This is a genomic window from Acanthopleuribacter pedis (assembly GCF_017377855.1).
Lineage (GTDB): Bacteria > Acidobacteriota > Holophagae > Acanthopleuribacterales > Acanthopleuribacteraceae > Acanthopleuribacter > Acanthopleuribacter pedis.
In genome coordinates, this window is the sequence record NZ_JAFREP010000027.1 from 1 (window position 1) to 57,671 (window position 57,671).

38 protein-coding genes and 1 pseudogene (1 of these 39 running past the window's edge) are annotated in these 57,671 nt (G+C 57.4%); 18 read left to right on the forward strand and 21 right to left on the reverse strand.

Features of this window, described 5'->3' with window-relative positions; all coding sequences use genetic code 11:
• The first annotated feature begins 1,158 nt into the window (after nt 1-1,158).
• The 4 genes from J3U88_RS24750 to J3U88_RS24760 are packed head-to-tail and all read left to right on the forward strand — an operon-like array spanning nt 1,159 to nt 2,897.
• The gene (locus tag J3U88_RS24750) at nt 1,159-1,536 is read left to right on the forward strand and encodes a PadR family transcriptional regulator (protein WP_207861683.1); all 378 of its coding nucleotides are present in this window, start codon (nt 1,159-1,161) and stop codon (nt 1,534-1,536) included.
• Complete coding sequence (locus tag J3U88_RS24755) at nt 1,529-2,263, forward strand: hypothetical protein (RefSeq protein ID WP_207861684.1); 735 nt, start codon at nt 1,529-1,531, stop codon at nt 2,261-2,263. Before J3U88_RS24750 ends, J3U88_RS24755 begins: the two co-directional genes overlap by 8 nt.
• On the forward strand, nt 2,260-2,394 hold the full coding sequence (locus tag J3U88_RS34770; protein ID WP_279382611.1) for a hypothetical protein: 135 nt from the start codon (nt 2,260-2,262) through the stop codon (nt 2,392-2,394). The genes J3U88_RS24755 and J3U88_RS34770 overlap by 4 nt, the downstream gene beginning before the upstream one ends.
• A gap of 8 nt (nt 2,395-2,402) precedes the next feature.
• On the forward strand, nt 2,403-2,897 hold the full coding sequence (locus tag J3U88_RS24760; RefSeq protein ID WP_207861685.1) for a hypothetical protein: 495 nt from the start codon (nt 2,403-2,405) through the stop codon (nt 2,895-2,897).
• A gap of 118 nt (nt 2,898-3,015) precedes the next feature.
• Here the strand turns inward: J3U88_RS24760 and lpdA are convergent, their stop codons facing one another.
• The 4 genes from lpdA to J3U88_RS24780 all read right to left on the reverse strand — a co-directional run bounded on the left by lpdA (nt 3,016) and on the right by J3U88_RS24780 (nt 11,732).
• Entirely contained in the window at nt 3,016-5,127 is a 2,112-nt protein-coding gene (lpdA, locus tag J3U88_RS24765; RefSeq protein WP_207861686.1) for a dihydrolipoyl dehydrogenase, read from the reverse strand.
• Between the two features lie 10 nt (nt 5,128-5,137).
• Entirely contained in the window at nt 5,138-6,478 is a 1,341-nt protein-coding gene (gene aceF / locus J3U88_RS24770) for a dihydrolipoyllysine-residue acetyltransferase (RefSeq protein WP_207861687.1), read from the reverse strand.
• Between the two features lie 94 nt (nt 6,479-6,572).
• Entirely contained in the window at nt 6,573-9,239 is a 2,667-nt protein-coding gene (aceE, locus tag J3U88_RS24775) for a pyruvate dehydrogenase (acetyl-transferring), homodimeric type (protein WP_207861688.1), read from the reverse strand.
• Nucleotides 9,240-9,599: 360 nt separating this feature from the next.
• Nucleotides 9,600-11,732, reverse strand: coding sequence for a response regulator (locus tag J3U88_RS24780; protein WP_207861689.1), 2,133 nt, complete (start codon nt 11,730-11,732; stop codon nt 9,600-9,602).
• 603 nt (nt 11,733-12,335) lie between these two features.
• Between J3U88_RS24780 and J3U88_RS24785 the strand changes: the two genes are divergently transcribed.
• Entirely contained in the window at nt 12,336-12,854 is a 519-nt protein-coding gene (locus tag J3U88_RS24785) for a hypothetical protein (RefSeq protein ID WP_207861690.1), read from the forward strand.
• Nucleotides 12,855-12,917: 63 nt separating this feature from the next.
• On the opposite strand, the gene J3U88_RS24790 is transcribed toward J3U88_RS24785, so the two are convergent.
• Nucleotides 12,918-14,213 carry an NAD(P)/FAD-dependent oxidoreductase gene (locus tag J3U88_RS24790; protein ID WP_207861691.1) on the reverse strand — a complete coding sequence of 432 codons (1,296 nt, stop codon included), beginning with the start codon at nt 14,211-14,213 and terminating at the stop codon, nt 12,918-12,920.
• A gap of 182 nt (nt 14,214-14,395) precedes the next feature.
• On the opposite strand from J3U88_RS24790, the gene J3U88_RS24795 reads away from it, so the two are divergent.
• Nucleotides 14,396-15,001 (forward strand): DUF924 family protein, encoded by a 606-nt coding sequence (locus tag J3U88_RS24795; protein WP_207861692.1) that lies wholly within the window; start codon nt 14,396-14,398, stop codon nt 14,999-15,001.
• A gap of 190 nt (nt 15,002-15,191) precedes the next feature.
• Nucleotides 15,192-15,815, forward strand: coding sequence for an NAD(P)-dependent oxidoreductase (locus J3U88_RS24800; RefSeq protein WP_207861693.1), 624 nt, complete (start codon nt 15,192-15,194; stop codon nt 15,813-15,815).
• A 45-nt stretch (nt 15,816-15,860) separates the two neighbouring features.
• Here J3U88_RS24800 and fliB read toward each other — a convergent pair whose 3' ends face one another.
• On the reverse strand, nt 15,861-17,159 hold the full coding sequence (gene fliB / locus J3U88_RS24805; RefSeq protein WP_207861694.1) for a flagellin lysine-N-methylase: 1,299 nt from the start codon (nt 17,157-17,159) through the stop codon (nt 15,861-15,863).
• A gap of 190 nt (nt 17,160-17,349) precedes the next feature.
• Nucleotides 17,350-20,304: a M6 family metalloprotease domain-containing protein gene (locus tag J3U88_RS24810; RefSeq protein WP_207861695.1), complete on the reverse strand. Its 2,955-nt coding sequence runs from the start codon at nt 20,302-20,304 to the stop codon at nt 17,350-17,352.
• 182 nt (nt 20,305-20,486) lie between these two features.
• Between J3U88_RS24810 and J3U88_RS24815 the strand changes: the two genes are divergently transcribed.
• The 4 genes from J3U88_RS24815 to J3U88_RS24830 all read left to right on the forward strand — a co-directional run bounded on the left by J3U88_RS24815 (nt 20,487) and on the right by J3U88_RS24830 (nt 25,546).
• On the forward strand, nt 20,487-20,849 hold the full coding sequence (locus J3U88_RS24815; RefSeq protein WP_207861696.1) for a hypothetical protein: 363 nt from the start codon (nt 20,487-20,489) through the stop codon (nt 20,847-20,849).
• Between the two features lie 178 nt (nt 20,850-21,027).
• On the forward strand, nt 21,028-21,372 hold the full coding sequence (locus J3U88_RS24820) for a TraR/DksA family transcriptional regulator (RefSeq protein WP_207861697.1): 345 nt from the start codon (nt 21,028-21,030) through the stop codon (nt 21,370-21,372).
• Between the two features lie 167 nt (nt 21,373-21,539).
• A complete protein-coding gene (locus tag J3U88_RS24825) occupies nt 21,540-23,189 on the forward strand; it encodes an amidohydrolase family protein (RefSeq protein WP_207861698.1) in 1,650 nt (549 codons plus the stop codon).
• Nucleotides 23,190-23,821: 632 nt separating this feature from the next.
• The gene (locus J3U88_RS24830; protein ID WP_207861699.1) at nt 23,822-25,546 is read left to right on the forward strand and encodes a serine hydrolase domain-containing protein; all 1,725 of its coding nucleotides are present in this window, start codon (nt 23,822-23,824) and stop codon (nt 25,544-25,546) included.
• A gap of 64 nt (nt 25,547-25,610) precedes the next feature.
• Here J3U88_RS24830 and J3U88_RS24835 read toward each other — a convergent pair whose 3' ends face one another.
• The gene (locus J3U88_RS24835) at nt 25,611-26,588 is read right to left on the reverse strand and encodes a 6-bladed beta-propeller (RefSeq protein WP_207861700.1); all 978 of its coding nucleotides are present in this window, start codon (nt 26,586-26,588) and stop codon (nt 25,611-25,613) included.
• Between the two features lie 168 nt (nt 26,589-26,756).
• On the opposite strand from J3U88_RS24835, the pseudogene J3U88_RS35415 reads away from it, so the two are divergent.
• Nucleotides 26,757-26,828, forward strand: a pseudogene (locus J3U88_RS35415) (pentapeptide repeat-containing protein); the annotation flags it as partial.
• Between the two features lie 113 nt (nt 26,829-26,941).
• On the opposite strand, the gene J3U88_RS24845 reads toward J3U88_RS35415, so the two are convergent.
• The 11 genes from J3U88_RS24845 to J3U88_RS24895 all read right to left on the reverse strand — a co-directional run bounded on the left by J3U88_RS24845 (nt 26,942) and on the right by J3U88_RS24895 (nt 41,701).
• Entirely contained in the window at nt 26,942-28,519 is a 1,578-nt protein-coding gene (locus J3U88_RS24845; protein WP_207861701.1) for a sigma 54-interacting transcriptional regulator, read from the reverse strand.
• Nucleotides 28,520-28,694: 175 nt separating this feature from the next.
• Nucleotides 28,695-28,961 carry a hypothetical protein gene (locus tag J3U88_RS24850; RefSeq protein ID WP_207861702.1) on the reverse strand — a complete coding sequence of 89 codons (267 nt, stop codon included), beginning with the start codon at nt 28,959-28,961 and terminating at the stop codon, nt 28,695-28,697.
• A 263-nt stretch (nt 28,962-29,224) separates the two neighbouring features.
• On the reverse strand, nt 29,225-29,770 hold the full coding sequence (locus J3U88_RS24855) for a carboxymuconolactone decarboxylase family protein (RefSeq protein WP_207861703.1): 546 nt from the start codon (nt 29,768-29,770) through the stop codon (nt 29,225-29,227).
• Entirely contained in the window at nt 29,770-30,309 is a 540-nt protein-coding gene (locus tag J3U88_RS24860; protein WP_207861704.1) for a peroxiredoxin, read from the reverse strand. Before J3U88_RS24860 ends, J3U88_RS24855 begins: the two co-directional genes overlap by 1 nt.
• 194 nt (nt 30,310-30,503) lie before the next feature.
• Nucleotides 30,504-32,012 (reverse strand): M1 family metallopeptidase, encoded by a 1,509-nt coding sequence (locus J3U88_RS24865; protein WP_207861705.1) that lies wholly within the window; start codon nt 32,010-32,012, stop codon nt 30,504-30,506.
• 64 nt (nt 32,013-32,076) lie between these two features.
• On the reverse strand, nt 32,077-32,415 hold the full coding sequence (locus tag J3U88_RS24870; RefSeq protein ID WP_207861706.1) for an STAS domain-containing protein: 339 nt from the start codon (nt 32,413-32,415) through the stop codon (nt 32,077-32,079).
• A gap of 57 nt (nt 32,416-32,472) precedes the next feature.
• Nucleotides 32,473-32,919: an ATP-binding protein gene (locus tag J3U88_RS24875; protein WP_207861707.1), complete on the reverse strand. Its 447-nt coding sequence runs from the start codon at nt 32,917-32,919 to the stop codon at nt 32,473-32,475.
• A gap of 204 nt (nt 32,920-33,123) precedes the next feature.
• Nucleotides 33,124-37,803, reverse strand: coding sequence for a two-component regulator propeller domain-containing protein (locus J3U88_RS24880; RefSeq protein ID WP_207861708.1), 4,680 nt, complete (start codon nt 37,801-37,803; stop codon nt 33,124-33,126).
• 339 nt (nt 37,804-38,142) lie between these two features.
• Nucleotides 38,143-38,457: a hypothetical protein gene (locus J3U88_RS24885; RefSeq protein ID WP_207861709.1), complete on the reverse strand. Its 315-nt coding sequence runs from the start codon at nt 38,455-38,457 to the stop codon at nt 38,143-38,145.
• Nucleotides 38,458-38,553: 96 nt separating this feature from the next.
• Nucleotides 38,554-39,651: a Na/Pi symporter gene (locus J3U88_RS24890; RefSeq protein ID WP_243436144.1), complete on the reverse strand. Its 1,098-nt coding sequence runs from the start codon at nt 39,649-39,651 to the stop codon at nt 38,554-38,556.
• A gap of 823 nt (nt 39,652-40,474) precedes the next feature.
• Nucleotides 40,475-41,701, reverse strand: a complete 1,227-nt coding sequence (locus J3U88_RS24895) for an EAL and HDOD domain-containing protein (protein ID WP_207861711.1) — start codon at nt 41,699-41,701, stop codon at nt 40,475-40,477.
• A 489-nt stretch (nt 41,702-42,190) separates the two neighbouring features.
• Between J3U88_RS24895 and J3U88_RS24900 the strand changes: the two genes are divergently transcribed.
• On the forward strand, nt 42,191-42,931 hold the full coding sequence (locus tag J3U88_RS24900; protein ID WP_207861712.1) for a helix-turn-helix domain-containing protein: 741 nt from the start codon (nt 42,191-42,193) through the stop codon (nt 42,929-42,931).
• Between the two features lie 118 nt (nt 42,932-43,049).
• On the opposite strand, the gene J3U88_RS24905 is transcribed toward J3U88_RS24900, so the two are convergent.
• Both J3U88_RS24905 and J3U88_RS24910 read right to left on the reverse strand, forming a co-directional pair.
• Nucleotides 43,050-43,910, reverse strand: a complete 861-nt coding sequence (locus J3U88_RS24905) for a tetratricopeptide repeat protein (RefSeq protein WP_207861713.1) — start codon at nt 43,908-43,910, stop codon at nt 43,050-43,052.
• A 111-nt stretch (nt 43,911-44,021) separates the two neighbouring features.
• Complete coding sequence (locus J3U88_RS24910; protein WP_207861714.1) at nt 44,022-47,438, reverse strand: response regulator; 3,417 nt, start codon at nt 47,436-47,438, stop codon at nt 44,022-44,024.
• Between the two features lie 395 nt (nt 47,439-47,833).
• On the opposite strand from J3U88_RS24910, the gene J3U88_RS24915 reads away from it, so the two are divergent.
• The 5 genes from J3U88_RS24915 to J3U88_RS24935 form a co-directional block, all read left to right on the forward strand.
• Nucleotides 47,834-49,933: a low temperature requirement protein A gene (locus J3U88_RS24915; protein WP_207861715.1), complete on the forward strand. Its 2,100-nt coding sequence runs from the start codon at nt 47,834-47,836 to the stop codon at nt 49,931-49,933.
• A 621-nt stretch (nt 49,934-50,554) separates the two neighbouring features.
• Complete coding sequence (locus tag J3U88_RS24920; protein ID WP_207861716.1) at nt 50,555-52,195, forward strand: bifunctional diguanylate cyclase/phosphodiesterase; 1,641 nt, start codon at nt 50,555-50,557, stop codon at nt 52,193-52,195.
• Between the two features lie 601 nt (nt 52,196-52,796).
• Nucleotides 52,797-54,383 (forward strand): hypothetical protein, encoded by a 1,587-nt coding sequence (locus J3U88_RS24925; RefSeq protein ID WP_207861717.1) that lies wholly within the window; start codon nt 52,797-52,799, stop codon nt 54,381-54,383.
• A 164-nt stretch (nt 54,384-54,547) separates the two neighbouring features.
• Nucleotides 54,548-55,921 (forward strand): hypothetical protein, encoded by a 1,374-nt coding sequence (locus J3U88_RS24930; RefSeq protein WP_207861718.1) that lies wholly within the window; start codon nt 54,548-54,550, stop codon nt 55,919-55,921.
• A gap of 518 nt (nt 55,922-56,439) precedes the next feature.
• Nucleotides 56,440-57,671: the 5' portion of a M4 family metallopeptidase gene (locus J3U88_RS24935; RefSeq protein WP_207861719.1), read on the forward strand. It continues 547 nt past the right edge of the window; the window shows 1,232 of its 1,779 coding nt (coding positions 1-1,232); the start codon lies at nt 56,440-56,442; its stop codon lies beyond the right edge, outside the window.

Below are 57,671 nucleotides of genomic sequence, written 5' to 3' on the forward strand. Positions count from 1 at the left end.
ACTATCGATGCTAACCCTGGGTGCGCACCCGTCTGCTTCGCGCCGGGTCCGCGCCCAGGGCTGAAATCCTGCACGGCGTTGCCGTGCCACCGGTTCCCACGCCGGCGTCCCACCCGGATTGTGCCCATTATTGCGGCGCGGTGGATTCGCCGATGCCCCCCCGGATTGTGCGCATTATTGCGGCGCGGTGGATTCGCCGATGCCCCCCCGGATTGTGCCCATTATTGCGGCGCGGTGGATTCGCCGCCGTTCCTACCGGTCTGCGCCGATTTTTGGAAAACGCCTTGCACCCTGCACGCCCCCGTCGATCTCAAAGCCGGTCGTGGGACGCTAGCCCGGTTACCGGTGGCAGGGTGAAGCCCTGCCGGATTTCAGCCCAGCGTTGGCCAAAGGCGCGCAGCAGACCTTTGGCCAACGCTGGGTTTAAACCCACCCCGGCCCGCGCGCTGAAGCCGCGCCGGAGCATCCCTCGCGGAATCAACATTTTACAGTTACCTGTCCCCCCGTTTCCCCACCGTTTCCCCTGTTTGCCTGGCTCCTGTACGCCTTCAGCGTACCTCGAACTATCGATGCTAACCCTGGGTGCGCACCCGTCTGCTTCGCGCCGGGTCCGCGCCCAGGGCTGAAATCCTGCACGGCGTTGCCGTGCCACCGGTTCCCACGCCGGCGTCCCACCCGGATTGTGCCCACTATTGCGGCGCGGTGGATTCGCCGCCGTTCCTACCGGTCTGCGCCGATTTTTGGAAAACGCCTTGCACCCTGCACGCCCTCGTCGATCTCAAAGCCGGTCGTGGGACGCTAGCCCGGTTACCGGTGGCAGGGTGAAGCCCTGCCGGATTTCAGCCCAGCGTAGGCCAAAGGCGCGCAGCGTGCCTTTGGCCTACGCTGGGTTTTAACCCGCCCCGACCTGCGCGCTGAAGGCGCGCCGGAGCATCCCTTTCGGAATCAACGTTTTACAGATACCTGTCCCCACATATGCCCCTTAAACCCATCGACAAACATCCCCAACTAGCCCGGTTACCCCTGTCGCAGCAAAGCGTGATGATGGCTCTTGCAGTTTATCCCGACAATTTCGTTTTTTTACTGTTCGGCGTTTGCTTTTTTCCGACAATGTCACCATATTGATTAAAACGACATTGTCATATTTAAAGAGGAGACATGATGGACTCGACTCTCGGCAGTTTTGAAGAAGCTGTCTTAATGGCGGTCTACGCCAACGGCGACAACGCTTACGGGGCCACCATCTATACCAAGCTGGAAGAGTGGAAGCAGTCCAGCCTGTCCATGGGGGCGATCTACAAAACCCTGGGCCGTCTGGAAGCCAAAGGCTACCTCGATCCCAAAGAAGGCCCACCCGAGCCCAAACGTCGCGGTCGCCGCAAAAAATTCTACCGCCTCACCGGCACCGGCATCACCGCGCTGAACGGCGTCCGCGCCATGCGCCGGCGCATGGACACCTCCCTCGGTCTGTCCGGCGGCGGGCTTGCACTGAATGCCTGGCAATGGGGTCGACTCGCGGGGGTGTGGTGTGAGTGAGTTTGAGGATAAAGTCACCGATCATGATTCAGAGGACCAGGCAGCACCTTCCGAACTGCTCAGGAAATTGGTGTTGGCGGAGAAATTGTGGAAACTTGCCTTTGATGGGAATGTGGCTCCTCCCGAAATGGTCAAAAGCAACCTGGCGCCAATGGACGAACTACCCGTAAAATCCTCCAGGGCTCCTATTGAAATGCCTTTATGTGGCCAGGCTGGTTGGGGGCTCCTGGACAACCGGATGAAAGACCTTCTCGATTCCTTGGATGTGGACTCGCCCGAGAATTGGATCAAAAGGAACGATCTCAGTAAAGCATTTTCGCCGGAGGATTCTGCCCCACAGGAGGAAGCCGACTCGATAGAAACCAGCCAACCAGAAAAAGCTCAAGCTAAGTGGGTCCAAACCGAAGTCACCCCAATCACATATGGTGCTTCGTGGTACATGCGCCTACTGGGGGATGACGCCTATTACGATTTACTTGACGTCCGTGATGTATGGGAAGTGTCGCTGGGCGCACGCCGTGCCCGCTGGAAATTTGCCGGAGCGGTCATCTGCAGCATTCCGCATATCGTGCAAACCCACATGCAGCGCTGGTGGCGTCGCCATTGGCAAGCCCTTCGCCTTATGGTGTTGCAAGGGGCCCAGCATAAGCTGCCAGGTCAAAAAATCGTAGTCTCGTTGCTAGACAGGCTTATGGAGGATGAAGACATGCGCAGGAGACAGTCATGAAAGACGAGCACGACGCCATCGAAATCTCCATCAAGGGTCGCACGACCATCCTGCTACTTGGGGCGCTGCTCGTGCTCTACCTCGGCGGGTCGCTCACCGATCTCGCAGCGTTGCTTGCAGGCGCACCCTAGGAGGCAAAATGGACCAGACTTTTATTGACCAGGAAGACTCGCCCGGTGACACGAAAGCCTTGTTGGTTCTCCATGATCTCGGGAAATTCCGGCCCGACTTTCAACGCTTCTTGAGGGGAGAGATAGGGGAAGAACCAATGGAGACCTTGCCAAATAAAATTTTCCTAGTTACGGATGCGAAAACCCTGAATGCCGATGCAAAAATCACGATTAACGACCTCTCTGATTCCACGAAACACTATTTGATACAGGCCGCCGGGCGTTCTTACCGCCCTCAGCGCGCCTCCTCGCACAGGTTCCTGACCCATCATTGGAACTCCTGCTGTCTCCTGGCTTTGGGAGAGTATGCCTACGACGATTTGTGTGAACTGCATGAACACTGGGTGATCGCACTCGGCGCACGCCGTGCCCTCTGGAAATTCATCTGCGCGGTGATACGCTCTTTACCGCACATGGCCATAGATCGACTCACCCAGCGATGGTTCCGCCACAAACGGCTCTAGGGAGGTTCCATAAAACGTGGTGAGATCATCCGTGAAGCTATGGGGTGGGTCTACCCCAAAGGACCGGGCCCGCCTTTTTTGGCGGACACCGGCCCTTGGTTGGTTTTGGCCCATTGGGCTACTTTTTCTTTTTCGGGATGTAGAGGTCGGTGATGGTGCCCTCGAAGACCTCGGCCGCGAATGCCATGGTTTCGCTGAGGGTTGGGTGCGCGTGAACGGTCAGGCCGATGTCCTCGGCGTCGCAGCCCATTTCGATGGCCAGGCCCGCTTCCGCGATGAGTTCACCCGCGTTGGTGCCGACCGCGGCGGCGCCGATGATGCGGCCCGACTTTTTGTCGAACAGCATTTTGGTCATGCCCTCGCTGCGACCCATGGCCAAGGATCGGCCGCTGGCGGCCCAAGGGAAGCTGCCTTTGCCGTAGTCGATGCCTTGTTCCTTGGCTTGCTCCTCGGTGACGCCGACCCAAGCAACCTCGGGGTCGGTGTAGGCCACGCTGGGGATGACGCGCGCATCGAAGAAACTTTTGTGACCCGCGCAGACCTCCGCGGCAACCTTGCCCTCGTGGGTGGCCTTGTGGGCCAGCATGGGTTGGCCGACGATGTCGCCGATAGCGAAGATGTGCGGAACGTTGGTGCGTTGTTGGTTGTCGACGGCGATAAAACCACGCTCGTCCACGGCCACGCCGGCCTGTTCGGCGCCGATCAGTTTGCCGTTGGGCGAACGGCCGACGGAGAGCAAGACGCGGTCGAAGACGGCCTCGTCCGGGGCTTCTTTGCCCTCGAAGGTGACGTGCAAGCCGTCGTCTTTGGCGGTCATGCCGGTGACCTTGCTGTTGAGGTAGATGTTTTCGAACTTTTTGCGCATGCGCTTTTCGAAAGGCCGCACCATGTCGCGGTCGGCCCCCACCATCAAGCGGTCCATCAGCTCAACCACGGTGACCTTGCTGCCCAAGGCCTCGTAGACGGTGCCCAGCTCCAAACCGATGATGCCGCCGCCGATAACCAGCAAACGCTCGGGAATATCGGCCATTTCCAAGGCGCCGGTGGAATCCATCAAGCGCGAATCTTCGTAGGGAAAGCCGGGAATGCGCACGGGGCGAGAGCCGGCGGCGATGACGGCGTAACGGAAGCTGTATTCCTTGGTACCTTCTTCGCCTTCAACGCGGATGCGGTGCGGGTCGATGAAGGTACCGGTCCCCTGGGCGACCTCGACCTTACGCGCTTTGGCAAGCTGGCGGATGCCGCCGGTTAGTTTGCCAACGACGGAATCTTTCCAGTCGCGCAGTTTGTCGATTTGGATTTCCGGGGTGCCAAAGACAATGCCGTGCTCGCTCATGTGGGCGGCTTCGTCGATGACACGTGCGCTGTGCAGCAAAGCTTTGGACGGGATACAGCCCACGTTGAGGCACACGCCGCCCAGGCTTTTGTCTTTTTCGACGAGCAGGGTTTTGAGACCGAGGTCGGCGGCGCGGAAGGCGGCGGTGTACCCACCGGGCCCGGAGCCGAGCACCATCACCTCGTAATCGAAGTCACCCTCGGGTGCAGCGACAGGCGCGGCATCGGGTTTGGCGCCACGCGCGGGTGCGCTCGGTGCCGCGGGTTTCGATTCAGCGCTCGGCGCCGCGGATTTCGATTCGGCGGCAGGCGCGGCATCGGCGGCACCTCCCGAGGTGGTGGCCAAAACGGCAACCACATCACCTTGGTTCACGGTGCCGCCGGCTTCGACCTTGAGCGAGGTGACGGTACCGCTCGCGGTGGCGGCGATTTCCATGGAAGCTTTGTCGGTTTCCAGCGAAATCAATGAATCGCCCTCGTTGACCTGATCGCCCTCGGCCACCAGGATCTCAACGACGTCCACATCCTTAAAATCACCCAAATCGGGCACAACCACCTCGACCTCGGCGGAAGCCGCGGCAGGGATTGCCTCGGGACTTGCCGCGGGGGCCGTTTGGGCGCTTGACGCGGGGGCCGGTTCGGTTTTTGCCGCGGCGCTCGCTTCAATGACGGCGATCACCTCGCCCTCGTTCACGACGCCGCCTGCTTCGACTTTGATTTCGGCGATCACCCCGTCGGCGGTGGCGGCCACTTCCATCGACGCTTTATCGGTTTCTAGACCCAACAGTGAATCACCCTCGGCAACGGTGTCACCCACGGCGACCAGCACCTCGACAACATCCACGTCTTTGAAATCGCCCAGATCGGGCACGGTTACTTCAACACGGTTACTCATGCGGCGCCCCCTACAACAAGAGGCGACGCAAGTCGCCGAGCACGTGGGCCAAGTACGCGGTGAAACGGGCCGCGGCGGCACCGTCAATGACGCGGTGGTCGTAGGACAACGACAGCGGCAACATCAAACGCGGCACAAACGCGTCGTCTTGCCAAACGGGTTTCAGGCTGGAACGCGACAGGCCGAGGATGGCGACCTCGGGCGCGTTGACAATCGGCGTAAACGCGGTGCCGCCGATGCCGCCCAGGCTGGAGATGGTGAAACAGGCGCCCTGCAAATCGGCGGGTTTGATTTTGCCCTCGCGCATGCGGCCACTCACCTCACCCAACTCTTTGGCCAGTTGGAACAGGCTTTTTTGGTCGCAATCGCGAATGACGGGCACGACCAGACCGTTGGGCGTGTCCACGGCAATACCGATGTGGAAGTACTTTTTGCGAATCAGCGCCTCGCCGTCGGGACTGAGCGAGCTGTTGAAATCGGGGTACTTTTGCAAGGCGGCGACGACGGCTTTCATGATGAACACAATCGGCGTCAGTTTGAAGCCCTGCTTTTTGGCCTCGTCACCGTGGGCCTTGCGGAAGGCCTCCATGTCGGTAATGTCGGCGTCCTCGTGTTGGGTCACGTGGGGCACGTTCAACCAACTGCGGTGCAGGTTGGCGGCACTGACCTTGCGGATGCGGCTGAGTTTCACCTCTTCGATTTCACCGAACTTGCTGAAGTCGACGGCGGGAACAGGGGGAATGCCGGAACCGGAAGGCGCCGCGGCGGGCGCGGGCGTGCCGGCCATGGCCTGCTTCACGAAACTTTTGACGTCGTCCTGCACGATGCGCCCTTTGCGGCCGCTGCCTTTGACGTGGGTCAGGTCGACACCCAACTCACGGGCGAACTTGCGCACGGACGGCGAGGCGTAGGGCATGGATCCGGGATCGGCTTGGAACGCGTCCCGTTCACTTACGGCGTCGGGTTTCGCCGCGGTGGCGGGTGCGGGGCTCGCCGCGGGCTTGGGCTCAGGTGCCGGTTCGGGTTTCGGGTTGGGCGCTTGCGCGGCTTCTTTTTTGGATGCTGCCGGGGCCTCGGCCTCGGCAGCTTCGGTGGTCTCCTCCGCCGGTTCAGCCGCTTCAATCACGGCCACAACGGCGCCCTCGGAAACGGTGCCGCCGGCTTCAACGTTAAAGGCGGTGATTTTGCCGGCAACGTCGGCTACCACTTCCATCGAGGCTTTGTCGGTTTCGAGCGTAATCAACGGATCATCGACGGCAACCAGGTCACCGACCGCGGCCAAGACCTCGACCACATCTACTTCACTAAAATCACCAATATCGGGAACACGAACCTCATGCTGGTTTGCCACGGAAACCTCCTCCCTCGGGCTATCCATTCAGAACCGGACGCAAAGACGCCGCCACAGGCCCATGCACAGGGCACGGACACGGGGCGGTCGCGGTTTAGGCGTATTGGGGGTCCGGCGTGTCGGGGTCGATGCCAAACTGTTGAATCGCGTCGCTGACGCGGCTCGGCTCGATTTTATCGTTGTCAGCCAATGCTTTCAGCGTGGCGACGACGATGTGGCGGTGGTCGACCTCGAAGTGATCGCGCAGGGCGCGGCGCGTGTCGGAACGACCGAAACCGTCGGTGCCCAGCGCCACGAAGGGTTGCTGAACAAAAGGCCGGATTTGGTCGGAGTAGGACTTCATGTAATCGGTCGCCGAAATAACGGGCCCCTCGAAGCCAGCCAAAACCTGAGCCAGGTAAGGAACCTTGGCCTCGGCCTCGGGGTGCAGACGGTTCCAGCGCTCACAAGCCAAGCCGTCACGACGCAGTTCGTTGTAGCTGGTCACGCTGTAGATGTCGGTGGCCACACTGTAGTGGGTGGCCAGGATCTCGGCGGCCTGCTCGGCCTCGCGCAGGATGGTGCCGGAACCGAGCAGCGCGGCCCGCAAGGACCCCTCGCCACCTTGCTTCAGGCGGTAAATCCCTTTGCGAATGCCTTCCTCGGCACCTTCCGGCATGGCGGGATGGTGGTAGTTTTCGTTCATGGTGGTGACGTAGTAAAACACGTTCTCCTGCTCGGCGTACATGCGGCGCAAGCCGTCTTGCAGAATCACCGCCAGTTCGAAGGAATAGGTGGGATCGTAGGACACGCAGTTGGGCACGGTGGCGGCCTGCAGATGGCTGTGGCCGTCCTGGTGTTGCAGGCCCTCGCCGTTGAGCGTGGTGCGCCCGGAGGTGCCGCCGATCAAGAAGCCGCGTGCCTGCATGTCGCCGGCGGCCCAGATCAGGTCGCCGACGCGCTGGAAGCCAAACATCGAGTAGAAGATGTAGAAGGGAATCATGGGTACGCCGTGGTTGGCGTAGGCGGTGCCGGCGGCGATCCAAGAACTGGTGGCGCCGGCCTCGTTGATCCCTTCCTCCAAAATCTGGCCGTCGGTTTTTTCGATGTAGGGCGCGATTTGCCCTTCATCCACCGGCGTGTAGAGCTGGCCGAACGGCGAGTAAATACCGAGTTGGCGGAACATGCCTTCCATACCGAAGGTGCGCGCCTCGTCGGGAATGATCGGCACCAGATGCTGCTTGAGGTTTTTATCGCGGGTCAACACGGTCAAAAAGCGCACAAAGGCCATGGTAGTCGAGATGTCGCGTTTGCCGCTGCCCTGCAGCAGGGTTTTAAAGGCGCCGAGTTCGGGAATGGGGAGCTTGGGCGCCTCGGTGTTGCGCTTGGGCAGGTACCCGCCCAAAGCCTCGCGGCGCGCCTTGAGGTACTTGATCTCCTCGCTGTCTTCCTCGGGTTTGTAAAAAGGCGTTTTCTCCAGATCCGCGTCGCTGACGGGGATGTGGTTGTTGTCGCGGTACTGACGCAACGCGTGTTCGCCCATTTTTTTCTGCTGGTGGCTGATGTTCTGGCCTTCGCCGGCTTCACCCATGCCGTAACCTTTGACGGTTTTGGCGAGGATCACGGTGGGTCGGCCGTCGCTCTGCATGGCGGCGGCATAGGCGGCGTAAACCTTGTGGGGGTCGTGCCCGCCGCGGGTCAGGTCCCAAATTTGTTCGTCACTCATTTTGGCGACCATCTCTTCCAGCTCGGGGTATTTGCCGAAAAAGTGTTTGCGCACGTAGGCGCCGCTGCCGGAGGCTTTGTACGCTTGGTATTCGCCGTCGACGGCTTCTTCCATACGCCGCGCCAGCAAGCCGGTCTGGTCCTTGGCGAGCAGCGGATCCCAGTTGGAACCCCAGATCACCTTAAGGACATTCCAGCCTGCGCCGCGGAACACGCCTTCCAGCTCTTGGATGATGGAACCGTTGCCGCGTACCGGGCCGTCCAACCGCTGAAGGTTGCAGTTCACGACAAAAATCAGGTTGTCGAGCTTCTCGCGACCGGCCAACGAAATGGCGCCGAGGCTTTCCGGTTCGTCCATTTCACCGTCGCCCATAAAGGCCCAGACCTTGCGGCCCTCGGATTGGATCAAACCGCGGTTGCGCATGTACTGCATGAAACGCGCTTGGTAGATGGCCATGATCGGACCGAGCCCCATGGAAACGGTGGGGAACTGCCAGAAGCCGGGCATCAGCCAAGGGTGTGGGTAGGAGGAAAGACCGCCGGGTTTCACTTCTTGGCGGAAGCGGCGCAGGTCGTCCTCGCTGAGACGGCCCTCGAGGTAGGCGCGCGCGTAAATGCCGGGCGAGGAGTGGCCTTGGATAAACACCATGTCGCCGCCGTGTTCTTCGGTGGGCGCGTGCCAAAAGTAGTTGAAACCCACATCGTAGAGGGTGGCGGAAGAGGCGAAACTGGCAATGTGGCCGCCGAGCCCGTCTTCCGCGCGGTTGGCGCCGACGACGATGGCCATGGCGTTCCAGCGAATAATATCGCGGATGCGTTTTTCCATGGCGGCGTCGCCCGGGAGCTTGGCTTCCATGTGGGGGGGAATGGTGTTGACGTAGGCCGTGGTTGCTTTGTAGGGCAAGTGGGCGCCGCGTCGCCGTGCCCGATCAATCAGGGTTTCCAGTAGGAAATGGGCCCGTTCCGGGCCGTCCTGGTCGAGTACCGCTTGCAGTGACTCCTCCCATTCCCGCGTTTCTTCCGGATCGATATCGTTCGGGTTCGCTGTAAAGGGCATAAGTCCGCTCCTCCTTCCATTTCTGTCACAAAAGTAGCGCTGAATGGACGGAGGCTAACCATTCTTGACGTGACAGTCAATGGGATTGTGGGGTTTTCAGAAAATTTGGATAAGTGCATAGTATATCAAAAAGTTGCCCATAAAATGCGAATATTCGCTATTTGTGAAGACTCGATAATCAAAGACACGGAGAAAGCTGTCGCGGCGGGCAATGGGCAAAAAGATAACCGGTGTCGGCGGGGTGCGAAACGCGGGGAAGTTCGGCAGGACCGGCAGGCCCGACGCGCCGGGAAGTAAACGCGGTTCGACCAGGACAAACGCGGGTGCTTTTGTGCGCTTTGGTGGGCTCCCCCGCCACGGTCATTCCTGCAGACGCGGCAACCACTGCTCGATCGCTTGGAGCAGGTTTTTCTGGCGCACGGGTTTGGTGAGATAGTCGTCCATCCCCACGGACAAACACCGCTCGCGGTCCCCTTTGATGGCGTTGGCGGTAAGCGCGACAATGGGAATGCGCGGGCGGTCACCGTCGCGCTCCTGCTCGCGCACGGCTTGGGTCGCTTGAAAACCGTCCATCTCCGGCATTTGGCAATCCATTAAGATGAGGTCGTATTGCTGTTCGCCCAAGGCCTCCAGCACTTCCAATCCGTTTTCGGCGACATCGCAGGCCATGCCGGCCTTGCGCAACATGTGAACCACCACTTTCTGGTTAACGCGATTGTCCTCGGCCAACAAAATGCGCACGTTGTCCTTGTCCTCGCGCAAACTGTGTTTGGTAATCAGCTTTTCAGGTTTCCACGCCGCCTCGGCGCCGCGGCGGCGGCGGTTGCGCAACATCCCCACCAAACACTGACGCAAGGTTTCTTCATCGACGGGTAAACTGAGGAAAGCGTCAAAGCCGGAACGGGCCACGGATTGGGCAAACCCGGGCTCGGCATCGGTCGCCAGCGCAAGCCGCATCAACCGAGCGGCGGAGGGATGTTTTTCGACCAAACCGGTGATCAGGTCGTGGTCGGCCTTGGTGAAGCTGTAATCCACGACCAAAATTTCAATCGGCCGCCCCGCCTTGTGGTGGTGTTCCAATTGGTCGGGAATCATTTTGGTACCCAGCACGGTGATGGGCACAACGCCGAGTTTCATGAGGAGGCCGCGGAAATCGGCCAAATTGCCCTCGCGGTGCTCACACAACAAGGCGGGGAATCCGTCAAAATTCGCGCTGTCGTCCTTTGGCGCAATGGGCGGCGCCTTCACCTCGCGCAAGCTCGCGGAAAACCAAAAGATAGAACCCCGGGAGATTTCGCTCTCTACGCCGACATCACCCCCCATCAACAGGGCCAGCTTGCGCGAAATGGCCAGCCCCAAACCGGTGCCACCGTACTTGCGCGTGGTGGACGCATCAACCTGGCTAAAGGTGCGGAACAGTTTGTCCATGCCCTGCTTGGAAATGCCGATCCCGGTATCGGTCACGGCGAATTTCACCAGCAGCCGACCATCCGCGGCGGCCGCGTCCTCAGCGGGCGCCACGGTTAACTTAACGCCGCCTTCCGAGGTAAATTTCAGCGCATTGGACAAGTAGTTCAGCAGAATTTGGCGAATTCGCGTGGGGTCGCCTTCCACCCAACGGGGTACACCGGGCGCGAGCGAATAAGATAAAGACAGCTTGGCTTCGTCGAATTTGAACTTAAACAACCGGCAAATGTCCTCAATGGTGGTGCGCAGGTCAAAGGTCACCTTTTCCAAAACCACCTTGCCGGCTTCAATTTTGGAAAAATCGAGGATGTCGTTAATCAGTTCCAACAGGACGTCGGCACTGTAGGCAATGGCTTTGACGTAATCCCTTTGCTCGGCGGTCATGGAGGTTTGTGACAAGAGGTTGGCCATCCCGATCACACCATTGAGCGGGGTGCGGATCTCGTGGCTCATGTTGGAGAGAAATTCACTTTTTTCACGGGAGGCGGCCTCGGCCATCAGGCGTGACGATTCCAGCTCGGCGGTGCGAATCCGGCTTTCGGCCCGCAACACCCACTTGCGCGTCAATGCCAGCGCCATTTGTTTGACCTCAACCGGGTCAAACGGTTTGCGCAGGAACAAAACGCGGTCATCGTTGCCGAGGATTTTGGTGATTTCATCCCAGGAGTAATCGGAGAAAGCCGAACACAACACGATCTCTAAATTATCGATTTCTTGGAGCATGCGACTGGCGGTTTGGATCCCGTCCCATCCGGGCGGCATGCGCACATCGACAAACGCCAACGCGAAGGGTTCATCCGTGCCCGCGGCGGCCAGGGCCTTTTCGTAACCCTCTTTACCCTGCATCGCCGAAGAAATGGTGTAACTCGGGCCCTTGGCGCGCGGTTCGATACCGAACAACTCCGCCTCAAAGGCATCCAGTTCCTCAATCGCACTGCTGACCGCATGGCCGCCCAGTGCCTTCTTAAAGTCGGCATGAATGGATTCGTTATCGTCCACGATGAGGATGCGCTGGTTGGTTTCCAAGAGAAAAAAGGCTCCGGTCAAAGTCGAAAAGCAGGTTAACGGGAAACGGGGGATTAGAGAACTTCTCGGCAGAAAAGCCGCCTGGGGTTAATCCTTAGGTGGTCGAGCAGGCCAAAAAACAACCGAAAGAAGCAGCCCTGCCACAGGGATTCCGATTCTTTGAATTCCCCGAAAATGGGTTTGTCGCAAAAAGATGCTCCCATTTTACGGCAAACCGTTGATAAGACAAACGGTTTCCCAAAAACAAACCGCAAGTTCAAGATTCCCCCTTGTCACAAAAATGTGACGCGTATCACTTTTCAAGCCAACCCCTGAGCTAAGCGACTCGGTGTTTTTCGCAATAAGGGATGAAAAGTAAACAGCCACACCTAGGTAAACCAACGACCTTGCTCGAAATTTTATCCGCGTGATTCAGGGCTTCCCCTATGCGCCCCGGCGATCCCGACCTCTTGGGACACTGGAGATCCCACGACCGAATGACGCTGCCACACACAAAACCGATGATCAAACACACGGACGATGATTCATTTTCATTCCAGAAGCTTCTTTTTCAAATAGAGCAACTTATCCCACACCGTGACTTATGGACTAGAGGAGACATTTATGCACCAAGTATTCGAATGCGATGAAACACAACTTATGCAAGTAGACCCAGCTTGGAGTGCCGCGGATTTATTGAATCAAAACGCGGTTTTCTACCTTAAAGATTTAACGGAGCATCTCGATTTCGAGACCAACCGCGTCAAAAAGAAGTTCAATGCTTTGTTGGCGTCAGGCAGCGATCCCTGGCAGGAAATCGGTATCCGCAAGATTTGGTCTCACTGGATGGTGCGCATGAAGATTTTCCGTGATTACTACACGCACGAATTGCGTAACACCGTGACCCCGGTTAACCCGGACTGGACCGCCAACGAGTTGCTCCAACAGCCGGGTGTCTTCAGCTTGGCCGAGGTCTGTAAAAAAATCCCTTTTTCCGCCCACCAACTTCGCTATCAAAGCAAACGCATGGTCCATCCCCGTGAGGAAATCGGCGTTTACAAGGACGAACAGGAAAAAGCCTATCTGGTTGATATGCCGGTGTTCGCCGCCTGGATGAACACGATTTGGGCGGATGCACTTTAGAGCAGCGAGGACCGACTAAAAACCGGGGAAAGGGTGTTGCACCCCCTTTCCCCACGGACCGGTTTAATCGGGGTTGGGGGTGAACTTGCCCGTGATCAGGCGTGCCCCGCGTTTTCGGGTGAAGTAGTTCCAGCCCCACTGCATCGACACCACCATTTTGTTGCCGAACTCAATCAGAAAATGGATGTGAATAAAGGCCCAAATCATCCAAGCGGGAAAACCGCTCAGCTTTAAGTTGGCGATTTGGGCAATGGCCGCGTTGCGTCCGATCACCGCCATCGACCCTTTGTCGAAATAGCGGAACGGCGCCGGTTCCTTGCCCGCCAGTCGGGCGGCCACGGCTTTGGCCGCATATTTGCCCATCTGCATCGCGGCGGGCGCAACACCCGGTACCAGGTTGCCGTTTTTTTGTTCGATATGGGCCAGATCACCCAATACATATATATAAGGATGGCCGGGGATGGTGAGTTCGGGGGTGACCTTGATGCGGCCGGCCCGATCCGTTTCGGCACCGGTCTGTTCGGCCACGCGCCGTCCGAACGCGGTCGCTTTCACACCGGCCGCCCACAACACCGTACCTGCAGCCAGGGATTCCGGCTCACCGTCACCCCGTTGCAAGGTAATGGTGTTGCTGCTGATATCGGTCACGCGCGTGCCACTCATCACGGTCACGCCCAGCTTCTCCAAGGCGCGCTGGGCCTTGGCGCTGAGCACCGGTGCATAAGGCGGCAACACACGATCGCTCCCTTCAACCAGGATCACCTCGGCGTCGGCGGGATCGATGGTTCGGAAATTCCGGCGCATGGTGTAGTGTGCCAGTTCGCCGAGGGCGCCGGCCAGCTCGACACCGGTCGGCCCGGCGCCGACAATCACAAAACGCAGCAGGTACTTGCGGCGTTCCGGGTCCTCGGTGCGCTCCGCTTCTTCAAAAGCGGACAAAATGCGACGGCGCACTTCCAGCGCGTCTTCGATGGTTTTCAGCCCGGGCGCCGCGTCACTCCAGTGTTCGTTACCGAAATATTGGTGGCGCACCCCGGTGGCGAGGAGTAGGTAATCGAAGGAAAGCTCACCGCCCTCCCGCAGAACCACCCGTTTTTGGTCGGGCAACACATCCACGACTTTGTCTTGGATGACATGGGCGCGCGGATTGCCTTTGAGCACGGCCCGCAACGGGTAAGCGATATCGCCGGGTGAAAGGCCGCCGGTGGCGACTTGGTACAGCAGGGGTTGGAAAAGGTGAAAATTGCGTCGATCAATCAGGGTTATGCGAAGATTCGTGTTTTTCAGATGTTTCGCGGCATAAAGTCCCGCAAAACCGCCACCAACAATGACCAAGTGTTTCTGCGCAGGGTCAACCAAGGGCGCCTCCAGCCGGCAAAGTGAGAACCCCCCTATTCTAGCGAAATTGTCACATTACGGTGAAAAAGGCAGGAAAACCCCAGGTAACCGATTTCGTCTATACTTTTGGATGGAACCTAAGAAGCGCGATAACTCGCGGTGATTTTCGCGCTTCTTAAGTGAAAACCCACGAGGAGGTCGCCATGGACGATCAGGCGATTTTGGATTTTTGGTTCGGACCCTGTGATGAAGCGGGATGGCCCGCGCCGGAACAGGCCAAATTATGGTGGAGCAGCGGCGCGGAGACGGACGAAACGATTCGCGCCCAATTCGGAACAGCGGTGGAAGAAGCGATGGCGGGCACCCGTCCGGTGGCGGACACGGCGGAATCTCACCTGGCCACGATCATTTTGCTGGACCAGTTCACCCGCAACATCTACCGCGGCACAGCGCAGGCCTTCGCGGCGGACAACCGCGCCCTGGCTCTGGCCCGTCAGGCGGTGGAACGGGGTTACGATCAGCAGATGAGCCCCGTACACCGAACTTTTTTCTACATGCCGCTGGAACACGCCGAGTCACAGGAAGCCCAACGGGACTCGCTGGCATTGTTCAACAAATTGCGCCGCGAACAAACGGACCACCCACGGGCGGCGGAGTTCAAAAATTTCTATGACTTCGCGGTACAACACGCGGAGATCATCGCGCGCTTCGGCCGGTATCCCCACCGCAACAAGGTACTGGGCCGCACCCCCAGCGAAGAAGAAGAAAGCTATTTGACGGGAGGGGGCGCTTCTTTCGGCCAGGGCTAACTCCCTTATTTTAAAGAGACAAAACACTGCTTCCTGCAAAGCCGGAGCGCTTCACAACACGATGTGAAGCGCTCCGGTTTTTCTTTGTTTAGGATTTTTTTTTGCGCCAAACTTGACACAGTGTCAACAGAGGTTTATATTAGCTTTACACCTCTTGACACGGTGTAAACTTAAAAGCTTGGAGGCTGTCATGAATGTTGTTGTTTTTGGTGCTACGGGTACGGTTGGTCGTGAAATTGTGAATCAGGTTTTGGCGCGCGGGCATCGCGTTACGGCTTTTTCACGCAACCCACAAAACATGGCCATGGATCACGAAGCGCTGTCCTTCGCCCAGGGCGATGTGCTCGATCCCAAAGCAGTCGCGGCCGCGGTCGCCGGTCACGATGCCGTTATCTGCGCCCTCGGCGCGGGCTTAAAAGGCGGGTTACGCGCACCGGGGACCAACAACATCATTGCGGCCATGCAGCGTCACAACATCCGTCGCCTGGTTTGTCTCTCCACCCTCGGCGTCGGTGACAGCAAGGTGCACCTCAATTTTTACTGGAAATACATTATGTTCGGTATGTTGCTGCGCAACGCTTTCGCCGACCACGTCGCCCAGGAAACCGCGGTGCAAAGCAGCGACCTTGATTGGACCCTGATTCGCCCAAGCGCCTACACCGACGGCCCCATGACCGGCCGCTACCAACATGGCTTCGACAGCACCAAACGCCGCCTCAACCTGCAAATCTCCCGCGCCGACGTGGCCCACTTCACCCTGGAAACCTTGGAACAACAAACCTACATCGGCCAAACGCCGGCGGTGTCTTTTTGAGGCGACTTTTCATCCAAGAAGCGAGATCATTCGCGCCTTTTCGGGTTAATAAAGCAGCAGCCCTTCCAGATCGAGCAGGGTCGTCAAACCCTGCTCGGGAAATTGATCTAAAATTTGGCCCACCAACGGGGTGTCGTGATCAAAAGCGCGCATAAATCCCTGGACCATGTCCACAAAGGCCAAGTCACAGGCTGCTTGCGCCTCGGCCTCGTCGGCGACGGTCGCGGCGGCCTCGAAACGCGGGTGGTTAAAACTCAAAAAGCGCAGGCATGCATAATAGAGCGCGTACTTAAGCCAAAGGCGCAACAACCCGGCCTCGTCGGAATACAACTTTTGCGTCCAAAAATTAAGCGTAAAACGGCCCAACATCTCGGTTAACCTCTCGCCAAAACGAGCCTGAACCTTTTCTCGCCGTTCCAACAGCAAATCGGTCAAATGGCCCAACTGGAGCGGTACAAACGGGACGCGCGCGGCATAAAACACTTCTAAATTCGGCAAACGATCCATGGTTTCTTGGGCAATGACGCGAAACCGCGGGCTGCGTTGCTGCTTAACGCCCTTCAGCAACATCCCGCCCACAAAGGCCATGGCGGCTCCGCTGATTTCGTTGCGCGCCCGAAACGCGCTCACCCGCGGCACAATGCGGTTGGGATCGGCATGACGACCCACGCAGGCATCCAGTTGTTCGGCCGGGTTCTCGGTGATACCGGCGTGGTAAAACGGCTGAATCTCCGCGGCCAGGTCCAGCGCCAACAATGCAAAGTCGGCCGCCCGTAACTCCTTTTGCGCCAACAGCCATTTAAGATAACCATTCACGGCGGGAAAAAAGTACTGGTACCAATTCTCTTTGCCCGGTTCTTGGGTACTGGTCTCCAACCCAGGCGGAAGCTGGTCGCGTTCGATCCCCACCGGAACCATGCCGTCCTCACTCAGCAGACACAAACGCGCCATTTCCGGGCACGAAAGCGAACCACTCAGAAAATCGCCGGCGCCGCCCTCCACCATGTACCGGGGATAAGTGGCACAAACGCCAGGCAGAAAAGCCTCGCCCAAATCGCGGTGAATCGCACACCAGCCATCCTCCAAAAAAGGGCAAAACCCGTCCCCTTTCATTTTGAGAAAAGCAAAACCCTCGTCCTTGACAACCTGGGGAGTGCCCTCGGGGTAATTCATCACCTCGAAGCAGGGGTTCCCACGATGGGTGTCGCCATAATGACCGTGCAAGGTCGCGTACTCGCCTTGGGGTACATTGATACGCCAACCAAAACAACAGGTTTCGGGACAGTCCGCCCCACTGCATTTGAACTGTTGTGCATACCGAAATCCGGTCGTGGGTTTAGTCATGCCGTTGCTCCCATCATCCTGATATTAAGAAGTATCGACGCCGCGCCGGATCGCGTAACCGGTTTTTAAGCTAAGAAACGCGATAACTCGCGGTGATTTTCGCGCCTCTTAGGTTGGAGCCAAAGCTCCAATCAAAAAAAGCGGCCCGAGGGCCGCTTCGTGGAATCGTTTCTAATAGGATGACACGTTACTAGGGCTGCATCCAGTTTACCTGGAGGGTGAAGGTTTTGCTGCTGGAGCGGTAGTTGTAAACCCGAATGGTGTAAGTCCCGGTAACACCGTTGGTGTTGTAGCTCAGGTTTTCAGGATTGGCGCTGGTTTCGGCCGAGGCCACCTGGTTGCCGTTGGGGTCGAGCAAGAAGATGTCGATGTCGCCGGAACCGCTCCAGGAGGCCGACAGGTCGATGGTGCCGCCCGCGACGTCGATGGTGTAGTTGTTGGAAGCGCGACCGGCGAGGGTCGGGCTCACGGAACCGCTGGTGGCGCTGCCGGAACCGGAGTCGCCGCCGCCTGAGTCGCCGCCGCCGCTGGGTGCGTCGTAGGATACGGTCAGGGTCATGCCGGCGTAGGCGCGGTAGGCGTTGATCAAGACATAATAGCGACCGGTTTGCGGGCTCGCCACGCTCAGGCTCTCGCCGTTACCCGATGCCCAAGAGCGACCGCCGTAGTTGCCGGTAGTCGGTTCGCTACCGTAGCGGTAGTAGAGGTCGGCATCGCCGCTGCCACCATGGGTCACGAAGCTCAGGTTGCTCGCGCCGGCGGGAACATCAATGAAGAAGACGCTTTGTTCACCCTCAGCACCGCTCAGATTGTTAACAGGGGTGCCGTTGGTCAGTTCGCCGTTGGAAGCACCGCCGCCGGAACCTCCGCCACTGGGTTCGGTCACGGTCACGGATGCCGAGGCGCTGTCGCTCGCACCATCGTTGTCGGTTACGGTTAAGGTAACGGTGTAGGTACCGGCACTTGCGTAGGTGTGGGAAGGGTTGGCCGAGGTCGCGCTGTTGCCATCACCAAAGGTCCAGGCGTAACTCGCGATGGAACCGTCGCTGTCGCTTGCGTTGTTGGTGAAGCTCACGCTCAAATCACTCACTTGGCTGCTAAAAGCGGCGGTGGGCGCTTGGTTAGAGGGCGTGGTGGAAGCGGTCATGGTGGTGCCCGCGGCGGAGAAGTCGTACAAGGCGAAACCGGTAGAGCTGCCGTCGTAGTAACGCGCGCTGGGATCCGTGCTGTCGGTCCAGGCCGAGGCGGTGGCGGCGGAAAACAGGTGCGTCGCGTGGCCGCCGGAACCGCCGTTCGTCAACAAGGAACCGGCAATTTGGGAGGCTTCAACCACGGTCACACCTTGGCGGGTGTTGGCGGAACTGTTGATGTCGTTGCGACCTTCGGTTCCCATGGTGGTGTCGACGTGTTGGATCAGAACACCGCCGTCCCAGGTGCCGCCGTTGATGGTCAGGGTCAAGGTTTTGCCGTTCAGGGTCTGGCCGTCGGCACGGGAGACACCGGTGGCTGGTACGAAGTCGGTGTCGCTCGCGGCGCCCAGGGTGCCGCCGACAATGCCTTCCGCGGTAGCGCTTTGGTACACAATGGCGCCGATTGCACCGGCCGCTTTGGCGTTTTTCACTTTGTCGGAGAAAGAGATCTCACCGCGTTCGATCAGCGCGATGTAGTTGGAAGCAGCGGGGAAGTCACCAACGCGGCCCAAGCCGGAATCGCGAACCACGGCGGTAACGGTGCCGGTGGGCGAATAGGTCATGGCCTGCGATTCGATGGTGGTGGAACCCTCGGTCAAGGTGCTCAGGGTGGCGGAGAGACGTGGAATCATGCCGCGGTCCCAACCAACAGGGGCGCGGTTCTCGGCCAAAAAGTATTCGTAGGAGCGGTTGGTTTCGAAAAGAACAGGCGTGTTGCGGTCAGTCAAAGCGGCTTCAAAAGTGTTGGTACCGGAAACGGGTTGGCGAGGAAGCGACCAGCCCAAGATGTAACGGCTCCACGCATCCATATTGGTCGGCGTGGTACCCCCGGCTTCTCCTGGCTCGGAACCCCAAGAACCGGAGGCCATTAGGGAAAAGATGCCCATGGCGGCGTTTTGGCTGTTGATGTCGTAGAGGTCGGGCAAGCCGCACATCAAGTGACCCAGCTCGTGGGTGATCACACCCATGGTGTGTTGGCTGCCGTCATCGGCCAATTCGCCGTTCAGAGCCCAACTGGGCAGTTGTACGGAACCCGCCATGACGTCACCGGCACGCCAAGCGCTCCATTTGTGGCCCCAAACGTTGGGTTCGTTGGCGGAGGAAGCCGCATCGTAACCGGCAACGATGAAGTAAATAACGGCTTCGTCGAGGGTCAAACTTCCGTCGCCGCTGGTGTCGAGCGCGGCGAAATCAACGTGGCCGGAAGCCTCGGCAAGGGCTGCGTTGATCCAGGCGGTTTCTTTGGCGTACTTTTCGGAAGTGCTCAGGTTTGCACGGCCGGTGTTGGGGTGTTCGACATTAATCGATACGGTCAAGATGCCGTTGGCCTCGCCGTTGTTGGTGTGGGGCACGCCCTGCATTTGGATCAAACCAAAAGAGTTGTCTTTGTAATAGTTGGCCACGGTTTTGGCGCCGGCGGTTTCGTCAAAGATCATGGAATCCCAAGCATCGGCGGTGGTGGTCAAGGCGCGGTCGGAGAAATTAACACGAATAAAAAGCAAATTGCGCGGCCCGGAAACCTGTTGCGGTTCGTATTTGTTGACCGCGTTTTTGTCACGGGCATAACCGTGATCGAGGCCGCGCGAGTATGCGGTGGGAAAATGCTGGGCGCGCAGGTCCTCGTAACTCTGGACGGGACGCACGTTCTTGGCAAGACCCTCGGGCGCTTGGCTGTCAAGCGATGCTTCAAAACCGGAGGGAACCAGTTGGCCGGCGCGGTTCCGCACCGCGTATTCCCAGCGATGGTCATTGGCCGGGTTGCGTACCAGGGTGTAACCGTCTTTTTCTACGTAGTTGGCCCATTCGTCACCGACGATACGGACTTCAAATTCTTGGCCAGGTTCGCCGACGAGGACGGTGGTGCGGGGATTGGCAAGGCCGGCGAAAGCAGGCAGGGACAAAAGGAAAATAGCAGCGAAAAAAACAGTGTTCCACAGTGGAAAACGCATGAGCATAAGCGTCGTACTCCTCAAAAAGTTGAAAAAAGCGAGGTCCAGGCGTCGTCAAGACAAGGATGGACCAAAGATCAGCGGCACCAAAGGGCCGTGATACGTGATGAGAACCGGTCATGGGAAAACCCATGCCGTGATTCCCGCAACGGATTTGGGCGAGCAACCGAAAAACGTGTTGGGATGGGATGGCGACGCGATTGGCGAGCAACCAAAAGCGCGGTGGTAAAGCGGAAGGGGCGATGGTTGGTGGCGCGGGTTTAAAAGGCAAAACGTCTGAGACGAAAGATAATGAGAGACCCTGCGCGACCGGATGCGGTCTTCCGAATTTGTGTTGTTCGCCCTGGATGGGGCGAGAGCATTCACAGAATACGAATTTGCAAAAGGTTTGTAAAGCGCAAAATTTCAAGAAACATTCAACAAAAAAAATTTCACTCCGCAACATGGCAACACAAATCGTTCAAAACCAATCAATTAGAAAAACCAGACAAATCCCCGATAAAGTTGAGTTTTGTTTTTCTGTAAATTCGATGTATCTGACCGCGGGTTAACCCCCGAGGATTCAGCCACCGGCCCCCACCAAAGTTTTACTTGGAAAAAAAGTTGGACGCCCGCTATGATAATCGATTAATTCAGCGGAGCTAACCCCTCCCCCACAGCAACCAACCTCTTTCCAGCACTTTAAATGGAACTCCCGGTCTCACCGGCCCCCAAAGGATCGCCGCCCCCTTGATGAAACCCGAAGACAAAGCGCTGTTAAAAACCACGATTGAACGCGCGTTGGCCCACCTCCGCGACGAGGTTCAGGCCCTTGAGGAACAAACCGAACCGGTTGCACCGGATCGGGCCATCGGTCGTTTAACGCGCATGGACGCGATCCAAAGTAAAAACATAGCCGCGGCCCAACTGCGCAAGGCGCAATCGCGGGCGGCCCAACTGGAAAAAGCCCTCCATGCCCTAGCGAGCGACAGCTTCGGGATCTGTACCCGCTGCGGTCGCGCAATCCCGGTCAAACGTTTGTTGCTAGTTCCCGAAAGCACCACCCACGTTCGCTGCCCGCGACGTCGGGAATAAGGGAGCCGTCAAGCCCTCGCCGATTCATCGGTTTCTCATAGGGCGCTCACGTTACCTTTCCACAATGGGCGCGTCGTCATTCGCTCAAGACCCGCGTGCAGGAGCCCCTCCCCGCGACGGGCATGGGTCTACCCCCAACCCACTGTTATTGATCACGAGGTGAAACCGTGTCTCTTTCTTCAACGCACAACCGTCGCCTGACGGCGCACATCGCGGAAATCATCAGCCAGACGAACGGCATCGCCTTGGAAGATACGCTGGAACTGATGCTAAGCAGCGATTTGGCGGAAACCGATCCCGCCGCCCACGCCTGTCTGACCGACTTCCAAACCAAGTTACGCGGCTTCCATCACGGTGGCGGCGTCGAGTTGGCGGACCTGCTCAACCACGAATTCGCCCACTCGCTTTATGCCTTCTTCCGCGCCTTCCCCCTTCCCTACCGCGAGGAGCACATCCACCTAACGGGCAGCCTGGCCCCGGAATTCATTTTCCCGCGCATTCGCGCCATGCTCGACGGTCCCGCAGGCGACATCGTCGCGGCCAAGATCGAGGCGGTTTACGGACCGGGCACGGCCGACATTCAATCGGTGGAAGACGTGCGCAACCTGATTGTGCTCAAAGACGACGAACGCTTTGACCGCTACCTGCAAATTCTGATGCTGCCCAAGCTCATCCTGACCGACCGCCAGGCCCATAGCGACGCGGCCTACCACATGGCCTCGGAGCTGTTCCACAAATACAACGTGGGCAACATCCGACTCAAGTTCACCCTTTCGCGCGCCACCGCGGACAAAAGCGAGACGATCCCCGGTATTGAAGCGCTGACCCCGGAAGACGTGGCGCTCGGCCTTTACGACGGCTTTGCCCGCTTCCAAAAAGAACATCCGGTTTTCGAGTTCATCCTTTCCCCCTGCTTCCGCAAAGAGGCCGACTTCTACGACCATACGCGGTTCGACAGCAAGGAAGCATCGGTCCTCGACCAAATCAACACGATCCTAGAACTCAACGAGAAATACCCGTTTCTGGCCAAACACTTGCGCGAGGTGGACACGGTCGGCAACGAACGCGACTTTTTCCGCAAAGCCCATTTCAAAGCCATGCATCAGGGCTTCCGCAAATTGCAGTACTACGGCTTCCAAATTCGCAGCCACCACGGCGAGACCTGGAAAAATCTGCGCTGCGGTATTCAGGCCGTCGACAACGCGATGAACATTTGGCACATCAACACGCTCGAACACGGGCTCAGCCTGGGCATTAACCCCAACTTCTACTTCCACTCCATGTACCAGCGCGTACTCAAGTGGAACCGCGCCGGGGAAGCCATTCGCAAAGGCAGCATTGAGCACAACGAAATTATGGACATGCAGTGGCATGAAAACGACGCGGTTCGCGACAAACTCATCGCGGGCACGCCCCTCACGGAAGCGGAAGTGCGTCTGTTCACCAAAGCCAAGTTTCACACGGCCCGCGAAATCGAGCACTACCAGCACGACGTGCTCAACCGCATGATCCACAAAAAGGTCTCGTTGATGTCGCTGCCCAGCTCCAACTACAAACTCACGATCTGCATTGACGACTACAAAGACCACCCCTTCTCGTGGTGGGAGAAAAAAGGCGTCAAACTGGGCGTGGGTACCGACAACTACATCACCCTCAACACGGATTATTTGCAGGAGATGCTGATCCTGCTGTTTACCGACCCCAACGGCCTGAAAATCACCAAGTTGTTAATGATCACCTCGGGTGAGACGCGCCGTCCCTACATCAGCTCATTGTTTTGGAAAATGAACAACAAGGAACTGTGGCTCTCCGAGTAAGGTTGATTTCGGCGTAGCCCTTCATGCTGTTCCGCCCCGTGTTTGTGCCTGTGCCTCGCGAGCACGGGCGCATGGCTTCAGCTGCTTGATGAAACCGGGTAAATCACCCCAACGCGGGCGCCACCCGCGTTTGTTTTTGTTGCTCTCGGGGTTTGAGTTGCAGTTGCGCCCCAACGGCTCGCGTACCGGAATGTGAGGCTTTCTCGCTGATTTTGTAGCTGTTAACGATTTTTTTCGAAGGATTTGCAAACGCAGCCGACACCAAACCAAGGTAAGCCGACCGTGCCGGCCCCATAGCGGTGGCGTCTGCCCTCTGGAATTTTTTATAGCTACAGCCAATCAGTCGTGACACCCACCCCATGAAAACCCTCGGGATCCATTACCTCGCCGAGGTTTACCCGGAATCACCTCTTCAACGAGATGATTCGTGGGCATGGGTCTGCTTGTCCAAAATCCATGGCGATATTCCGATCGACCCACCCTCGGCCCGACACGCGCACACCGTCGATCACTGGTACAACACAATCCATTCCCGTCCTAAGGAGTTCGTTATGACATCCACATTCCAATTCGTGGGTCTTGGAAAACCAGTTTCCGCAAAAAACCCTCTGCTCGTCCTCCTGATTCTTTGCATGTCTTGCCCGTGGGCCTTAGCGTCTGAAACGCGCGCCGCCTTCCCCCATTTCACCCAACGTGACCAACTCTGGAACACCAAACTGGTCTTGAGCAACCTCTCGTTATCCGTAGCCCAATTTCAGTTGACCTTTTATTCCGAGGAGGGTGAATCGGTCCTGGTCACCACCCGCGAGCTGGGCGGCTCCGCCACCAAAATCCTCGACATCGGCGCGGATTTTCCCCAGTTAAGCATCGACCGCGGCTGGGTCGCCGTTGAGAGTACGACCGTCCATTTTAACGGAATGATGACCTTTACCTACCTTCCCACCGGGGCAACCACCAGCTTGCCGTTGGACAAAAGCGAAGACCGCAACCTTCACCTGCCGCTGGTCCGTCACGGCCACCAAATTGAATCCGGCTTCGCCCTCGTCAACCGATCCGACCGCTACGCGATGGTGCAATTTAGCCTGGTCGACATCCAAACCAACACCCGTGAGATTCGTGTTCAGGTGCTGCCGCCCCACGGTAAACGTGTCAGCATGATCGAAACCCTGTTCGACAAGGCACCACCCGCGAGCGCCCGCATGGAAGTCAAATGCTCCCAAGGTGTCACCGGCTTCGGCCTGAGTTTTTTACAAGACGTCCAACAGATTGTGGCGATTCCCGCTTTGGCCTTTGAACCCGTTGATCCGAAAGCCGAACTGCAACGCGATTTAGAAACCCTGCTGCAACAGCAGCCAGGCGGCATTTCGATTACCCTTCAACACGGCGAGCAGCTTCCGGTACGTTTCGCGGCGGGCCTGGCCGACATGGACACCCAAGAGGCTTATACGCCGGACCATGTGGGTTCCATCGGAAGTACCACCAAAACGATGGTCGCCACGGCGTTTCTCCAATTGGTCGAACAAAACAAGGCACTACTGGACCAACCGCTGAGTAGCGTTTTCCCTGATTACCCCAAAGCCGACCAGGTGACCATGCGCATGCTGCTCAACCACACCTCGGGTATACCGGCCTACGACGGAGACACGCTCATCCAGGATCTTTTGGCCAACCCCGCCCGCGTTTGGAACCCCGAGGAACTTTTGGCCTATTCGCTAAATCTCCCCTACGCCTTTGAGCCGGGGCAGGATTTCGCCTACACCAATACCAACTACTTGCTGCTCGGTATGATTCTGGAGCGGCTTACCGGTGACAGCTTGGCACAAGTACTGCGCAACCAAATTTTTACACCGCTTGCAATGAATCAAACTTATCTGCGCGGATTCGAGTCACCCACGACACCCCACGCACAAGGCTACCTTTTTGATCCCGACAATGCGCTGGGCGCGACGCCCTTCATCAACGCACACCAAATGTTCCATGGTTCCTGCACCTTCGGCGATGCCGGTGTGGTCACGACCACGGGTGATATGGTTCGGTTCATGACCGCGCTGGTAGGCGGTGATCTTCTCTCCGAGAACATGATGGACGAAATGGTCACGCCCTCACCACACAGCGCCCGTTATGGGTTGGGCATCGCCTACGGCCTCTCTAGCTTGCCCGACGAGATCAGCTTGGGTCACAACGGGAGTTTTCTCTGGGGCAACGCCGATCTGAACTATTACCCTGACGAGGATCTAACCCTCGCCCTTCAGTACAATCTGTTTGGCATTGGCGCGGCGGGCCAGGCCCAAATCAGCGAAACGCAGGAAAGCGCCCTGGCATTGGCGCGGATCGCCTCGGCCAATTTAAAAGAGTAACCTTTTGCTCTGAAAACCCGAATCATCCGGCCTGCTTTTCCCACTCATTGAATTGCGGGCCGGATCAATCGAGGGCGACCTTGATCAGTTCCCAGCTTTCCTCACCGTCGTGGGGCACCAGTGCGCTTTTGCCGTCCGGGGTGACCGCCAGGGTTGATGCACCGTCAAAAGCGGTGGGGAACACTTTTTCCACGCCGCCTTGTGGATTCAACACAACCAGGTTTACCAGGCTCGATTCTTCGACACCGTCGCCACCGGTTTCGGCACGTAACAACAAAATCCGATCCTTGCCCCAGGCGACGGCACCCCTGGCCACAATGTCGGCATCAACGGTCATTTGGAAGTTCGTTTTGCCGTCCGGGGTTTTGGTGGTGATGGTTTTGGCATCCGGGGATTTGGGAAGAAACGGCACCTGGTAGCGGAAGGTTTTGGTTTCGCCCTGTTGGTAAACGGTCGCCTCGTTTTCGATACGGCTGAAATAAATCAAGGTCTCGCCAAGCCAGACGGGATAACCTTGGTTGAGGTTGATGCCCAAAAAAAATTCCTCGTGGGTTTTGGGTTCGCCGAATTGGGACAGCATCTTGCCCCGGCGATCCAGCAAAGTAAATCGTTTCGGAAGCGTATCGGTCATTTTCATATAGAGAAAGGTGGCCGAGGTACTGGTCAGCAGCAATTGATTGTTCGGCGCAGGGACAAGGTCACCAATGGCAAAGCCGGTCACCTTGGCGGTGCGCAGGTGCTTACCCTCGGTATCAAAAAAAATGATTTGCCTGCCGACGGGATCCGCGAGGGCAATTTCATCGTTGGCCAACACACACAAGCTGGTCGGGTTCTGGAACTCGCCGGGCCCCTGCCCCTTGGTACCGAACTGGCGCTTAAGCGACCTGTCGGCGTCAAAGACATAGATCCGCAAGTCGCGCGCGTCCAAGAGAACCAGCTCTTTTTGGGAAGTAAACGCGAGTGAATTAATACCCGCCACATCTTCCACGGGATAAGCAGACGGGCCGAAAAGGCATAGCGACAATAAGGTTAGAGACAACATAGGAAGGCTCCAATTACCGAAATAGGAGATAGGGTGCTCGTAGCCTAACGCATCAATCGGCCTTCTCGCAATGCGCTTAGCCCGCATTTCTCACGAGGATTCGTCGCGAGAAGCTGAAAGCCTTGTGAGTACGAAGATTACGACCAAGCCACGGCATAGGGGTCCGACCTTTCGGGGTCCGACCTTTCGGGGTCCGACCTCTCGGGGTCCGACCTTTCGGGGTCCGACCTTTCGGCGTAGCAGCTGAGGCGAAGGCGGCTCGACCGAGTAAGGCGGTAGGCCGCCCCGCGGATGGCAACCCCTCGTAATCGCATGGGTTGCCCCGTAGCAGAATTCCTTGTGAGAAATGCGGGTTAGCTGGAGAATTGCACGCGGCGCTCGATGCCGAGTTTCTTCATGCGGCTTTGCAGGGTGGAGGGTTTCATCGCCAGCAATTCGGCCGCGCCGCCCCCGCCATAAATTTTGCCGTCGACCTGCTCCAAAATCGCGATGATGTGGCGCCGCTGCACCTCGTCCAAGGTCATGGCGCCACCAATGTAGTCTGGCGCCGGCGCGACTGCCACGGCCGGGCTTGGGCTTTTCGTCAGCCCGGCCGTCCGGGCCGACAGGTCGAGGTCTTTGCAGGTGATCACCTGGCCCTGGGCCAAAATGACGGCGCGCTCCAAAACGTTACCCAACTCGCGAATATTACCCGGCCACGGGTAACGCACCAACTGGGCCAACACGTCGTCGGCCAGGTAGAGCCGACCTTTTCCCAGTCGTTTGGAAAGCCGTCGAAGCAGGGTTTCGCACAGGCTGGGCAAATCATCGAGGCGTTCGCGCAGTGGTGGCAGTTCGATGGGGAACACATTGAGGCGGTAATACAAATCTTCGCGGAAGGTTTTGGCCTCAATTGCCTTGAGCAGATCGACGTTGGTGGCGGCCACCACGCGCACATCGACCTTGATGGTGCGATCACCGCCGACGGGCTCGAAGGTCCCTTCCTGCAAGACACGCAACAGCTTGGCTTGCAGCGAAAGCGGCATTTCACCAATTTCGTCGAGAAACAAGGTGCCGCCGTTGGCCATGCGAAAGCGGCCGGGTCGGTCCTTGACGGCGCCGGTAAAGGCGCCGCGCACTACGCCGAACATCTCACTCTCGAGCAAGTTCTCGGGAATGGCGGCACAATTTATTTTGATCAACGGTTGACGGCGCCGCTCACCGGCGGCGTGGATTAAGGCGGCGACGCCTTCTTTACCGGTCCCGGTTTCACCGCGGATCAGTACGGGCGTGGGCGTGGCGGCAACCTGCTCAATGCGATGGGCGAGCATGCGCATGGCGGCGCTTTTGGAGGCCTTGGGCGTGAGCCAGTCGTCGCCGCCGGCATCCTCAACCAAGAGGCGTTCGCGTTCGCGGGCTTGCTGGACCAAGGTACGCAAGAGTTGACTCTGCTCAGCTTGGTACAGCGCCATGGCCAAAATTTGCGCAAAAATTTCCAAAAGTTGAACGGTGTGTTTGTCGTAGGTGCCGCACTGAGCGCGGTCAAAGGCGAGGATGCCCTGCGGTTGGACCCCGTGACACAAGGGAATCACCATACAGGCATGGCCGTGAGGCAGATCCAACACGCCGTCGAACAGGTCACCCTCCCCGTCGGCATGGTCGTGTTCTTCAAAGACACGCGGCCCGCAGGCGTTCAGAGCTTCCTGGATAGAGGGAAACTTGCTGAGGGCGACGGCGTGGCGGCGCACGCGATCATCGGCGAGCGAACCTTTGGCGGCACGCACCACCAGATGCTCGGATTCGAGCAACAACACCGTCACCAAATCCACCGGGGCCAGCCGCAAAATCCACTCGAGCCCAAAATTAAGAAAGGGCTCCAGGTCGTGGTCCTCGTCGGCGGCGAGGTGCATCATGCGTTGGAGATCTTTGGTGAGATCCTCGGTGTGGGTCATGCTGTTTCCTTTGCGGTCGATGATGGTGGGGGATGCCGGTGGGGCTTGGCTTGGGATCCTTTAATTCTCAGGATACCAGGATTTTTTCAGGATGACGGCGCGCGGCTTTTCCCTTTGCCCGCCCAGCAAATGTTGGGCTGGAGGGATCGCGCATGCGGATGAGGCCGTTACTTCGTTAAACGGGCTCTTCAGAACGGTAGGCTGTTCGCATGGGCCGCTCAGGTTCAATGGGAATGATTTCATCGCGATCTTTTTCATCCAGCCATCTAAAAGACAAACGAAGGGACGGCATCATCCGCGGCGTTACCCAACCAAAAAGGGCCGCCACGCAAAATCGCCCATCCTCATTCCATCCTAAAATCCTAGCTAAAAAACGGATACCAAACCACTGCTCGCAATCCCATCCAGACATAATCCGAAACAAAAAGAGGGGGAAACGCATGAATCGTTTCCCCCAAAAGAACGTCTAGCCCGCATTTCTCACAAGGATTCGTCGCGAGAAGCTGAAAGCCTTGTGAGTACGAAGATTACGACCGAGAGACGGCACAGGCGTAGCAGCGCTACGGCGAAGACGGCTCGACCGAGTAAGCGAAGTAATCGCATGGGTTTCGGCTTCGTAGCAGAATTCCTTGTGAGAAATGCGGGCTAAGGTGGTTTACGGGTTTTCCTCAATCGCGCGGATCCCTCGCGCTGATGAGGCGTGGATTAGCTTGGAATGCCCAGTGAAACCGAGGTGGCGCGGGTGATCGCGGCGATACGAACGGCCTCGTGAATCGCCTCTTCGCTCACACCGTGTTTTACCAACACGGCCTCATGGCTTTCCATGCACATGCCGCAGCCATTGACGGCGCTTACCGCCAGGCTGAACAGCTCGAAGGTGGTTTTTTCGGTCGCCGGCTTGCCGATCCGCTGCATGCGCAGACGGGCCGGCATGGTGCTGTAGGCTTCTTTGCCAACCAAGTGACGGAACCGATAATAGACATTGTTCATGCTCATCAAGGCGGCGGCGGCTTTGGCATCCTCAATGGTTGCCTCGTCCAGGACGTCACGGGCACGTCCCTCTTCCACCAACGCCTCAATCAGCTCGTTGTTGCTCTCGTTGTAGGCAATCGACAGGGCGACACCAAAAGTCACCTTGGCGTCCAAAATCTTGCCGTTAAAGATGTTCTTGAAGTTGACCTTAATGTCGCGCGCCGCCTCAGGCAAACGCGCGGCCAGCTCTTGAATGGCGGATGCGGTGGCGGTCGTCATTAAGCAACTCCCAAGGTGGCTTCACCTTTCTCCCAGTTACAGGGGCAGAGTTCGTCGGTTTGCAGGCCGTCCAACACACGCAACACCTCGTCAACGTTGCGACCGACGCTGAGGTCGTTCACGGACACCCAGCGGATGATCCCCTCGGGGTCGACGATGAAGGTTGCACGCAAGGCCACGCCTTCTTCCTTGTGCAGAATACCCAACGCCTGGCTCAGTTCCCGTTTGGTGTCGGCCACCATCGGGAAGTTCAAGTCGCGCAGATCGTCGTGGTCTTTGCGCCACGCCAAGTGGACGAAGTGGGTGTCGGTGGAAAGGCCCAGCACTTGGGTGTCGCGATCTTCGAAATCTTCGTTGCGACGGCTGAACTCGGCAATTTCGGTGGGGCAGATGAAGGTGAAATCCATCGGCCAGAAAAAGAGGACCTGCCATTTGCCGGCGTAGCTGTTTTGGGTAATATCAGAAAACTCTTGGCCTGGCTCCAGGCTGGTTACGGCTTTCAGGTTGAATTCGGGTAATGAGTCGCCAACAGTCAACATATCAATCCTCCAAGGATTCCAAAAAAATTTCTTGCCGCTGGGTGCGGCTTGCTTGGTGAACCCTTAGAGCAACGGCGATGCCAAAATCACAAACAACTCTTTTCAATAGACTTAACTAAAAAACCTCAATTTTTCCCATCACAACACCGAAATACCGGTGAACCAACCACCGATATCTCGGTATCTACCCAGTTTTACTTATCGTCCTCGTGTCTCAGCAACCATTGGTCGGGATCGACAACCATTTCACCCGCCGGCACCCGCTGCAACACCCCAACCCCACGGTTCACGGGAACCAATACACGGGTTCCCGCCTCATCCGGCAACTGGACCGGAACGGGTAAATTGAAGTCGGGATGATGCCAACGCAAGGTCACGGTTGAACCCTCGCGGGTCACGTCCAACCGGGGCAAGGCGGCATGGCGCAGGTAGTGGTCAAAAAACCAGCCGAGTTCGAGTCCGGTTTCCTCGGCGACCAAGGCCCGGAACGCCGCGGTCGAAGCGGCACCCGGCTGTTGAAGGGTGGGTTCGTTGACCCAGCGATAGAGAATCGCATCCAGTTTGGGTTCGCCGATGATACGCGCCAAGGTGCGCAGCACCAGCGCGGCCTTGGTGTAGATGTCGTTGTGGAAGGCCTCGTTGATGGTCGGCATGGTCGCGGGGAACAACGGCACCTCGCCGCTCACCTGGGCCCGTTGCATTTCATAAAAAGACGCGGCGCGCGCCGGCCCGAACTGCTCCGCGAGGTAGAGGCCGGTGATGTAGGTGGTAATGCCTTCTTGTAGCCAAAGGTCGCGCGGGGTCGCCGCGGTGACGCGGTTGCCAAACCACTCGTGTCCCAATTCATGGAACAAGATCTCGTCAAAGCCGTTGTCAAATTGAAACCCGTTACCGTAGGCGTTGATGGTTTGGTGCTCCATGCCTAAAAACGGGGTGTGCACCACCGCCAGCTTTTCGCCTTGCCAGGGGTAAGGCCCGTAACGCGCACTTAAGAAACCGACATACTTTTCCAGTTCCGCGAAGAGCAGGTTGCGTTGGCGGGTATACACCGCCTCGTCCGGCATTGCCGCGGGCCTTTGCATCAAAGTGTACAAAATGACGGGTACATCCGGCAAAGCGGCAAAACCGCGTTGTTCCACGCGGTAGTCGGCCAGGTTGATGCTGATGTTGTGAGGGATGATCGGGTATTGGTGGCGCCAAATGTAGGTTTTGCGGCCGTCGTCCTCATCCTTGACGGCGACCAGGCGTCCGTTGGCGGCACAGAACAATGGCTTAGGCACATTGACGCGCAACTCAAGGGTATCGATTTTGTCGGAAAAATCGCCACTCACGGGCAGCCACATGGAAGCACCCTTGATCTGACACGCGAGCGATACCCAAGGCCGTCCCTTGCGATCCTTGGCCCAAACAAAACCACCCTGCCAGGGCGGGCGTTGTGCCACGGGTGGTGAGCCGCGATAGGTCACCGCAACCCGCACCAATCCGCGCCGCGGTTTGGGCCACAGCAAATGGAGCAGGCCGTCGCGGTGTTCAAACGGCACCTTCTCACCGTCGGCCACCACGGATTTGACCTTCAACGCCTGGGTCAAATGAAGCACGGTGCGCGCTAAGTGGTGCTCGCCCAAATTGAGGTGCAGCAACGCGGTGGCGACAATGGCACGACGCTTGGGATACACGGCGACATCCAACTCGAGACGTCGCATATCGGGCGCGGGCGGCGCCCCGGGGTCCCGGCTCCAAACGACCGGGCAAGCCAGAAAGAGAAGGCTAAGAAAAACTCGCAATCGCCACGCTCTCATCATTGAAATACTCAAAGATCGAGAGGATCTGTGCGATGAACAGCAGGTTTTTGATTTTTTTGCTGATGTTGAGCAGCTTGAACTGCCCGCCGTGCTCTTGAACGTACTGCAAACCGGCGATCAACTCGCCAACCCCGGAACTGTCCATGTAGGTCACGCGCGCCATATTGAGCAGAATTTTCTTTTGGCCGCCGGCGATAAGGGCATGCAATGCCTCACGCAGCATGACGTCGCCGTCGCCGATGGTAATTTGACCTTCGATGTCGAGCAGGGTGACATCTTCGCTGGTGCGATGAAAAATCTTCATAAATGCAACTTCTTGGATGGATTTCGCGATGCAGGGATCAAGGGCGCTCGGGCAATCCTAGGACTCGTCTTGGTGACGTTTGACGAGGGTAACCTTGGTGCCTTTATCGGTATTGTATTCAACTCGGTCCATGAAACTTCGCATATAAAAAATACCGCGCCCACTGGTCTTGAGCAAGTTTTCCTTGCGGGTGGGGTCGGGAACCTCGTCAACAACAAACCCCTCTCCTTCATCTTGAATGATGATGCGGAACTCGCCGCCGTCGACTTGCAGGCCGAACAGCACCTTTTTGTTGGGGTCAAACTTGTTGCCGTGTTTAATGGCATTGTTGAGGGCTTCCTGGGTCGCCAACCAAATCCAGTACTGGCTGTCTTCGTCAAATCCCAACTGGTCACAGACCTTGTTGGTGATCGGTTGAATCATATCGAGGATCGCCAGCGAACTATTGAAGCGAATTTCTACCAGGGTAATCTCGCGGGGCAATTGCGTGGGTATCTCAGGCATGGATAATGTTCTCGATGGAGGAATTCGTGGTCAAACACCCGCGGCCGGTGCCGTAAAGAGCGCGGGAACGGCCGAATCCCCTAAGCAACCAACAGCCGGCGGCGGTGAGAACGCGGTTTATTCTGGGAAACCAAGGTCCGTCGGCCGCCAATAAGCGCTCAGTGTAGGATTTAGGCCAGTATAACAAGTTCCCGTTTGGATGGGCTAGCCTGCATTTTGTGAGGACTCGGCGAGACGCGGTAAATCGACCCGAAATAATGCACCTTTACCAGGCCCCTCGGAAACCGCGCTAATTTTGCCGCCCATGTCCATCAAGGCATTGGCACTGTGGTGCAAACTTAAACCAAAGGCACCTTCTTTGGTGGTAAAACCGTCAAAAAACACCTTGTCAACATGATCGGCATCGATACCGGACCCGTTGTCACGCAGGCTGAAATACACGGAGCCGCCGTCGTTGCCCAATTCCAATTCAAGCCATTTATCGGCGCGCGGCATGCCCTCCATCGCCTCGCAGGCGTTGCGGCACAGTGAAATAACGACTTGTACCAGCTTGGCGCGTTGTACCCGAACCAAACCCTCGGCACTCCCCTTGCGAATCACGCGCACCTGTTCCCCATCAAAATAAGAGCGCTGTAGCTCCAGGGCGTCGGCGATAAAGGCGTCCAAGGACAAAGGCTCCCACAACACCTGACCCTGCACGTACTGGCGTTGCGCGGCCAAAACCTGCTGCAGGCGTTCCACCTGAACGCGCATCGATTCGTTCTCCCGGCACAAGGTCTGGAACTGCTGATCCATACGGTCGCAAATCGCGTCGAGGTATTCCGGCAACCGCCGCACCCGCTCATCTTCAACGGCGAAGGTTTCCCAGTCGTCGTCGTGTTCCGCGCATATTTGGTTTAACTTGCGCAACATCTCCAGGGGTCGCTGATCGTCCAAGGCCCGTGCGCTTAACTCCCCGGCTGTTTTGAGCGTGTTCAGGTTGTTGCCGACATGGTGCAAGACGTTGGCGGCAATTTCGGCCATGCCCGCCTGGTGCGCCATTTCCAGCAGGTCCCGCGAACGGCGGTGAACCCGCGATTCAAGGTCCTGGTTGGTTTCGTCCAGCTTGCGGGTTACGGCCAACAGGTGCAGGTGCAGACGGATGCGGGGCACCAATTCACTACGCGACACGGGTTTGACCAAGTAATCGTTGGCACCGGCGGCAAACCCCTCGACCAGGTCGCCGACTTGGTTTTTGGCGGTTAACAAAACGACGGGCAAGGTCTCGGGTGCGAAATCCTTGCGAATGCGGCGACACACCTCGAACCCGTTCATCTCGGGCATCATTACGTCGAGCAACACCATGTCAAAGGGACCGTCGCGGGTTAACTTGGCCAAGGCGGCCTCACCCGATTCGGCCTCGTCCAAGGCGTAGTTGTCGAGCGACAGGTAGTTCAACAACACTTGCCGATTCACGGCTTCATCGTCCACCACCAGAATCCGGTAGCCCCGACGGTCCCGCCGCGACACGACCTGCGGCCAGCTACCGGTATCCTCGCTGGGTCCGGGACATACGGAATCCTCGCCGGTTTTGTCGGACAAATTGGAAATGCGCTGCACCATGGGTTCGAACAAGGAACTCTCGCCGACCTCGCCTTCGCCACGCGGTAGCGAAAACGAAAACCGCGAACCCAAACCAAGGTCGGAATCCACCTGAATCACGCCGCCGTGCAATTCCACCAAGCGCCGGGTAATCGACAAACCCAACCCGGTGCCACTCTCCCGGCGCGTATCACTGAGGTCAACGCGTTGAAAGGACTCGAAAATATTGTCCAAATGTTCCGGGGCAATCCCCAAACCGGTATCGGCGACGGTCACCCAAATCATTTGATCGCGCTGCTCGGCGTCGAGGGTCACCCGACCGGATTCGGTAAATTTCACGGCATTGCCGACCAGGTTAAACAAAATCTGCTGCAAGCGAGCCTCGTCTGCCTCCACGGGCGGCAAATTGCGCCCGATGCGGTTCTCCAACTGCAACGCCTTCTCGGCAACCAGGGGTTTGACGATCCCCAACACCATTTCCACCTGGGTAAATACATCCAAACTTTTGGTGCGCAATTCGATCTCGCGCGACTTGAGCTGAGACAAGTCAAGAATGTCGTTCACCAAATTCGAAAGCCGTACGCCGCTGGTGACAATCATCTTGAGGTTGTGCACGGCGGGATCGGGCAAGCGACCGGCGGCCCCTTCGATCAAGGACTGGGCGATGCCGACCATGCCGTTGATCGGGGTGCGCAGTTCGTGGGAGGTCCCGGCCAAAAATCCGTCTTTCAGGCGGTCCACCTCGCGCAACTGCTGATTTAACTTGCGTTCCCAACGCAGCTTCTCGGCCTGAATGCGCCAGATTGCCATAAAAAAGGCGGCAATTAACAGCGCGTAACCAAACAGGGCGGGCGGTGAAAACCAAGGAACGGGTTGCATGCGGACCCCGAGAGTCACGCCCTCCTCGTTCCACACCATGTCGTTGTTCGAACCCTGCACATGCAACTTATAACGCCCGGGATCCAGGTTGGTGAGGGTAATTTCGCGTTTTTCGCCCAACTCAATCCAGGTGCGGTCAAACCCCTCCAACATATAGCGATACCGGTTTTTTTCGGGCCGGGTCAGGTCCAGCGCGGCCACTTCCAGGGTGACGACCCGGTCATCGTAGCTAAGTTCGATGTGATCGGTATAAGCAATGTCGGTTTCGCTTTTGACATCGCGGTAATACTTTTTAAAAGCGGTAAATACCAGCGGAGGGATGTGGGCGTTGGGCAACACATCCTGGGGATCGAAGGAAACCATGCCGTTGAGCCCGCCGAAAAAGAGGCGTCCCCCAAAGTCGGAAAAAGAGGCGCCCTGGTTGAAGCGGGTCACCTGCAAACCGGAGGCGGTGTCGTAGAACCGCAGTTCGCGCGAGACGGTTACCAATTGCACCAAACCCCGGCCGGTGCTAATCCACAAAATCCCGTCGCTGTCTTCTCTGACGGCGTAGACAGGGGTGCGGCCGAATTCCCTGGAAATGTCGGGCGTTGGGATCACCCGCGAGGTTGCGGGATCCCAGCGATCTAGACCCACCGCGGTGCCAACCCACAGGTCGCCGTCGCGGGTTTGGGCCAGGGCCGTCACTCGGTTGTGGCTCAGGGAATGGGCGTCGTTTTTATCGGCGCGGAAATTAAGAAAACGGCCGCCAACTTGGGCGAGCACCAGACCGGCCCCGTCGGTGCCAATCCACAAACGCCGGTCACGATCCTGAAAAAAGACGGTCGCCTCGGCGGGAGGAAAACTGTTGGGCACGGCGGGATCATGGGCAAATTGTCGGAAGCGAAGGGTTTGGGTATTGAGGCGGTTGATGCCGCGCTCGGGGCCGCCACGCAGGGCGATCCAAATGTAACCTTTGTCATCTTGGAACAAGGAACTGATATCGTGGAAGCTGGTGCCTCGATCCGGCGCCACGGGAAAGCGGCGAAAGGTCTCGGTTTTCGGTTGAAACAGGTTCAAACCGCCGCCCTCGGTACCCACCCAAATCCGCCCGTTGCGGTCTTCCAAGAGTGCCCGCACCAAGTTATTGGCGAGGGAGCGATCATCGTTGGGATCGTAGGTGTAGAAGGTTTCCATCATGGCGTCAGAAGCGCCGACGGCAAGTCCCCGCACGGTGCCGACCCACATGCGCCGGTTGGCGTCGACAAGGATCGAAAGCACATTGCTGTCGGGCAAGGAACTGCGGTCGCTGGGATCGTGTACGTAGTGTTCGAAGTACTGCAGACGTCGGTTGAACTTGCTGACACCGGCGGCGGCGTCACCGATCCACATGACGCCGGCCCGATCTTCAAAAATGGCGCGAACCTGGTTGCCGGCCATGCTGGTAATTTGGTCGTCACGATGGCGGTAGTTAAAAAAGGTCTGGGTCTCGGGCACAAACCGAAACAACCCGGATTCGCCGACGCCGAACCATAGGGTTTCAGAACGGTCCTCAAACAAGGTCCCGACCGGCGCCGCGGTGACGCGGCCGGTTTGAGCGGGCTCGGAAAGGGCATCCCCAGGGTCGCCCAACACCACAAAGCGGGAAAAGCGGCCGTCGAGGGGGTCGAGGCGGTCCACGCCGCCGTGGACGTTGGCACACCAAATCAGGCCGCGGCTGTCGAGCAATAAATCACTGAGATCGTTGTCAGCCAGACTAAACGGATTGTTGGGCTCGTGACGGTAGCGCGTCAGTTCGTCGGTAAAAGAATCATAGGCGATCAAACCCTGTCCCGCGGCCAACCACAACACGCCCTGCAAATCCTCGACCATATCGCGAATTTGCGCGCCGCCGAGTGGGAGGGCCAAAGGTGTCACCGTTCCGAGCCCGCCCTTGGCGGGGCGCCGATGCCATAAGCCGTGTTTTTGGGAGGCGATGAGCAAGGTACCGTCGCCGGAAAACAGCAGGGCGGTGACTTCTGAACCCAGTGAAAATCCCGATTCGCCACCCTCAATCGGTACTTTTTCAAAGCGGCGCCGCGCCGGATCAAAACGCAGCAAGTAGCCGGATCGGGTACCGACCCAAAAAAAGCCGTCGCCGTCCTCAACCACGGTAGAAACCCGGCGCAAGGCTCGCGGTGTGGCGGGATCGTGGGGCACGGTGAGGTTTAGGAAGGTATAACCGTCGTAACGGCTCAGACCCGCCTCATGGGCAAACCACAAAAAGCCTTTGCGATCTTGAAAGATGACCTGAATGTCGGTGCCGGCCAAACCTTGTTCGGCCCCGAGCCGGGTGAATTCCAAGTTTTTATTTTGGGCATGGAGCGGCGCGGGCGGCAGGAGTAACCCAACCAGAGCAACGAACCACGGACCCGCGCGACGCAGGGGCTCAAGCCACGGAGGCACAAAAAACCTCAAACACCCGCGGCGACGCAGAAAGGGCGCGCCGGCAACCAAGAATTCGGGAAGCGGTGGAAACAGCGAAGCGGTCAAAAAAACAGAAAAGGGGCAGGCGGATCATGCAAACGACCTGGGGAGAAACCATCCCACGGTGATGTCGGAACCGGCGCCGCGGCTCCCGAGGGAACAAACCAGAAAGGGCCCTACAGGAAGATGATTTCTGTGATCAATCTGAAGCGAAGAGGTTTCGGCAAAGCGGAACCACCGCGAGGGTGGGTGCTGTCGTTTCACAAACCACGGCGGTCCGAAGGTTTGACAAAAGCACCGGGGGTCGCGCTTTTTGGGTTAATGCTTGTTAAGGCGTTCTTGAATGCGGTGCCACAGGGCTTCGGCTGCGTCCTCAAATTGATCCCACGCTTCCTCGGCAACATCGGCCAACTTGGCAAAATCCAACCGCGCCGCGGATAAATGCTGTTCGAGATGGTCAATGGAATCATGTTGTAAGGTCTCGCGGGCGAGCGCCGCCTGGGCCTTGTTTTGCGTCAGCTTCTGCTCCATTTCTTGGATCTTGGCTTCGAGCTTTTCAAGCTGGACTTCTTTTGCGTGGCGGGTTTTCCCGTCCAAATGTGGATGAATGCGTTCGGGGTCCTGATCGGTCACGGTTTCATCTCCCAAATGAGCGAGGTTTGGCGAGCCCGTCTCGCCGGGACACGGGGACAGTCTCGTATCCCGGAATAAACGGATGGAAGTTGCCGATTAGAATAACATTGAAATGCCGACGCAAATCAGCGGGATCACGAAAAAAACAAAGACAATGTAGCCAATTGCCAACGCCTTGCGTTCAGCGGCAAGATCAGCCAGTTTTTGGGCGCCGACCAGCGGGATGTTGCGCAAAAACGGGACCGAGTAGATCAAGAAAACCGCGAAGGTGTTGTACAACATGTGAACCAGGGCGATCTCCATGGCGAAAACCGCGTTACCACCCGAAATGGCCGTGGCCGCGAGCAACGCGGTAATGGTGGTGCCGATATTGGCGCCCAGGGTAAAGGGGTAAATTTCTTTCAAGCCAAAGACACCGCTACCGGCAAGGGGAACGGCCAAACTGGTGGTGGTTGAGGAACTTTGTACCAGCACGGTGACCACGGTCCCCGAAAAAACCCCGGCAACCGGACCGCGACCAATGGCGGCGTGAAGCATGGCTTTGGCACGTCCAACCATGACCTGCTTCAGTAACTTGCCCATGTAGTAAATCGAGAAAAAGATCAGCAAAATCCCGATCAGGATCATCAAGATCCCGCCGAAAGGCTCGGGAATCCCGGACAAAATATCTCTGATGCTACTGGATACCGGCTTGGTGGCGGCCTTCAAGAGGTTAAACGAACCGGTATCAAGGTTGGCGGAGCCAGTCATGATTTCGGAAAGCCACAGGGCGATTTTCTCCAATAACCCGGTCGCCATCTCCAAGGGAAGGAAAATCACCACGGCCATTAAGTTAAAAAAATCGTGGACGGTAGCGGCAGAAAAGGCGCGGCGAAACTCGGATTTCTCACCAATGTGACCCAAGCTCACCAAGGTGTTGGTGACGGTGGTGCCGATGTTGGCGCCCATGATCATGGGGATGGCGGTGGAAACGGGCAAACCTCCCGCAACCAGGCCAACGATCACGGAGGTCACGGTGCTGGACGACTGCACCAACGCGGTTCCCAAGGAACCCATTAACAGACCCATAAAAGGATTGGTTGCAAAGGCAAACAAACGTTCGGCGCCCTCCGCACCGCCGGAAGCCCATTTAAAACCGGAACCGATGGTTCCGACGGCCACGAGTAAAAGATAAATAAGTGCGACGATGGCCAACCATTTAGCGGGCCCGGCCGCGCCGGCCTGGGCGCCCTCGGTGTCGCGAGGGCCTTGAGAGGAAGTGGAGGCATGTGATTGATTCACGGGGATGCTCCCGAACAAAGATTCCAGCCGTGTGAAGCGGCAAGTAAAAGGGTAAACCGAATGAAGCCAAGAAAGAAGGTGTGTTTTGATGGCTTTTTTGTGAGTTTTTTGCGAGAAATTCACATAATCACAACACAAGTTCAGCAAACCCAAACACCCCGTCTGGATGGAACGCCCAACGTCGCCAAATAAACCTCATGATCGCGGCGAAACGCGGGAAACAAAAAGCGTGGTTGTTCCATCGTGTTGCCCGTCGCATCAAGCGCGCGGCGACAGGCCCACGCAACTTGCCGAAGAAAGCGCCAAATTGGGCGACGAGACGCACGAAACCAACAACCTACAACAGCTTGCAAAAAGTCACCACACACCGGGGGGGGGGTGGAGCCGCTTTTCTCAAGTGAGGTCACAGCGAATCGCCTAGCAAAATCAGCCGCACACGCCGCGCTCCGCGAGCGAGGAAACAAAAACGAAAACAAGCACACTTAACAAGACGGCCCCGACGCCGAACAACCTATCATGAGGCGGGGGTAGCACAATTGCGGCAAAACGGAAGACGGGCTCACCGCAAATCAAAGGAACCAAATCTTACCAAATTCTCTAAAAAAGTTTCCCAAATAATTCTAGGGAAACGCCATCCACGACGATTTCGATGCGGTTTCCCCGCGTTACCACCCAGGGTCCCCCCGGTTTCCGCGAGAGTTGAGCCTAACGCAAGCCGCGCTTGCGTTAGGCGGTCTTAATTGGCAGACGCGCCAACACCGGCATCTTGGACCCACTGCAGGGCTTCGAGATAAAGCGACGGAAGGGGCGCGGGATCCAACCCGGCTTTTTCGGACCAGCTTTCCACGGCCGGCCAATCACCCGCCTCGTACGCGGTGACCACTTCTAAAACGTTGCGATGATTACCTTTGCCACGGTGAAGCAGGGCTTTTTTGATGTCCTTTACCAAAGGGATCTCCAAAAGAACTTCCATTAAAGGGCGGTCCAATAGGGCATCGATCACGGTGAATAGGCCCATCAGAAAAAATTCCGAACGCCGCTGTTCCAACCCTAATTTGACGGAGATGAGTTCACATAAGCGCGCACGCAAGGCGGCGGTTTGCATCAACTCGAAGGGTTTGTCCTCGGCCATGGTGGAAAGCGAAAGCAAGGTCGCCCATTTCTTGACTTCCACCGCGCCGATCAAAACCAAAGCGTGGCGGATCGACTGAATTTGATTGCGCAGAGCAAAAAAGGCGGAGTTGATGTAGCGCAGCAGTTTGTAGCTCAGGGCAAGATCTTGTGAGATCAGCTTTTCGAGGGTAGCGAAATCGATTTCCGGTTTGTGGATTTCTTTGAGCAACTGCAAGTAGATCAGGCGGTTGCCAACGAGATTGCGGCGACTGAGAATGGTCGGTCGACAGAAAAAGTAACCTTGAAAATAGTGAAACCCCATATCGAGGGCTTCGCGAAAATCGGCCTCGGTTTCAAGCTTCTCGGCCAAAAGCAACTTTTTGCGGGGCAGCAGTTGTTCCACCAAGCGCCGGCAGGCATCGCGGCTCATGGCGCGCCAATCGATTTTAATGATCGTGGCCAGGTCAACCAAAGGCGAAAGGGCCTCACGGTAGACAAAATCATCGAGGGCCAGGGTGAAACCTTTGTCCTTGAGGCGGGCACAAGCGGCGATGACCGCGTCATCGGGTTCGACATGTTCGAGAATTTCAAGCACCACATCGTGGCGCGGCAGCAGGCCCGCGTGGCGGCGGACCAACATGTCACGGGTGACGTTGACGAAGGCTTTTTTGCCACCGGCGATTTTATCGATGCCGAACAGGAAGGTACTGTCGGCGATCACGCGCGCGGCGGCCTCGTTCACATCGTGATGACCAAAAAAATTAGCAAGCCCGTCGCGGAACAACAATTCATAACCGAAGACATCGCGGTCACGCTTAAAAATCGGTTGGCGAGCGATAAAGACGTCCATAAAAAACGGCTCCGGGAGGCCCGACGCGGCGGGCGGAATTTGCCGAACAGACGGGGAACCCAAAAAACGCGGCGCGCCTCAGGCAAGGGCAGCTCGCGTGTTGCGCTTTTCTCGCGGCAACCGCGAGGAATGTGCGCCAGGCCCCGCGAGGGTTTTTTGGGGTCGGGAGCGCCGACACGAAAAGTACAAGGTATTTTGGTTAAATCCCTGACGTAAAACGGCTTGCCAAAAGCAAATCGTGGTTACACAGGGTCGGTAACTCCAATTCAAAGGCCGTTATAGCACAGAGATTTAGCGACCATCACCGTGACTTTTCGCGTTTCTTAGGTCAATTCGCTTAGGTTAGTATGCTTTTCCTGTTTCCGAAAGGGGCCGGCTCACGACCATGCGATTTTCATTGGATCGGGCTTGACGAATGCGAGACCCAAAAACACTTCACGCTTCGGCACGGGCCGACTATAGTGGTAAGGATCGCGGGAGGAAGGGTTTATGAGTCAAACGACGCAGTTGTTACAGGCATTGAAACAAACGATTCGCGCCCGAGGTTTAACCTACCGCGACGTTGCCGGTCGGGTCGGCATTAGCGAATCCAGCTTGAAGCGCTGGTTCTCGGATCAATCGGTGACCCTTAAGCGCTTAGAAGACATTTGTAATGTCCTAGAAATCAACATCCTCGAGTTGGCCAAACTCACCGACATGTACAAGGCCGAAAAAGTGGGCAAGCTCAGCCTGGAACAAGAGGAACAATTGGCGGCCGACCCGCAGTTGCTTTCCTATTTTTATTTGCTCATTAATTCCTACGACCCGGTTTCGATCCGACGCGAATTCGAGGTCGATGATTTGTCGGAACTGCGGTTCCTGACCCAGCTTGACCGCATGGGCCTGATTGAACTCCATCCCGGCAACCGCGTGCGTTTGCGCTGTTCCCGCATTATTGAATGGCGCGAGGGCGGTCCGGTGCGCCGCGCCTATGAAACCATGGTCAAACAAGAATTTTTGCAGGATGATTTCAGCCGCGCCAACGCGACCCTGCACTTCCGCACCGGCGAGCTGTCGGATACTTCGCTCCAATTGTTGGACCGCCATGTGGCGAAGCTGGTGCAGGCTTTTAATGATTTGACGGAAGGCGACCTGAAGGAACCAAGCGACAACAAACGCGGCGTCGGTCTAATGATCGGGTTTCGACCCTGGGTCTTCTCGCTGTTCACAAAGCGCAAGCAGGATGGTTAGGGGAACGAACGCATCCCCCTCGCATCACGGAACCCTGTCGCTGCCGAGCCGACGCCCGTTTCAGCGCCCTCGTTGCTCGAAACGCAACATCGGGGCGGCACCACACCGCCCCAAACCTTTAACCAAAAACGGCCATCTCGAAACGGCGCTGGTACGCCTTAACCACATCATGGTCGCGGCCCAGCCATTCAAAAAGGCCGATAAACGCCAAACGCGCCCCGTCCTCGTCGTAGCTCTTGTCGCGGTACAGCACCTCGAGAAAGGCATCCAAGGCCTGCTCAAATTCGCCGGCGCGCGTGGCCTGCAAAGCCTCCCGGTAGTAACCGGCTAACTTGGAATTGGCGTGTTCCGGCAGTTTGTCGTCCTCATTCATCAACACCCGCGCCAAACCGATAAACTTCTGCGCCACATCGTATTGCTCGGCATCCTCTGAGATCCGCGCCAAATAAGCTTTGACCTTTTCGGGATCAACAAACACGGCACAACGGGCATAAAAAACGCGGTTTTCGTCGCTGTCGTCTTCAAGGACCACTTGCTCCGCCGCCGCGGCGGCTTCGGCAAATTTACCCGCAACCAAAAAGCCGGTGGCCTGTTGGCGCGGATCACCCGGATCGACCGGCGGTTCTTCCGCCGCCGCATCTTCAAGCGGTAGGGCGGCATCGCCTAAGCGTTCGGCAAACCACTGACGCAACTCGGTTTCGCTTTTGACACCTTGGAACATATCAACCAATTGCCCGCCAAACACCAAAACGCAGAAAGGAATGCCCTGGACCTGGAATTGACCGGCAATGTGGGGATGCTCGTCGACATTAATTTTCACGAGCTTCCAAGCACCCTTGGCCTCGTCGGCCATCTTCTCAAGCGTGGGTGAAAGCTGGGTGCAGGGACCGCACCAAGGGGCCCAAAAATCAATGAGGACCGGGGTCTGGATACTCGCTTCCACAACATCTGTTTGGAAATCTTGTAATTCGTACGTCATGACGTTCACTCCGCGTGTGGCATCGCTGCCGGTTGGTGGCATCCCAAGACGGTGGGCCGCCTGCCGACCCCCTATCATCTCGGAGTGCAAGCGAACCTGGCAAGAAAAAACTCACCCGTCCGGTGTTTCGAAAAGCATCGCGATCATACGCGATAATTCTTCTTTTCCGAAGGGTTTTTGAATAAAGCCGTCGGCGGCGCCGACACCGTCCCCCTCGGCGGACTGGTCCACGCTGAAACCCGAGGTCATCACCACCGGCACCCTGGGATTAAGGGCACGCAGGCGCACCAAGGTTTCGCTCCCGTTCAAACGCGGCATCACCATGTCCAAAAGCACCCAGTCCAATTGCGCGTGGTGCGCCTCAAACACGGTGACCGCCTCCAAGCCGTCGACGGCGGTAAACACCTCGTAACCCATGCGCTGCAACAAATTAGCCGCCATGGAACGCAATACTTCCTCGTCCTCGACCACCAACACGCGCCCACTGAATCGGCCGGCGCAGGTGTCGGCGGTTTCCTCTTCCACCGCGGCGCCCCCGTCCTGAAGCGGCAACCACAAATGGAACGTCGTTCCCCGCCCCAGCTCCGAATGGACTCGCGTCAACCCGTTGTGGGATTTGATGGTTCCGAATACCGCCGCCAATCCCAAACCGGTCCCGTGGCCTGGTTCCTTGGTGGTGAAAAAAGGTTCGAAGATGTGGTCCAAGGTCTCCGGCGACATACCCGAACCATCGTCACATACCGAAATCTTAAGGTAACGGCCGGGCGGAAGGCCGTGCTTGGTACAAAAGGTCACATCCGGCTCATCTTCTTGGGTCTCGAAAATCAACTTTCCGCCGCCGGGCATAGCATCGCGGGCGTTGACGCCCAGGTTGATCAAGGCGCTCTCCAACTGGCTGGGATCCCCCAAAACCCCGTGGTGAACCGCGGCCAGGTTCAGCTTGATTTCGATGCGCCGGTCAATGGTGCGGCGTAAAATGGAGACGACTTCACCCAAAAGCGCGTGCAGGTCGACCGAAACCGATTTGCGTTTGCCCTTGCGTGAAAAAGAGAGTAGCTGGTAAACCAAGTCGGCGGCGCGCCGGCAGGTTTGCCCGATTACCCGCGCATAATTTTGCAATTCGGGCCGGTCTTCCAAATCTTCGACCAGCATTTCGCTGTAGCCGAGGATGCCGTTAAGCAAGTTATTGAAATCGTGGGCGATGCCACCCGCCAGCAACCCAATCGACTCTAGCTTGCGCACCTGATTGAGTTCGTTCTCCAGTTCGCGTTCGGCCCCCACATCGCGAAACACAATCACCGTTCCCCACAGGTTACCTCGATTGCCGCGAATCAAACTGCCCGTTTCCTGAATCAAGTGTTTTTCGCCGTCCTGCGCGCTGAGCACCACATCGCGATGGGGGAGCACCGCGTGTTCGTCGCGCAGCAACAAGCCGGCCGGGTCGGGCAGAGCCGTTTGTTCCTCTGGTTCATAGGTTTGGTAAACCACACCGACCGGTTGTCCGACCGCGTCGTCCACCGCCCAACCGGTGAGCGCGGCGGCTACCGGATTAATGCGAACGATGCGACCTTGGATATCGGAGGCAATGACCCCGTCGCCGATGGAAAGCAAGGTGGAGGACAGCCGCTCCTCACTTTCTTCCAAGGCACTGAAACTGCGTTTCACCATGTCAATATCAAGCGCGACCCCTTCAACAAAACCGTCTTCGGCAAAATACCGCGCCGAGACCTTGATCCAAAAAGCCGGTTTGTTGTTGGGTTTAATGAGGATTTCGTGGTCGGCCACCGAACCCTGTTCCTTCAAACGGCGTTTGACGGCGCCCAGATCTTGTTTGGATTCGAAATGGTGCTTGAGATGGATGGGTCCCTGAAATTCGCCGTGATAACCAAGCATGGTGCGGCAGTAGGCGTTGGCCAAAAGGATGGTGTCGTCCGAGGTGCGGATGCGAAAAATACCCACCATGGCTTGTTCGTACAAATTTTTGTACTTGGCGCGGCTCTCGCGCAGGCGTTCCAGCAACAACAGGTGGCCGAGCGCGTCAGTCACTCGCAAACCGATGTCGCGCAGAAGCCGTTTATCGGATTCGCTCCAGGCGCGAGCATGGCTGCACTGGTGAATGCCGAGCACCCAGGGATCGCCGTCAATCGGGCGCAGGGCGTACATCAGTTCCGAGCGCACTTGAAACCGTTCTTGGATTTCACTGGGATAACCGCCCTCAAACACGCTTTGCAACGGCCAGTCCTGGGCCAGCAACTCACGAAAACGCTGCCGCGTTTGTTGCGAGGCTTCAAAGGACAAACCCGCGGCGAAGGCACCGGGAAAGCGAGGTCGTGTTTGTTCCGCACGCACGGTGTAGCGTTCCGCCTCGGGATTACAGGGGTACAGCAACCAAACGCGGTCGCAGTCGAACACATCCAACATGGCCGATTTGACGGCGTCGAGCATGTCCCCCACGACTTGTTTGCCGCGCAACAATTGGTTAATGCGTTCCAACTTTTCGAAGTACGCGAGTTGTTCGCCGTACTCCCGATCCATGGGGAGGTTGAGATCAGCCTCAAGCGGGCGCCCGTAAACCAATACATAATTGCAACCGTCCGTGGGGCCTAACGGTCGCAGGGTCATGTTCATGCGGCGGAAGAGGGTCACCTCGGCAAGGTCGACGATCTCACCATCCAGCGCGGCGGCACAGGCAGGTTCCAGTTGGTGTTCCCGGCGTTCGGCCCGCCCGCCCCAGGACGGATCCCAAAGCGGTTTACCGAGCACGTGGGCCAAATCCGACTCGGTCAGGGCCAGCGCGGCTTGATTGGCAAAAACCACCTTGGCGGCGGCGTCGAGCACCCAGAGCGCGGCGGTTTGCCGTGCAAAGATTTCAAACCACAGGTTCTTTTTGCGGACCATCATGTCAAAGAACCGTTCGAGCCCGTGCTGATGAGGCACTTTGCCGGCCCAGTCGGCCATTTTGAGTACGAGTGGTTCCAGGCGATGGAGGCGGCCGCGCGTCCAGCCCTCGGGCATAAAGCCGCCCAGCTCAGTCCCCGCGGTTTCCGAGAGAAATGTGCGGAAGGCGGCCTTTGGTTGCGTTTGGAGGGCAAAGGCGGGGTCGCCAAGCATCAGGCAGGCCCGCGTGCCGTCGTTGTGAAACACGGAAAAACCCATTACGGCTTGCTTGGGTTGAAGCGCGGGCTCTAGAAAAGAGAGATCGGGAAGATGGGGGGCGGCATCGCCGAAGACCACCATCCGGCCGCGTTGGGCGCCGTGACGGGGCCACCAGTTTTCCAAAGCGTTGCCCTCGGAAAAGGGTTGTCCGTGTAAGTGGCCTTGATCCAGCGCCCAAATACGCCAGCCGTACCATAAGCCGCCCTCACAAGAAGGTGCACAGGTCAACAAAACCGCGGTTTGGGCGCCAAAGGCGCCCGCAAAGGCATGCAGCATCGCGGCGAGGGCGTGTTCATCATCCGCCTCGTGCCGGTTGGCCGCCTCAGCCGTCATCCATTGTTCGAGTAGCCAGGTATAACTCTGGATTTGCAAGGGTTTCGCCTCAAGATCGGGGAGATTGACGACCGTGCCCCAACCTGCACCGTCCGGCCCAGGCCGCCGTTTCCGACGTTCGGACCGCCGTTTCCGACGTTCGGACCGCCGTTTCCGACGTTCGGACCGCCGTTTCCGCGAGGAGCCAGGTGAATCGGAAGGCAGCCAAAGGCATCAGGCTTGAACCTATAGAAGGGTCGACAGGTTGAAAAAATGATGGGTGGAAAACAGTTTCCTCCATTATCAATGATCTCCAGCAGAAAAGAAAGCACGGAGGGACGGCACCGGTCCGGCCGCGGTTGCGACGCAGCAAACCCATCGACGCATGTTCAATCGGCCCTGAGACTGCTAACATAGTTTTTTTTCAAAACCACCTTTATCCCCTTGGAGCAACCATGCGCAGTCGCTGGTTTCACAAGCCCACCATCCACACCGCCCACAGTGAACACGAGAAACGTGCCGGTTGGCTGGAGCTTTTTTACGATCTGATTTTTGTCGCATCCTTCATTCAACTGGGCAACGCCCTCAGCGATTACGTTTCCATCGAACGCTTTGTCGGCTTCGTCGCGCTGTTCACGCCGTTGTGGGTGATCTGGACGGGTTTCACCCATTTCGCCAACCGCTTTGATGTCGACGATTTTATGCACCGCTTGATGGTGTTTCTGCAAATGTTCAGCGTCGGCGCCATGGTTGTCACCGTCCCCCAGGCGTTGGCGGGTAACCACCAACCCTTCGCCTTCGCGTGCAGTGCCGCGCTGTTGTTGGTTGCGCTTTTTTACCTGCGCACCCACACCCACCAGACCGACGCGCGCGATTCCACGCGCCACTGGTTCCGCATCTACTTGGTGGCAGCCTCAATTTGGTTCGTGTCGGGTTTTGTCCCCAAGCCGGCCGCTTATTTCGGATGGTTCCTCGGGGTCGCGGCCGTAATCACGGCGCCCCTGGGCAGCCGTTCTCGCGCCTTGGCCGAACGCTATCCGATTGACTTCGAACACCTCTCCGAACGTTACGGCCTGCTCACCCTGATCGTTTTGGGCGAATCCTTCGTCAAAGTTCTGGCCGCGCTGACCCAGCACGCCGAACTGGGTTACATCATCCCCTCCTGTTTCGGGTTGCTGCTGATTTGTTCCATGTGGTGGATCTACTTCGACGATGTGGCCGGCAGCCATTTGCGCAAAAGCCCGTTGGCCTACCCCCTTTGGCTTTACGGCCACTTGCCGCTTCAGTTCGGCATGATTGCCGTGGGCGTCGCCCTCAAGAAAGTAACCTATTTCGACATGTGGGAGATCGGCGAGGCCAAATACCGCTGGTTGCTCTGCGGTTCGCTCGCGATCACCTTCTTCGCCGCGGCACTCATCGATTCGGTCTCGGAACGCAAACACGCCGAGCTCAGCGACCATCTGCGCGTTAACGTGCGCCTGTTTTCCGGCTTTGTGATTTTGCTGTTGGCGGCGGCAGGCGGCGCGATGCCGGCGATATGGTTCCTCACCATGGTGGCGGCGGTCGGCATCATCCAAGTCGCCTTCGACATGATGATGGCCCCGATGGAAGAGCACCAACTCGCCACCCCGGCCACGACCCTTGCCGAATTGGCCAAACAAGACAAACCCCAAAACACCCATTCGCGCATTCCCGACGTGGCCCAAGCGGTACGGCGCGGCACCCCTTCCAATTACCGTTCCGATCTGTACGTTTATTTTATGCAGGGCTCTTGGACCAGTTTGCTGCTCACCGCGGTCACGGTGTTCCTGCTGCTCAATGTGATTTTCGCGTCCTTGTACCTGCTGGTCCCCGGCTCCATTGAAAACGCGGCCGGCAAATCCTTTGCCGACGCCTTCTTCTTCAGTGTGCAGACAATGTCCACCGTCGGCTACGGCACGCTTAATCCCGGCAACCTGTACGGCAACATCGTTGCCACGGTTGAGGCAGGCGTCAGTTTACTGTGCATCGCCCTAATCACGGGCCTCATGTTCGCCAAAGCCTCGCGGCCACGCGCCTCGGTCATCTTCAGCAAACCCATCCTACTCACCCGCTACGACGGGAAACCGGTGCTTATGCTCCGTGCCGGCAACGCGCGCGGCAACGAGTTGATGGACGCCACCATCACGCTCTCCATGCTGCGCGACGAATTCACGGAAGAGGATATCCACGTGCGCCGCGTGCATGATCTCAAACTCGTGCGCAACCATACGCCTTTTTTCTCGCTCACCTGGCAGGTGATTCATATGATTGATGAGGAAAGCCCGCTGTACGGCATGGAATGGGAAGAAATTCCCAATCAGGTGGTGGTGTTTATGGCGACGATCATGGGTCACGACGGCACCTACGGCCAAACCAACTACGCCCGCCATACTTACCAACCGGAAGATCTCCGTTGCAACCAGCGCTTTGTGGACGTGCTCTCCAATTTGGAAGACGGCCGCATCATGGTGGATTACGAGAAGTTCCACCAAACCGTGCCGCTAGAGACGGAGAAATCAAAAGAAGAGGCGTGATGCATTTTTCTGGCACGATTAGTGCACCTAATTCAGGCAATTGAATCCGTGCGTCATTGATCGACGTCGCTTTTTTTTGAAGAACACAAGGCCCAGGGGCGGGCATCCCCGCCCGGTACATTGACAATTCATGGTTTTTTAAGTCAGAAATAAAAAAAACCCCGAGCTTTTCGCTCGGGGTATCCCCCTGATAAACAAAGAGATGAACACAAGGAACTGTTTTAAGAGAATTAACCGGTCCGAATCTGCCGGTTTTCACTCCCCATCACTCACCCGAATTTAAGTGGTGGGGATTTTTTTATTCCGCCCAGCAGTGATTTATAGTATCGACGATTTGTTCGTAAAACTGAACCAAAAAATTCATTTTTTTGGGTCGGCGATTCAATTTTTTGAATCCACCGCACAAAAGCCCTGGTTTTCTTGGATTTCTCGCCAAGCGTGTGGCCGGTCACTGCACCCTACCCGCAACATTTTTAGGACAAAATCGCTTTTGCCGGCCAGGACCTGATAAAATTAGGCCACTTCATTCCCTCAACCCAACCCTCGGCCCGATTCAACCGGCAACCCCTGCTATGCCCCCGCGCCTCGGGATGGGACATCCTTATCTGTCACGGAGAACCCATGGCCGGCAATAAGATGATTGCGCTGGTGCAACAGCACCAGCAGGACTGGCGGCAATACATGCAGGCCAACCCTGGTGTTTTGGTAATGGGCAGCGATTTGTTGGTGCGCTCACTGGACCGGCTGGCCATGCTGATCGGCAGCGCGGCCCAACCGGCCGTCGCCAAAACCATCACCCAAAAAGCCGAATGCACCGAGATGGTCCGCCAGCTCAAGGGCTCCCTGGTCCTGGTAAAAAAAGCCGCGTTTCGGCCAGGCGAACACGCCGACGGTCACCTAAACCAAGAAAAGATCATGTTTTTGCTCAACGGCTTAGGTAATTTACTGAACGAGATTGAGAAACACCTTAGCGGCGCGGGCCCGGCCGTCGGCGAGTCAGGTATAAGCTTGGGCGACCAGGTGGCGACCCGCCAACAGCTCGAACGAGATCTGGCCGCGCGCGAGGGCCAAGAAACCTCGATGGTCCGTTTTGAATTCGACGGCTTGGAGAAAATCAACAACCGCGAGGGGCGCGAAAAAGGCGATGAGGTGCTGAAGCAAATCGCCGAAATCATCCAAAATATTACCCAGGGTCAGGCACAAATCTACAAGGACGGCCCCGGTTTTTCCGTCGTCGGCGATTGGCAACGGGAAAACCAGGTGCGCGATTTCAGTTCAAAGGTTCGTACCCACATTGAACAAACGCCCAAGGGCAACATGCTCAAGGTGGTGATCGGGGTGGTGCTGAATGAAACTGAAAACGTGATGGACCACGCCCAGCAGGCCGCCGCGGGCAGTGAAAAAGGCGAGACGGTCATTTTCACCCCCGAACTGGAAGCGGCAACCCTTGCCGCCAACAACGAACACCAGCTCGCGATTCAAATTCTTGAACAGGGCGAATTCTATGCGGCGTACCAGGAAATCTTTTCCAAGGCAAAGGTCGGGTTGTTCAGCAAACCAAAGCGCAAGTTCGAGGCGCTGTGGCGCTCCCCCCAGATGTCCCCGTTCAAGTTCTTCAAGTCAATCAAAGAAGAAGGTCGCCTGCGCGAGGTAACCGCCAAGCTTTGGCCGAAAATTTTTGCGGAAATCGCCCCGACCCCTTACGAACTCGCCCTCAACATCACCGCGGAAGAGCTCGAGCAGCACATCGACGGCAAACCCTTTCTCGAATGGTTTGAGCAGACCGCCCAAACCCACAAGGTTCGTTGCTCCAACATTATTATTGAACTGGTTGAATGGAGCGACGACGACGAACTCACGGAAAGCGGCCTGGACACCCTGCAAGGTTTGATAAGCCTAGGCTGCTGCCTCGCGCTCGACGATTACGGCGTGCGCAGCTCCAACCTGGTGCGGGTCATGCAATTATGCGAATACGGGATCATCCCCGATTACTTCAAGGTCGACGCCGCCCTGGTTAAAGGCCTCAACCGCTACATCCAAAACAAAGCGGACGGGGAACGGTTCCGCCACAGCGTGATCGGCATTCGTTCCATTGTGGATCTGGTCAGGGAATTGCGAAAGGAAACCAAAAAAGAAATCGGCATCGTGGCGGAATTCGTCGACAACCAACTTTTGCAGCGGAGCCTGGAAAACCTTGGTGTGACCCACTTCCAGGGTTTTTTCTTGGCAAAACCCAAGCCGGCGGCGCAAGCCTTTTCTTAAGCGATGATTTGAGGATGGTGCTGTTTTCTCCATTTCCGCAGGGGATGGCTTGGGGATCGGGCTGATGGCCCTTTTTTGCTTGGCTTGGGGTCCTTTTTACTTGGGCGGCTATTCGGATTTGGGGTAGACCCACTTCACCAAAACAACAACTTCAATCGCCCATCCTCTATCTATCAAAACATCCTGAGAAATGAGCGCAATCCAAGCCACGCCCGCCAAAACCGAACCCATCCCCACCACCTAAATCTGTGAGGATCTTCATCCTTTGCCGTTCCTCACCTGAAATCAGCCGCTACGTGGCGCGCGCCGCATTATCGCCGGTTTGTTTTGTCAGGATGCGCCGTTCCCGATATAACAAAGTTGCAACGCTTTGCATGCTTCTTGTTCAAGTACTCACATTCATTTTTGTTCCGGCCCGTGCCGTGAACTTGCCGCTCGCCACGCATCTTTTTTGCCGCAACTCAGCGGACCTCCTTCTGGCTGAACCCGTTTTTCCCGCCAGGCCTTTTATGTGCGGCCTTGGGTTCCCTTGGTCCTGCTTTCGCTTGATGAAACCGTGCGCCCTCGTGCGCCGCGTCGCGGGCTCTTTGAGGAGCGAATTATGTTTCCAAAACGTCCCGTTTTTGTGTCTCTTGTCCTGCTGCTGATCGCCTCGTTTTCGTTCGCAAGCGACCCGACCCTCGTGTTTTACGAAAAGTCGGCCAAAGAACATTTGGGCGACCTGATCCTCAACCACCCACTCAGTCCCAAGCAGAAACCCTACGTCGCCGGCTGGCGCGCCGAAGATCCGGCCTGGTGGCGCGACCCCCGACGCAACAGCGAATCCCTGGTGCGCTTTAACCGCATTCTCAACCTGGCCACCCATCCCGAAAGCACGGCCGCAAGCCTGCGCGAACATCCTGAACTGTTCGGCATTGATGTGATTCCCGGTGATCCGGCCGCGGGTTACGGCACCTGGCTGCGCATTAATCACCAGCTTCGTCCCGATCTGCTCGTTTTTGAAAAGCGGTTGATTCAATACCTGGCCGAGGTGTATCAGGATCTCGGCGGCAAACAAGCCGGCAGCGGAACCACCACGGTGGATCCGAGCGCACTCGCTAAGTTGCCCTGGTTCGTCGACGAACAAGGAAAGATGCCCGACGCCCGCGTGACCAAAACCCTGACCTCGGCCCTCAAGCGGCTGTTCCCACGCTCCCAGAGCCACCACCTGGACGGTGCCGAGAAGTTCGTCAAACTCCACAAAAAGATGGAACAATGCGGCGGCGACCGCACCACGTGTTTTTCCGATGTGATGTGGCGCCAACTCAAAACCCACTTCACCCAGCAACAAAACCGTGTCAACCGCTTTCTGGCCGCGGTCGACGGACCCTTGGCCGACCGCCTGGTCCGGCACCTCATTCAAGAAGCAACCCAAGGCCGCATGCAAACGCTGATCCCGGTGGTCCCTGCCGAATTGCCGGCGGCCTATCTAGAACAGTACGCGACCCAAGCAGCGAGCGGCCGGGTTGACAGGGATCCGGCCCAACGCATCGGTGCCCTCTACCGCCTCTCGGTACAATCCACCCTGGTCAACACGCAACCGGCCTTTGCCCTGAAAAAGCAACAAGCGACCGGGCCGCGCCGTCTCCAACGCGGTGAATTCCTCAAACACCACACCTGGAAAACGGTTGTCGATTACGGTCTCCCCCATCGCGGCATGGCCTATTTGGTCGCCCTGCGCGCACAAGGCCTCGACCTGCAAATGCAGTTCACCCTGGCGCAAACCGAGGCGAACCGCACCGCGGTCACCCGCCGCACCGAGGGTAAACGCAACTACCATCCCGATTTCACCCTGCCCGATACCCTGGTGGAAGGCAGTGCGATTCACCACGAAGGCGCCCTCACCGCCCTGTTCGGCGAGCAAACGGAAGCGGACACGGCCAATCTCACGCTCGCGGTGGCGCCGCTCCTGAGGCTTTACCCCAAAACACCGCACCAGCGCAAACAACCGCTGATCACCATGGGCAACGTGTGGCACGAACGGGTGCAACTGGAGGAAATCGCCCCCAACCTGTTCCGGGGTCGCCTAAACGCCCAAAATGGACCGCGCACCTTCTTCCTGCCACTGACTACCTTTGAGGCGACCGCGTTTCCACCGGTCGATCCGATTTGGGAAGCACGATTGGCGAGCAACGATCCCACGCTGTAACCTCGCCATTTTCAAAAAAAGCCGAAATAAGGATCTTCCCGACCCCTTATTTCGGCTTTTTTGTCATTAAAAAGACCTCTTCTGCCAAGTGTTCCCGCCACAACAGATAAAGTCCCTTATGATACCGGTAATGGGATCTTTATTCGTTGAGGTCAGGAACTGCCATGTCCAATGAAGCCAAGCAACTAACCACCAGCGCGGCATCGGCCGTCGGCCGCTGGAGCACCCGCGAACTCGAACTCGTCATTTCCGGGGCGGTCATCGTCGCCCTTCTGCAGCTACCCGCGATTCTCAGTGGCTGGGCGGCGGAAATCGCGCCCCACCTAAGCCGAAGCTGGTTTATGGTGCCCTACATGTTTTATTACTGCGGGTTGGTCGTGCTTTATCCCGTGATTCTTTGCTTTTCGCTTCACTTCATCCTGCGCGGTTTTTGGGTGGGTCTGCTGGGCTTAAACGCGGTGTTTCCCAACGGCATCCGCTGGGATCATTGGAAAGGCGCGGCAATTGAAAAAGCCCTTTATCAGACGCGCGGTGATTCGGTTCAAAACCTTACGAAAAAGGTCGATGCCGCCTGTAGCCTCATGTTTTCCATGATGTTCAGTCTCATTTTTGTGCTGATCGCCCAATACACCGCATGCGCCGTCATCACCCTGATTTTTATTCTGATCGCCTACCAAATCACCCCTCATTTCAACCCGCTGTGGTTGATGCTGGCGGCCTTTATTATTGTTATGAGCATTGGCTTCGGAACCCGGATTCTGGCCGCGATGCTCTCCAGACCCTTGGCCGACGATCCAGACTGGGCCGACCGCCACCCGAAGCGCTACCAGTTTGCGCTGAAGTTATGTGAGGTCGGGTACCTGTTTTCCCTGGCGTTTGTCGCCTCACCGATTCAATGGACCCAATCCACCAATGTACCGCGGCGATGGGTGGTCGTCGCCAACCTGGTGCTGATGTACACGGCGATCTTGTGCGCGGTCGGTAGCATTCTCATCGGGTCGGGTATGGTGACCATGACCAGTGACATATGGACCCCGGCCCACGGCCTGGAAACCAGCGCCTACCCGGAACACTACGAAAATCGCCGCTTGCCAGGCGTCCTGTCGCAGGAACCCAGCATTCAGAGCGATATGATATCGGACGACTATTTGCGGCTCACGATTCCACTCAGCCTCAAGCGAGACAACGAACGCATGGCGGCTTTTTGTCCCGATTTGAAACCCATGCGGCAAGAAGGTTTTCGTTTCGGGAGCGCGGCCAACAACGGCGATCTCGAAGAACGCGCGGCGCTGCTGGCGTGTTTCAGTCAATGGATCACCGTGGAACGCAACGGGCAGGTCCTCAACCCCGAGTTCCTGTTCTCACGGGATCCCGTCAGCGGACTACCATGCCTGCTGGCCTATATTCCCTGTGACGACCTCCCCACCGGCCGCCATCTTTTAACCATCACCAAAAAACCGTTGGAGGGTGATGAAGACCGCGTCCGAGACGACCGGCCCCCAACCCGCTACATTCCTTTCTGGAAAAACGCGCATTAATCTCCTTGTCCAACGATTTTTTCCGCCTAAGCAAAGTTCTTGCCTATCGAAACGGCACCCAAACGCACCCTATGCCGCACAGGGGCATGAGGGCCGCAGAACCTTTACGTTGGCAGCATTCGCCAACCGAGCGGTATGGCAACTAAGAATCCCCAACCACACAAACCTATTTATTACAGCTCATTACAAACAAACCGCAACTTTTTTAAAACTTTTCGAAAAATTTACCTAACTTTTATCGCTATCCCTTGTGAAGACGGTTCAAGCACACGCGGCAACCGGATTCGGCAGGTTCTTCCCATCCGTTCGGCTCTTGCTCGGAGCCAACGCACGGTGATCGCTGACCACCGCGCAACGGGAAAATCGGCCGCCAACCGCCGCTTGTTTCGCGTGACCTTTCCCGAAGCGCTCACTTCGCGGATTCTCGATTCACCAGAAACCGTCTCATCCAGATCGGACTGTCTACCCGCTTTCATTCCAGGCATCTGATCGCTTTGAAAACACCAGAGGAGTTCCACATGAGATTCTATGCATCGCTCGTGCTGTGCTTTTTATTTTCGTTGACTTTGATCGCCCAAACCCCGGCCTTACACAAACAAGAGTTTTCTCGTGGCAAGACCATGTACGTCCAAGGCAACCTTGGCGAATTGGGCATTGGCAAAAAGGCCGGCTCTGAAGCAGCATTTGTTCAACAACAGGTAGCCCCCAGCCGCAACAAACGCGCCATTGAAACGCTGGACGTTACCCGCACCGAATGGGACGACCTCGGCATGAAACACACCAAAGTCGGTCAGTTCATCAACGGCATGCCCGTTGAAGGCGCCGAAGTCGTGGTACACAGCGACAGCGCGGGCAGCATTTTTTACATGAACGGTCTTCTGGCCAACACCGACCGTACCGCGCTCAGCCCCACCATCACCGCCGACGAAGCGGTCGCCAACGTTTTGGAAAAGCACAACATCAAAGCCTACGAGATGGTCGCGAAACCCGAACTGACCTATGTCGCCGACGAAAACGGCGAAGCCTTCTTGGCTTACAAAATGACCCTGTTCTACAACGACGGCGAGAAGATGAACGAAGACGCGATCTTCGCCGACGCTACCGGCCAAAACCGCTTCGTACGCTGGCCACAACTCTGCGGCGCCCTTAGCCGTGCCATTTACCTGCCCGACCCCAACAGCAACAACTACGCGCTTGCCCGCTCGGAAGGCGACCCCACCATCTCCGGTGATGCTTACGCCAACACGGTTTACAACCAGCTCGGCACCACCTACAACTACTTCCTCAGCACCTTTGGTCGCGATTCTTACGACAACCAAGGCGGCATCATGCGCGCCATCGTTCACGAAGGCAGCGCGAGCTGGAGTTCTTCTCAGGACGTGATGATCTGCGGTGACGGCGACGGCACGAGCTGGGGCAACTTTTGTGAATCCCTCGACGTGATCGCCCACGAAATTGGCCACGGTGTGACCGATTATGAATCAAAATTGGTTTACGCCAACGAATCAGGTGCGCTGAACGAAGCTTACTCCGACATCTTCGGCGTCGGTGCGACCATCTACACCAGTGGCGTGAACAGCGACACCTGGCTGATCGGCGAGGAAGTTTACACCCCAAATACACCCGGCGACGCGTTGCGTTACATGAACAACCCCACCCGCGACAACCAGTCTTATGACTACTACCCCGAGCGTTACACCGGAAGCCAAGACAACGGCGGCGTCCACCTCAACTCCGGTATCATGAACCT

Excerpts from the sequence above, each read along its gene's own strand:
- J3U88_RS24860 (WP_207861704.1), bottom strand. The coding sequence starts at position 30,309 with ATGTTGACTGTTGGCGACTCATTACCCGAATTCAACCTGAAAGCCGTA.
- J3U88_RS24930 (WP_207861718.1), top strand. The coding sequence starts at position 54,548 with ATGTCCAATGAAGCCAAGCAACTAACCACCAGCGCGGCATCGGCCGTC.
- J3U88_RS24760 (WP_207861685.1), top strand. The coding sequence starts at position 2,403 with ATGGACCAGACTTTTATTGACCAGGAAGACTCGCCCGGTGACACGAAA.
- J3U88_RS24795 (WP_207861692.1), top strand. The coding sequence starts at position 14,396 with ATGGACGATCAGGCGATTTTGGATTTTTGGTTCGGACCCTGTGATGAA.
- J3U88_RS34770 (WP_279382611.1), top strand. The coding sequence starts at position 2,260 with ATGAAAGACGAGCACGACGCCATCGAAATCTCCATCAAGGGTCGCACG.
- J3U88_RS24830 (WP_207861699.1), top strand. The coding sequence starts at position 23,822 with ATGTCTTGCCCGTGGGCCTTAGCGTCTGAAACGCGCGCCGCCTTCCCC.
- J3U88_RS24920 (WP_207861716.1), top strand. The coding sequence starts at position 50,555 with ATGGCCGGCAATAAGATGATTGCGCTGGTGCAACAGCACCAGCAGGAC.
- J3U88_RS24900 (WP_207861712.1), top strand. The coding sequence starts at position 42,191 with ATGAGTCAAACGACGCAGTTGTTACAGGCATTGAAACAAACGATTCGC.
- J3U88_RS24925 (WP_207861717.1), top strand. The coding sequence starts at position 52,797 with ATGTTTCCAAAACGTCCCGTTTTTGTGTCTCTTGTCCTGCTGCTGATC.
- J3U88_RS24845 (WP_207861701.1), bottom strand. The coding sequence starts at position 28,519 with ATGACCCACACCGAGGATCTCACCAAAGATCTCCAACGCATGATGCAC.
- J3U88_RS24785 (WP_207861690.1), top strand. The coding sequence starts at position 12,336 with ATGCACCAAGTATTCGAATGCGATGAAACACAACTTATGCAAGTAGAC.
- J3U88_RS24870 (WP_207861706.1), bottom strand. The coding sequence starts at position 32,415 with ATGAAGATTTTTCATCGCACCAGCGAAGATGTCACCCTGCTCGACATC.
- J3U88_RS24895 (WP_207861711.1), bottom strand. The coding sequence starts at position 41,701 with ATGGACGTCTTTATCGCTCGCCAACCGATTTTTAAGCGTGACCGCGAT.
- J3U88_RS24815 (WP_207861696.1), top strand. The coding sequence starts at position 20,487 with ATGGCGACGCGATTGGCGAGCAACCAAAAGCGCGGTGGTAAAGCGGAA.
- fliB (WP_207861694.1), bottom strand. The coding sequence starts at position 17,159 with ATGACTAAACCCACGACCGGATTTCGGTATGCACAACAGTTCAAATGC.
- J3U88_RS24850 (WP_207861702.1), bottom strand. The coding sequence starts at position 28,961 with ATGCGTTTCCCCCTCTTTTTGTTTCGGATTATGTCTGGATGGGATTGC.
- J3U88_RS24855 (WP_207861703.1), bottom strand. The coding sequence starts at position 29,770 with ATGACGACCGCCACCGCATCCGCCATTCAAGAGCTGGCCGCGCGTTTG.
- J3U88_RS24875 (WP_207861707.1), bottom strand. The coding sequence starts at position 32,919 with ATGCCTGAGATACCCACGCAATTGCCCCGCGAGATTACCCTGGTAGAA.
- lpdA (WP_207861686.1), bottom strand. The coding sequence starts at position 5,127 with ATGAGTAACCGTGTTGAAGTAACCGTGCCCGATCTGGGCGATTTCAAA.
- J3U88_RS24835 (WP_207861700.1), bottom strand. The coding sequence starts at position 26,588 with ATGTTGTCTCTAACCTTATTGTCGCTATGCCTTTTCGGCCCGTCTGCT.
- J3U88_RS24915 (WP_207861715.1), top strand. The coding sequence starts at position 47,834 with ATGCGCAGTCGCTGGTTTCACAAGCCCACCATCCACACCGCCCACAGT.
- J3U88_RS24750 (WP_207861683.1), top strand. The coding sequence starts at position 1,159 with ATGATGGACTCGACTCTCGGCAGTTTTGAAGAAGCTGTCTTAATGGCG.
- J3U88_RS24800 (WP_207861693.1), top strand. The coding sequence starts at position 15,192 with ATGAATGTTGTTGTTTTTGGTGCTACGGGTACGGTTGGTCGTGAAATT.
- aceE (WP_207861688.1), bottom strand. The coding sequence starts at position 9,239 with ATGCCCTTTACAGCGAACCCGAACGATATCGATCCGGAAGAAACGCGG.
- J3U88_RS24865 (WP_207861705.1), bottom strand. The coding sequence starts at position 32,012 with ATGCGACGTCTCGAGTTGGATGTCGCCGTGTATCCCAAGCGTCGTGCC.
- J3U88_RS24905 (WP_207861713.1), bottom strand. The coding sequence starts at position 43,910 with ATGACGTACGAATTACAAGATTTCCAAACAGATGTTGTGGAAGCGAGT.
- J3U88_RS24810 (WP_207861695.1), bottom strand. The coding sequence starts at position 20,304 with ATGCTCATGCGTTTTCCACTGTGGAACACTGTTTTTTTCGCTGCTATT.